Here is a 57,671-nt window from a genome sequence, read left to right as displayed (position 1 = left end):
TCGTTGCGGTGCTGGCCCCGAAGTACACGCCGACACCGACGATCGAGGAGTTCGCGAAGTCACGGACCTCGCCGAGGTAGGGCACAAGATGATCGACGAAGCCCTGGGGTTCAGCCATCAACACCCACCCCACAACGTTGCAGACGATAGGCAGAAGGAGGGCCGCAGCCAGGCTTAGCCACTGACGTCGAAAGAAGGGAAGAAACAGCAAGACGACGAACTGTGGCTTGATCGTGATTGCGAGTCCCAACGCGAGCCCGCTGCACACCTGGGAGGTGGTGCCTTCTCGCAGGAGGAAGTACAGGCACAGCGTGGCGAGGAGTAGGAGCACTCCGTTGATATTGGCGAAGAGCAGGTTGTTCTTGACAGCCTCGGTGTTGAATACGGCGATGATGCTCAGTGGCCATAGCGCGCCGGAAAGGGAACCCAGCCAGGTCTTAGACCAGCCGCGGGCAGTGTAGATGATGTGGCTGAGGATCCCAAGGGCAATCACGATCGCGATGGCGTTGCCGAAGATATACAGCGCCCGCGCCGCTTCAAAACTGCCGAGGGCTGACAGCGGGCTCAGCAGCATCGTCCCGCCCGGGAGGTAGAGATAGTGCGGGTCGGTGGTGGTGTAGTCCTCGGAGTACACCGGAACGCCCGACCAGAAGCGGTTGATGGCTTCCCATACTGTTGTGAAGTCGTCCGTCGTGCCGCTCTCGTAGGAAGCCCAGATCTTATGCAGGGCGGTGAGGATCGCCAGCGGCCACAGTGCCCAACTCACCCATGGAAAGCGTTCATCGAAGCGGGTGGTCCTAGCGCTGACGCGACGAGGCTCGTCCCGGGTTGGATTCGCGGAGGCAGGCGCTGGGGAAGAGGCAGAGTGGCTCATGGTGTCTTCGAGAATATCGTGGGGATATGAGAAAAGAGGCAACAGTGTGAATACTGCTGCCTCTTCATCTTTGGAGCGGATGACGAGACTCGAACTCGCGACCCTCACCTTGGCAAGGTGATGCGCTACCAACTGCGCTACATCCGCGTGCGAATCCACTGTAATAGTGAACTCACCGTGCGCGATACTGGGATCGAACCAGTGACCCCTTCCGTGTCGGGGAAGTGCTCTACCGCTGAGCTAATCGCGCTAGCTTTCAAGTTCAGCCTCGGGGGCGAACTGAGAGGTGGAAACGGGAATCGAACCCGTGTAGACGGTTTTGCAGACCGTTGCCTAAGCCACTCAGCCATTCCACCGTGGCGTGAAACCCGCCTGATGTGGTGATCCTCCACGTGAAGCGGAGAATACCTGGAGCGGATGACGAGACTCGAACTCGCGACCCTCACCTTGGCAAGGTGATGCGCTACCAACTGCGCTACATCCGCGTGCGAATCCACTGTAATAGTGAACTCACCGTGCGCGATACTGGGATCGAACCAGTGACCCCTTCCGTGTCGGGGAAGTGCTCTACCGCTGAGCTAATCGCGCGGTCCTCTAAAATAAGAGTGGAGCGGATGACGAGACTCGAACTCGCGACCCTCACCTTGGCAAGGTGATGCGCTACCAACTGCGCTACATCCGCATCGCAACATAGTTTCACCGAGAACCTGTGGTTCACCGGCTGCACGCTGTGCTGCAGCACTAAACGATAGTCAATCGTGTCCGAAGCGACAAATCGCCAGGTGTAGGGCTGAAAATCAGGTCGTTTTAAAGTCACCTCGTTGTTATTTGTCCGTCATTCTTTCTTGGGTGGGGGGCGGACGGGGCGCCTGGTGTCGACCTTTCGGGAGGTGGTGCTCTTGGGGTGGTCACTAGGGGTCGAGGCGTATTGTGCCGAATATGTCTTGTGGCCTGCAGGTTTTGGAAAAGGCTGTAGCGCTCAGCTAAATTATCTCCTGCAAGGTCCTATAGCTCAGTGGGAGAGCACTTCGTTCACACCGAAGGGGTCACTGGTTCAATCCCAGTTAGGACCACGGTTATTAAGGGGCCGGTCGGCAACGACCGGTCCCTTTTTCGTATCGGGCATCCCCGTTCTAGTTGGGTGGCCGACGGCTTCAGCTAATCACTGAAAGTCCCTCTGGGGAGGAGCGGCGGCGCGTGACGTGGGGGTGCGGGCTCGGGGGGTATGCTCGGGCGGAGTGAAGTTCGCGGGAACTTAATCGAGCGATCGTCCGACTATCTATATCGGACCCGAACATCAATGGAAGGTGAAGATGCAGTTGTGGTTTGCTGACGCACACAAGCTCCGGTCCCGGATTGCGGGCCTCGTGGCGGCACTCGTTACGGGGATTGCGATGCTGGGGGCCGGCGTTGGCCCGGCGGCAGCGCACGACCTCGTGGTTGAATCCACGCCGAAGCAGGGGTCGAAAATCCAGGAGCCGGTCAAGGAAATCTCCTTGACGTTCTCGGGTGTTCCGAAGGAGGGATTTAACCGTATCGCACTGTCCCGCGATGGGCAGGTTCTCTTCACAGGGGAGCCCGATGCGGATGGTCGAGTTTTGAGTATCGATGTCTCGGATGATGTGGACTGGCAGCCCGGTGAGTACACCGTGGGCTATCAGATCACCTCTTCGGATGGCCACGCTACTCGCGGCTCGCTGCAGTTCCAATACGGGGACACCGAGTCTTCGGATTCCAGCTCTTCCGAGCAGTCGGAGGAATCCGAGTCTGAGGGGCTGGGCGTGCCTACCTGGATTTTCGGCGTAACCAGTATTGTTGTTATTGCAGGAGCTCTCGTTCTTGCCATCGCACGGTGGCGGGATATCTCCAAGTAGTTTGGGGCGTCTGTCTGCGGCGCGAGCCGCGGCAGGGACGAAGAGAGCACGAGAAACATCAAGGAGTCTGAAAACCGTGAAGCAGAACCGCACTGCACTGTCCGCCGTCGTCGCGCTGAGCGCCGCACTCGCGCTGGCTGCCTGCGCTCCACCGAATGAGAACGCTACCGGCACCGAGCACATCGACACCGCCACCGTCGGGGCAAAGACCCCGGAGCTGGCCGATAAGACGGACAAGAAGGCCGACTCGGCAACTTCTGAGACGCAGGAGACCACCACGTCTGAGGAGGCCACCGAGACGGAGGAGGCCCCCGCTGACGTTCAGCCAGGTACGGCTGACGTTGCTGGCACTGAGCCTGTGGCAGGCACCGTCAACTAAACCGTTCTGGTTGGGTCCACATCCCATGCGCGTGGGGTGAGAGGCTGGGTACGGTTCGTTCGTCCTGGCGTTTCCGCCCTCCGCACCAACCACCTCCTTGAGAATCAAGGACTTTTCCGTGAGGTACACCATGAATACAACCGTTGGACACTCTGTGCGCCGCCCAAAGTCCCTGCGCGCTACCGCTGTCGCGCTGATGGGCGTCACCGCCCTCGGTCTGGCTGCATGCTCCCCGTCGGAGGAGAAGCCTAGCGAGCAGACGGCTTCTGAGTCTCAGACCGCCGATAATGCCGCTGAGGGCCTGACCTTCGAAGAGGCATACGTCGGGGCCAAGGGCACCGATAAGGACATGACCGCGGTCTTCGGCAAGCTGGTCAACAACACCGACAAGGATATCCACATTGTCTCCGCATCCGGCAGCCTGGACGCGAAGTACGAGCTCCACGAGGTTGTCGATGGTGTTATGCAGGAGAACCCGGATGGTCTGCGCATCTCGGCCGGCGGCGACCTGGAGCTGAAGCCGGGCGGGGACCACATCATGATCATGGGGTACTCCGAGGAAATCGCTGCAGGTGACGACATTACGGTCACCCTCAAGGCAGAGGATGGCACGGAGTACGAGCTGAAGAACATCCCGGCCCGCGTACAGCAGTCCAGCCACGAGCACTACGGCGATGCCCCACGGTGATCACGCTGGCATGGAGGGCCACGGTGATCACGTTGGCATGGAGGATCACAGCGAGCACGGCAGCCATGGTGCCGAGATGGGCGGCGAGGGGGAGCACGCCGGTCACGGCGAGCACTAAAGCTGCCTCCCATCACCTCATGCAGTGAAAGCCTGGGCCGCGTGACCAACGCGGGGCCCAGGCTTTCCCGCCATTTGGCTGCGGTTTTAGAGATTTAGCAAGGATAAAAGAAGGTAGTTGAGTGAGATGAGTACTGGGGAGTCTTCGGGATTATTTAATGTCAGCCGGCGTGGCCTATTTGCCGGTGTCGGTGCAGCGGGCGCGGCTGCCGTGCTCGCCAGCTGCGCGGAGGGCGAGGGACGCGGGGGAGATAAGCCCAACTCCTCCGGGCACATCGAAGAAAAGTTGACCGTCCCCTTCGACGGTGCTCGCCAGGCTGGCATCCAAACGCCACACCAGAGTCATGGGCTCATTGTGGCATTCGATTTCCACAACACAAACAGCCGTGAGGCCCTCCGTAAGGACCTCCGCCGGCTCATGCGCGTGTGGACCCCGGATGCCCGGAAGCTGACCCAGGGTGAGGCGGCGTTGGCAGACCTCGAGCCCGAGCTCAATCTGCAACCCGGCAACCTGACCATCACTATCGGCTGGTCACCGGCCCTCATCGAGAAGATCGGGGCCCTGGATTCAGCACCACAATGGGTTTCCTCCCACACGAAGGGGCTGCCTAAGTTCAAGGGCGACGATTTGGACCCGGCGTTTAGCGATGGGGACGTCGTCGTCCAAATGTGCGGCGAGGACCTGACCACCCTGTCGCATGCGATGCGGGTGCTGACCCGTGGTGGTCGGGACTACGTTAAACCACGCTGGACCCAGCGCGGCTTCGTCGATATCCGGGAGGGGCAGACCGCGCGCAACCTCATGGGCTTCAAGGACGGCACCGTCGTTCCGCGCACCGACGAGGAATTCGACAACGCGGTCTGGGACGACCGTAACGGCACCTCCATGATCGTGCGTCGGGTGACATTCGATATGCCTGGTTGGGAAGCTCTCGACCGCGAGAGCCGGGAGAATGTCTTCGGCCGCAAGGCCATCAGCGGTGCGCCCCTGACCGGAGAAGATGAGTTCGACGACCCGGACCTCAACGCGGTGGACTCCACCGGCTTGCCCGTGATTGACCCTAAGAGTCACGTGGGGATCACGGCCGGGGAGGGCAAACACATGCTGCGACGCCCGTTCAACTGGGACGGCGAGGTGAATGAACACGGTGATTCCGGCCTGATTTTCATCTGCTTCCAGGAGGACCCGGATACCTCGTTCACCCCGCTGCAGCACCGTCTGGCGGAGAACGACCGACTCAATCAGTGGATCACCCACACCGGTTCCGGGGTCTACTGGGTGCTGCCTGGCACCGAACCGGGCTCCTACTGGGGGCAACAGATCCTCGAAGGGTAAACTGAAAGGTCGTTAGTGGCAGTCACCCGGTATGTGACCGCCCACGTCGTTGCTTGAAGGAGCATTTTCTTGAACTCTCCCGTTTCCGCACAGCCTGCCGTTAAGTTCCTCGTTCCGGCTGGCGAGACAGCCGGTGCGGCCATGCGTCCGCTGGAACTGCCGAACAAGGGGCCCGAGGCCATCGTCGTCGTGAAGGACCCAGAGGGCAACCTCCGCGACCTTGCCTGGGCCCCGGAAGTGGACACCGAGGTCACTGCGATTGCGTCAGATACGGAAGAGGGACGCGGCGTGATCCGCCACTCCACCGCGCACGTTCTCGCCCAGGCGGTGCAGCGGGTTTTCCCGGGTACCAAGCTGGGAATCGGGCCGGCCATCGATGGTGGTTTCTACTACGACTTCGATGTCGCGGAGCCGTTCACGCCCGAGGATCTGAAGAAGATCGAGCGGGAGATGAAGAAGATCATCAAGTCCGGACAGCGCTTTGAGCGCAAGGCCTATAGCTCTAACGATGAGGCCCGCACCGAATACGCGGCCGAGCCGTACAAGCTCGAGCTGATCGAGGATAAAGGCAACGTGGCGCCGGACTCGGAGGAGGCCATGGAGGTCGGTGCAGGCGAGCTGACCGCCTACTCGAACGTCAACCCGCGCACCGGCGAGGTCGAGTGGTATGACCTGTGCCGCGGCCCGCACGTGCCGACCACGCGCTACATCCCGGCGTTTGCGATTACCCGCTCCTCGGCGGCGTATTGGCGCGGCGACCAGGACAACGCAGGCCTGCAGCGTATCTACGGCACCGCATGGGAGTCCAAGGAGAAGCTCGCCGAGTACCAGCACATGCTGGAGGAAGCTGAAAAGCGCGACCACCGTCGACTGGGTGCGGAGCTTGACCTGTTCAGCTTTCCCGACGAGGTGGGCTCCGGCTTCCCGGTTTTCCACCCGAATGGCGGCATCGTGCGCCTCGAGATGGAAGAGCACTCACGCAGGCGCCACCTGGCGAGCGGCTACTCCTTCGTCAACACCCCGCACATCACGAAGGGCGACCTGTTCCAGAAGTCCGGTCACCTGGACTTCTACGCCGAGGGCATGTTCCCCCCGATGCAGCTGGATGGCGAGACCGACGAGGAAGGCAACGTCACCAAGCCGGGGCAGGACTACTACGCCAAGCCGATGAACTGCCCGATGCACAACCTCATCTTCGCTTCCCGTGGCCGCAGCTATCGTGAGCTGCCCCTGCGGCTCTTCGAGTTCGGCACCGTATACCGCTACGAGAAGTCCGGCGTGGTGCACGGACTGACCCGCGCACGTGGTTTCACCCAGGACGACGCGCACATCTACTGCACCGAGGATCAGCTCGAGGACGAGCTGACGACGGTACTGGAGTTCATCATCTCCCTGCTGCGCGACTACGGTCTGGACGATTTCTACCTGGAGCTGTCGACGAAGGACCCGAAGAAGTTCGTCGGCACCGACGAGATCTGGGAGCGTTCCACTGAGATTCTGCAGCGGGTCGCTGAGAAGTCCGGCCTGGAGCTTGTACCGGACCCGGCGGGTGCAGCCTTCTACGGGCCGAAGATCTCCGTCCAGGCTCGCGACGCCATTGGTCGTACCTGGCAGATGTCCACCGTGCAGCTGGATTTCAACCTGCCTGAGCGCTTTGACCTGGAGTACACCGCGCCGGACGGCACCAAGAAGCGCCCGATCATGATTCACCGCGCGCTATTCGGCTCCATCGAGCGCTTCTTCGGCGTGCTCCTGGAGCACTACGCCGGCGCCTTCCCCGCTTGGCTGGCACCGCACCAGGTCATGGGTATCCCGGTGGCCGAGGACTTCACCGAGTACCTGGAGGAGTTCGTCGCCGACCTTCGCAAGGACGGCATCCGCGCCGAGGTTGATACCTCCGATGACCGCATGCAGAAGAAGATCCGAACCCACACCAAGGGCAAGATTCCATTCATGCTGCTCGTCGGAGGACGGGACGTCGAGAATGGTGCGGTGAGCTTCCGCTTCCACGACGGCACCCAGGTCAACGGAGTGCCTCGTGAGGAGGCAGCCAAGGCGATTAAGGAGTGGATCGGCCAGCGTCGCAATGAGCAGCCGACGAAGGAACTCATCGCGTCGGAGCTGGGCTAAGCATCGCCCGGCGACAGCTACTACAGGTAGGGGTGTGAAGATAGTGAGTTGCGACCCGGACCAGGTTCCGGCCGGCCGGTGGTCCTCAGAGCAGGGGACGGCGGAACCTGCGGCAGCTGAGCTATCTACCCCGGGGCCGTCGGAAGATAAAGACCGGGTCGTGGATACCGGGGTGGGCTCGCAGCCTGAACTCTCCGGCGGTTTGGACCGCCTCTGGGCGCCCTACCGCTCCGCTTACCTCGCCGATCGGCCGAAGAAGTCCGCCCAGGAGGGAGCAGGAGGCCCCGAGGGCGGTGAGAAGAAGCCTGAGGACCCGTTCCTCGACCTGCCTAACCTTTCCGACGAGGACGCGCTCATCGTCGCTCGTGGTGAGGAGGTCTTCTGCGTTCTCAACCTGTTTCCCTATAACCCCGGGCACATGATGGTGATCCCATACCGCCAGGTCGCGAATTACGAGGACCTGACAATGTCGGAGCTTATTGAGATGGCGACCTTCACCCAGCATGCAATCAAGACCCTGCGCTTTGTCTCGGGCCCGGACGCCATCAACGTCGGCATGAACCTTGGCCGCCCGTCAGGCGGCTCGGTCCCAACACACCTGCACCAACACATCGTTCCCCGCTGGACCGGGGATACAAGTTTCATGACCGTGATCGCCGGCGCTAAAGTGCTACCGCAGACACTTCGCGATACCAGGGCTCTGCTCTCTCGGGCGTGGCGCGAGCTTGAGGATCAAAAATAGTGGATAATACCGGGCGTAGGGGACCCGTACTAAGGATGATCGTGATGACTGAAAGGAAGGCTTTATGTTGAGCGAACACGCCCGTCGGCCTGCCTCCGTCATCATTGAACCCATCGCCCGCACCCTTCAGAAAGCGCACGTGAGCCCGAATGCGGTCACGCTGGGCGGAACAGTCGCTGCGGTGGTGCTCGCGCTGTGGTTGATCCCAACCGGGCATCACTTCGCCGCGGCCGTGCTGATCGGGCTCACGACCGCGCTGGACATGGTCGACGGCACCATGGCCCGGATGGCGGGCGGCGGCACAAAATTCGGCGCCACCCTGGACGCAACCTGCGACCGGGTCACGGACGGTGCGATCTTCGGTGCGCTCGCTTTTTGGTTTGCTCTGGACGCCGAGTCCCACCCGGTGCTGCTCGCTCTCACCCTCACGATTCTTGTCGCGGGACAGGTGACCAGTTATGTGAAGGCGCGAGCAGAGGCCAGCGACCTGCCCGTTGACGGCGGCCTCATCGAGCGTCCAGAGCGGCTCATTATCTCGTTGGTCGCCCTGGGCCTGTCCGGCCTGGGTGTGCCTTACGTGCTCTGGGTTGGCCTGTGGCTGCTTGGCCTGGGGTCCGTGTTCACGGTGATCCAGCGCCTCGTGATGGCTTCCCGCTCGGATGCATCTACCGATCACATCGCGGCCCCCGCGGGAGCACGGGAGTTTTAGCCCGTGGCCAAGAAGCTATCCCTCCCCAGCGGCGAGGAACTGTCTGCCCTGGGGTACCAACTGGGTTGGGCGGCAACCAAGCGCCTGCCGGAACCCGTCGCAACCGTGCTTTTCAACGTGATCGCGGATGCTGCCTCTGGTAAGGGGAAGGGGCCTGATCAGCTACGTCGTAATCTGTCGCGTGTCGTCGGGCCCGAGAATGTCACTCGTGCCCTCGTGCGCCGCGCCATGCGCTCCTATCTCAGGTACTGGAAGGAGGCCTTCCGGCTGCCCAGCATGGTCGGGAAAAATTTTGCCGTCACACTCGACCGGGGCTTCGACTCCCCAGTGAGCAAGCAGCGCGTGGCTGCGGCCGTCGAGGAAGGGCGCGGACTCATCCTGACGTTGCCGCATTCCGGGAACTGGGACATGGCTGGGGTGTGGCTCGTTCATACCCACGGCGGTTTCGCGACCGTCGCGGAAAGGCTGAAGCCAGAATCGCTATTTGAAGCTTTCGTCCGCTACCGCAACCAGCTGGGCTTCGAGGTGCTCCCACTGACTGGTGGCCAGCAACCCCCGATGGCCCGGCTTGAGGAGGTCCTCCGGGGTGGCGGGATCGTGTGTCTGATGGGGGAGCGGGATCTGACCGGTCGTGGAGTTCCCGTGGATTTCTTCGGCGAGCGCACCTCCATGCCCGCAGGCCCCGCTCTGCTTGCCCAGAAAACTGGGGCAGCCCTGCACGTAGCTCACAGTTTCTTCGGCGAGTCCACGGATCAGTGGGGCTTTTCTGTGGGGCCAAGGATCGACGCGGACCGCCCGATCGCGGAGGTTGCGCAGGATATTGCCGACGGCTTCGAGAAAAATATCGCTGCCCACCCCGCCGACTGGCACATGCTGCAGCCCCTTTTCTATGACGACCTGAGCGAGGCGCGCCGTGCTCGGCTCGGTGCGGGGGAGGTTCCGTGACCCAGGATCAACTCGCAGTGACTGGCGAGCGCCCCCTTAACATCGGAATGGTGTGCCCCTACTCCTTCGACGAACCCGGCGGGGTGCAGATCCACGCGATTGAGCTCTGCACCGAGCTACAGCGCCGTGGCCACCGCGTGAGCCTCATTGGTCCGGGGGAGCAACCGGAGGGGCTGCCGGAGTTTCTGGAGTGCGGAGGCCCCAGCATCCCCATCCGCTACAACGGTTCCGTGGCCCGGCTGAGCTTCGGACCTCGAACACGCCGGCACCTTCGCCGCTGGATTGCGCGAAATGATTTCGACGTCGTGCACATCCACGAACCGAACTCTCCGTCCTATTCCATGCTGACCCTGGCAGTTGCCGAAGGACCCATGGTGGCGACCTATCACGCTTCGGCTAGCGGTTCGAAGCTCCTGAAGCTCGCTTTGCCGGCTTTGCGGCCGTTTCTGGAGAAGATCCATGCCGGCATCGCGGTCTCCGAGGAGGCGCGGCGCTGGCAGGTGGAGATGCTCGCCGGCGACCCCGTGCTGATCCCCAACGGGGTTGACACTGCTGCGTACAGGGAAGCCAAAGTGTTGACTGAGCTAGACCCTGACCGGCCTCGCCTGATGTTCCTCGGTCGCTTCGATGAGCCGCGCAAGGGTCTCCAGGTGATGCTCGGGGCGATGCCGGCAATCCTGCGCCAGCACCCGAATGTCGAACTGTTGGTCGTGGGTGCGGGGTCTGTTGAGGCACTCGGTAAGCGCCTGGACGGGATGGGGCTGAGCTGGGTCCACGGCAGGCAGCCTAGTGAGGCAACAGTGCGGGTGTTGGGCAAGGTCAGTGACGCGGAGAAAGCCCGCGCCCTGGCCAGCAGCGACATTTACGTCGCCCCCAACACCGGAGGCGAGAGCTTCGGCATCGTGCTTGTGGAGGCAATGGCTGCAGGTGCGGCCGTCGTCGCCAGTGATATCCCGGCCTTCCAAGCGGTCGGCGACCAGGGGCGCGCCGCGTGCCTGTTCGCCAACCACGATGCAGCCAACCTCGCGCTGAAGGTCAACGGTCTGCTCTCGAAGCCCGCCGAGATTCGCGAGCTGGCTGCCCGCGGGCAGGAACGGAGCCAGATGTACGACTGGAACACCGTGGCCAGTCGCGTGGAGCAGGTGTATCACACAGCCACACTCAAGGGACGGAAGGTGACCTGCTCGTGATTGCGATGCCGACCTGGTTCGTCGTACTTGCTGCCGTGCTGGCTGTTCTGCTGGTGGTCGGCCTGTGGGCCTATTTCACCGCCGCCCGACTCAACCGTCTGCACATCCGCACTGATAGCGCCCGGCTCACTTTGGAAGGCGCGCTGCATGCTCGCGCGATGTTGATTGCCACGCTGCGGCCAGATCTGAAAAAGCAGGCGGACCGGGTGTCCCGAGTACCCCTGCAGGCCACCGATATGGGGGCGCACTCTGAGGCGGAAAACAGCCTGCTTGCGGCGCTGGACGCCACCGTTATCGAGCACCCGGAGTTCATCGCAGCCTCCACCCGCGTTGACCTGGCTTCCCGCTTCTATAACGACGCCGTGTGGGACACTCGCCAGCTGCGTTCGCGGGCCGGCGTTCGGGCCCTCAAGCTGGCCGGTTTCGCGCCCCTACCTGAGTTTTACGAGGCAGCTACGACCGATCACGTGGCATGAACCCGGCCCTGTTAGACGGGCCACAACTAGACAGGTTAGACTAGTGGCCTAAAACAGCAACGAGTTGGAACGTGTTGGTGTCCTTAACAAGCGCGCGCCCGAGGGAACTCCGCAAGGCTAACCCGAGGGCTAAGGCGGGTAAGGGCCAGCACGCCCAGCCACGAAGAGACGGGAATACAACGTGAGCAAGGCATCCAAGACCGCTGCGGCGGACGCGTCCATCACCACCGGTTCCGCGCGCGTCAAGCGCGGTTTTGCCGACAAGCTGAAGGGCGGCGTCATCATGGACGTCGTCACCCCTGAACAGGCCAAGATTGCCGAGGACGCAGGCGCCTCCGCTGTCATGGCACTGGAGCGCGTTCCGGCTGACATCCGCGCACAGGGCGGTGTGTCCCGCATGTCTGACCCGGACATGATCGCTGGCATCATCGACGCGGTCGAGATCCCGGTCATGGCTAAGGCCCGCATCGGCCACTTCGTTGAGGCAGAGGTGCTCGAAGCACTCGGCGTGGACTTCATCGATGAATCCGAGGTGCTGAGCCCGGCCGACTACAAGAACCACATCGACAAGTTCGACTTTGAGACCCCATTCGTCTGTGGCGCCACCAACCTGGGCGAGGCCCTGCGCCGCATCAATGAGGGTGCGGCCATGATCCGTTCCAAGGGTGAGGCTGGCACCGGCGATGTGTCCAACGCAGTGACCCACATGCGCACCATTCGCGCGGAGATCAACCGCCTGAGCAACATGGCCGAGGACGAGCTCTACGTCGCCGCCAAGGAGCTGGCCGCACCGTACGAGCTCGTCGTTGAGGTCGCACGCAACGGCAAGCTCCCAGTCACCCTGTTCACCGCCGGTGGTATCGCTACTCCGGCCGATGCTGCGATGATGATGCACCTCGGTGCTGAGGGCGTGTTCGTCGGCTCTGGTATCTTCAAGTCCGGCAACCCGGCTCAGCGCGCCGCAGCCATCGTCAAGGCGACGCAGAACTACCAGGACCCGAAGGTCATCGCGGACGTTTCCCGCGGCTTGGGCGAGGCTATGGTCGGCATCAACGTCGACGAGCTGCCAGTGTCCCACCGCCTCGCAGAGCGCGGCTGGTAATTCCCCATGGTCGCCTCCTCGTCCGCCGCCCGGCCCCGTATCCTCGACGTTCTCGACCTTGAGAAGATCGACGGGGATATCTTTCGGGGACGCGTGATTCCTTCGACGTTGAGCCGAACGTTCGGCGGGCAGGTGGCTGCTCAATGCCTGGTCGCTGCCACCCGGACCGTGGGAGCGGAATATCAAGTGCATTCCCTGCACGGGTATTTCGTGGCCCCCGGACGTTCCGAGGAACCCACGCTGTATATCGTGGAACGCATCCGCGATGGCAGGTCATTCTGCTCCCGTCAGGTGAAGGCAGTTCAGCACGGCAAGCCGATCTTCATCATGCAGGCGAGCTTCCACGTTCGCACGGACGAAGGGCCGGAGCACTCCGACGAGATGCGCCGGGTGGTACCGCCGGAGGAGGTCGTGGTCAACCGCGACGAGCTGCCTCCGGTGCGCAAGGCGCTGTTTGATGAGTGGCGCGAGTGGGATTTGCGGGTCGTCCCGGAAGGGGACTTCGAGCCGAATAAGTATGCGGCCTCCCAGCAGGTTGTTTGGTTCAAGTCGAAGGCCAAGCTCCCGGACGACGAGACTTTCCACGTGTGCACGCTGGCCTATATGTCTGACATGACTCTGTTGTCCTCCGCTCTTGTCCCACACCGGGGCGAGCAGTACCAGGAGGCCTCACTCGACCACGCGATGTGGTTCCTGCGACCGTTCCGTGCCGATGAATGGCTGCTCTACGACCAGGTCAGCCCATCGGCGCACGCGGGGCGCGCCATTACCCACGGACGCATTTTCAACCAGGCCGGGGAATTGGTCGCCGTCGTGACTCAGGAGGGGCTGACCCGAAAGATCGTGGGCGACCGCCCGGCCGTCCCCCTCAAGGGCTTCGAAGGGAATTAATCTTCGAACTCGCGCCCAATCGGGGCAGTGGCCTCGATGTAGCAACAGAACCGCCGTGCCAAGGAGCACGGCGGTTTTTCTTTCGAGGAACGCTCCACCCGCGCGATGACTACTGCGATGGCCACGAAGAGATGCTAGCGAAACGCGCGGGCCAGTGGTTGCTTAGAAAAGCCACCGGAGGTGCGTAGTAAGCTGGTAAACGCGAAAAACTGCACCGCAGTTTAAAGGAATTATTCGGCTAGTAGGAAGAGGACGATGGCAGGCCATTCAAAGTGGGAGACCACGAAGCGTAAGAAGGCAGCAATCGACGCCAAGCGTGGCAAGGAATTCGCCCGACTGGTAAAGAATATTGAGGTTGCGGCGCGCATGGGTGGCGGCGACCCCGACGCCAACCCGACGCTCCAGGACGCCATCACCAAGGCCAAGAAGTCCTCTGTTCCCAATGACAACATCGAGCGTGCCCGCAAGCGTGGCTCCGGCGAGGAAGCTGGTGGCTCCGACTGGGAGACCATCATGTATGAGGGCTACGGCCCGGGCGGGGTCGCGATGCTCATTGAGTGCCTGACCGATAACCGCAACCGTGCGGCCACCGACGTCCGCACCGCGATGACGAAGAACGGTGGCAACATGGCGGACGCCGGCTCCGTGTCCTACCAGTTCGAGCGCAAGGGCCAGGCCCTTCTCGACAAGGGGGAGCTGACCGAGGACGACCTGCTGCTGGCTGTCCTTGATGCCGGTGCCGAGGAAGTCAAGGACCACGGCGAGCAGTTCGAGGTGCTCTGCGATATCTCGGACCTCATGGGCGTCCGCGAGGCGCTCAAGGAAGCAGGCATCGAGTACGACTCGGTCGAGCAGGTGTACCGCTCGAACCTGGAGGTTCCGGCGGACGCAGAACTGGCCCGCAAGGTCGCTAACCTTATCGACGCTCTCGACGACGTCGACGATGTCCAGGAGATTTACACCAACATGTCCGTCTCCGACGAAGTGGCGGCCGAACTCGCTGAGGACTAGTCGGTCTACCTAAGGGGCGCTACGGACCCGCGTGCCCCATGGGAAAGAGCTGGCTGCCTGGCCGCATTCCGAGTTACTTCCAGGCCACGGCAATTTCGATCATGTGTGCTATATTCGGTAATCATCATGAGCACAAGGTCTAATGCAGTGCCGGATGCGGCACCAGGGAAGGCTGATCACACCGCCTTCGGCCACAACCCTCGATCGGCGGGAGGGTGGGGTTCGCCCACGGGATTTCGACGTGCAGAATCGATGGTCGGCAAACGCGTCATGGGGATCGACCCAGGTCTGACCCGCTGCGGGCTCTCCGTCGTACAAGCCGGTCAAGGTCGCGCAGTGTTTCCTGTCGCGGTGGGGGTGGTGCGCACCGAGTCCCATGTCCCGCTGGAGCAACGACTCCAGCGGCTATACCGCGCCGTGAGCGAGTGGATCGCTGATTACTCCCCGGATGTCGTCGCGATCGAGCGGGTATTCGAACGTTCGAACGTGTCGACGGTGATGAATACCGCTCATGCCGCCGGGGTACTGATGCTTGCTGCGGCGGAACGCGGATTGGCCGTAGAAAGCTATACCCCCAGTGAGGTGAAGAAGGCGATTAGCGGCAATGGTCGGGCCGATAAGGCTCAGATGACCAAGATGATCACCCGAATCCTCGGGCTGTCGGAGGCGCCGAAGCCCGCGGATGCCGCTGATGCGCTCGCGCTGGCGGTCTGCCACTGCTGGCGGGGGCCGATGAATCAATTCCTGCGCGCCTGAGGCGCCGGGGCAGAAAAACATATAGAAGGATGATGAGTTCGACATGATTTCCTCGCTGCGCGGTGACGTAATCGATAAGGGCTTGGACTACGTTGTGATCGAATGCGGCGGGGTGGGATACCGCTGCCTCGCGACCGGCGATACCCTCGCCACATTGCGGCGCGGCGAGTCGGCTTTCGTCCTCACCAGCCTCGTGATCCGGGACGATGCGCATACGCTCTACGCTTTTTCCACCTCCGAACAGCGCGAGACCTTCGGGATCTTGCAGAAGGTCTCCGGTGTGGGCGCCCGCCTCGCCATGGGCGTGATGAGTGTGCTGCAGCCGGCGGACATTGCTCGGGCTGTCGAGGAGGGGGATATCAAGACCTTGCAGCAAGCCCCGGGGGTGGGGAAGCGGCTAGCCGAACGCATGGCTGTCGACCTCAAGGGCAAGTTTCCGGCTCTGGAAGCGACGAGCGGCCAGGCGACCATTGGCGACATCGCGGCGACCGGCAACGACACGGCGTTGCAGTCGCAGGTCGTGGAGGCGCTTGTCGGCCTCGGCTTCACTGAAGCCAAGGCAGCCACGGCTGTGAAGAAGATTCTCGAGGAGCAGAACGGAACCACCGACCCATCCTCGGTGCTGCGTGAGGGGCTACAACGGCTGAGCGGCCAAAAGCGTTAATCGCTCGACGGCCACGATACACCTAGGATTCACAGCAGCAGACCACACAGGCAAAGGACGCACAAATGTCAGACATCGAACGCACCGAATTCGAACTGCCGGGTTCGTCGTTACCCACCCCGCGCCCCAAGCCTGGGAATCAGCCCACGGGCCAGCCGCCGAATAGCGAGCTCAGCGGGGCGCAGATCCCCGGAGACACCGAGTTCGATAGCTCGCTTCGCCCGAAAAGCCTGACGGAATTCATTGGCCAGCCGAAGGTGCGCCAGCAGCTTGAGCTCGTGTTGGGCGGGGCGCGCAGCCGTGGTGTGGCGCCCGACCACGTGTTGCTTGCCGGCCCGCCGGGGCTGGGTAAGACGACAATGGCGATGATTATCGCCCAAGAACTTGGCTCCTCTCTGCGTATGACCTCCGGGCCGGCTCTCGAACGGGCAGGGGACCTGGCGGCCATGTTGTCGAACCTCATGGAGGGCGACGTCCTCTTCATCGACGAGATCCACCGCATGGCGCGGCCAGCCGAGGAGATGCTGTACATGGCGATGGAGGACTTCCGCATCGACGTCATCGTCGGTAAGGGACCTGGCGCTACGTCGATCCCCATCGAGATCGCTCCGTTCACGCTCGTCGGCGCGACGACTCGCGCTGGCATGCTCACGGGCCCCCTCCGTGACCGCTTTGGTTTCACGGCCCAAATGGAGTTCTATGACACGCCAGAGCTCACCCGGGTCGTGACCCGCGCCGCAGGCATCCTTGGCGTAGACATCGATTCCGACGCTGCCACTGAGATCGCCTCCCGCTCGCGGGGCACGCCGCGTATCGCTAACCGGCTGCTTCGCCGTGTGCGGGATTATGCCGACGTGCAGGCCGATGGTCGAATCACTGTGGACATTGCCCGGCAGGCGCTCGTCGTTTTCGACGTCGATGAGGTGGGCCTCGACCGTCTCGACAACGGGGTTCTAGAAGCCCTGGTGCGTGGCCACGGGGGTGGGCCGGTGGGAGTGAACACCCTCGCATTAGCGGTTGGGGAGGAGCCCTCGACAGTCGAGGAAGTCTGCGAGCCATTCCTCGTGCGAGCAGGCATGGTGGCCCGCACGCCGCGGGGGCGGGTTGCCACCGCTGCTGCATGGCGACACGTCGGCCTGGAACCACCAGAAAACGCACCGGGTATGTAGAGCACTACGGCGGGCGCACTGTGAACGAGCTGGTGTCTCCCGGCTACCACTGGTGTTGGGAACCAACGGCGCTCACGGTCGCGGCTGCGTGCAAAAACCTGAGAATGTGAGACACTGAACATTATGAATTCTTTGATACTTATCCTGATCGTCGTCGTGTTTATTGCTCTGCCGTTGCTGCAGATCCGCAAGCAGAACCAGCGGATGAAGCAGATTCGCGAGTTCCAGGATTCCCTCCAGCCGGGGATGGTCGTCCAAATGACCTCGGGCATCCAGGGGCGCGTGACCCACGTGGGTGACACCTCGATTGACCTGGAGATCAGCCCTGCGGTGGTGACCACCTGGGACCGCGCCGCCGTCCTGCAGGCCGTGAACTCCGTGGAGCCTGGCTCGCAGCAGGAAGAGCAGCTGAGCAACCGTCCGGATGACCAGGCCGAGACGGTGGACAGTGACGTCCAGAACACGGATTTCGACGTCGACGGTGGTACCAGCGCCGACGGTGAGTCCCGCAACTAGGCGTCGGTGCGCGACCCGCTGGACGCGCACGCACACCCCACGCGGACTTGGACATCTGGTGACCGGAGACAGGAATCCGGGTGCCAGATGTTTTGTGTCTCCAGCAGGCACTAAGATATTTTCCCAGCTTTTCATTTAATCCCGATTAACAGCTCAGGAGCCCAACTGTGGCCACAGCGCGAACTCGGCAGCAGAAGCCCACGAAAAAGAAGTGGTTGAAGCGCTCGCTGCTCGTCTTCTTCGTTATTTTCCTCGCCATTTACGGACTTGTCTTCACCACCGGCGATAAGTCCGCTACGCCAAAACTCGGCATCGACCTGCAGGGTGGCACGCGAGTTACCCTCGCCCCGCAAGGGGAGCGGCCGACCGCCGACCAGCTGCAGCAGGCACGTCGCATCCTCGAGTCCCGCGTCAACGGCATGGGTGTCTCCGGCGCCGAGGTCGTCACCGACGGCGATAACCTCGTGATCACCGTCCCGGGGGAGGACGCCAGCGAGGCCCGCGCCCTGGGACAGACCTCCCAGCTGCTGTTCCGCCCGAACTCCCAGCCACAGCCGACGACCCCGAAGTTCGCCGAGGTCTACAAGGACATGGCCAACCGCTGGGTTGAGGCGGGCATCGTGGAGAAGAAGGCCACCCAGGAGAAGATGAACGATCTCCTCAAGGCCATGAAGGAGCAGAATGCTCCAGGGCTGCCGGACAAGCTGACGGTAACCGCCAAGGAGTCAGCGGAGCCGAAGAACTCCGTCGAGGAGCAGAAGCGACGTGACAAGCAGGTTCAGATCCTGCTGAAGGACCGCCAGTCCGAGGACCCGGATACGCAGTCCGCAGCAGCGGGGCTGCTCGACTGCTCCGGACCTGATCCGCTCTCCGGTGCCGACGATCCTGCCAAGCCGCTGGTGACCTGTTCGCCGCAGGGGCCGATGGTGCTGGGGCCTGCTCCGGTGCTGATCGGTGATGAGAACAAGGACAAGCCCCGCCGCTTGACCGGTGACATGATCGATACGAATTCCACCATCACCGGTGGTTTCGACGCTCAGTCCGCACAGATGGCCATCACATTCCGTTTCAAGACCGGCAAGGACACCCCGGGTGGCGAGACCTGGTACAAGCTCGGCCAGGACATGATGAACCAGCAGGTCGCCATCACTCTGGATTCCCAGGTCATCTCCGCCCCGCAAATTCAGGGCGCAACCCCGCCAGGCGAGGTTTCCCAGATCACGGGCCAGTTCACCGAGAAGGAAGCCCAAGACCTCGCCAACAACCTGCGCTACGGTGCGCTGCCGCTGAGCTTCGTCGGCGAGAACGGCGAGCCGGGTGGTACCGCGACGACGATCTCGCCCACCATGGGTGAGGCTTCCCTGCGCGCTGGGTTGATCGCCGGGCTCGTTGGACTCGTGCTCGCCTCCCTCTACGCGCTCTGGTACTACCGCGGACTCGGCCTGATCGCCATCGTCTCGCTGGTGGCCAGCGTGGCGACGGTCTTCGGTCTCCTCGTTCTGCTGGGTCGCTGGATCGGTTACAGCCTGGACCTGGCCGGCATTGCGGGCCTAATCATCGGTATCGGCACCACCGCCGACTCCTTCGTGGTCTACTTCGAGCGCATCAAGGACGAGATCCTCGGTGGTTCGACCTTCCGTTCCGCCGTGCCTCGCGCGTGGGATCGGGCTCGCGGGACGATCGTCACCGGTAACTTCGTGTCGCTTATTGCAGCGGTGATTCTGTACTTCCTCGCCATCGGCGACGTCAAGGGCTTCGCATTCACCTTGGGGCTCACCACCGTCGTCGATGTCCTGGTCGCCTTCCTGCTGACCGCGCCTCTGACGATCATGTTGTCCCGCAAGCCTTTCAGCGCCAACCGCAAGGTCAACGGTCTGGGCCCGGCATTCCGCCTTGCGGAGTCCCGTGGCTACTCGCCGACCCGACCAAAGTTTACTGCCGCCACGGCGGACGTTAAAACGACGAGTGGCTCCACAGAGAGCAGCTCGACCGAGGAGGAGACCCGATGAGCAGCACGGACACCGCCATGAGCAGCGTGAACACTGCGCAGCAGAAGGAACAGGACAAGGGCTCCTGGTTGAGCCAGATGTACAACGGCACCGGCAACTTCCCATTCGTGGCGAAGCGGCGCCTCTCGTACCAGATTCTCATTGCCATCTTCGTCGTGTGCATCGCGACAATCGGCTTCCGGGGCTTTAACCTCGGCATCGATTTCGAGGGCGGTACGCGCATCAGCATGCCGCCGACCGCAAGCGTCCAGCAGGATGACGTTGAGCGCGTTTTCACCGAGGCCACGGGAGTAGAACCCAATGCGGTTCAGACCGTCGGTTCGGGAGACTCGCAGGTCATCGAGATCAACTCCGAGCGGCTCACCGAAGAACAGATCCGTCAGGCCCGGACCGCGCTCTTCGAAGAGTTCAAGCCCGTGAATGCTCAGGGGCAGCCCTCCGAGGACGCCGTGAATGACTCCACGGTTTCCGAGTCCTGGGGCTCGTCCATCACCCAGCGCATGCTGCTCGCACTCGGCGTTTTCGTTCTCGCCGTCTTCGCCTACATCGGGCTGCGTATGGAGCGCGACATGGCGATCTCCGCGATCATCGGTGTGATCATCGACCTCACCATCGTCTCGGGGCTGTACGCCCTCCTGGGGCTCGACGTCTCTCCGGCGACGGTCATCGGCCTGTTGACGATCCTGGCCTATTCGCTCTATGACACTGTCGTCGTGTTCGACAAGGTGCAGGAGAATACTGCGGGGCTATTCGACTCGAACCGCGCGACATATGGGGAGCAGGTCAACCTCGCGATCAACCAGACGGTGATGCGCTCCATCAACACCTCCATTTTCTCGCTGGTGCCGATCGCTGCGCTGCTGGTTATCGCCGTGTGGCTCATGGGCGTAGGCACCCTCAAGGACCTCGCGCTCGTGCAGTTCATCGGCGTGATCTGCGGTACCTTCAACTCCATCTTCTTCGCTGCCCCCATGCTGGTGAGCCTGAAGATGCGCCAGAAGAAGTACCAAGAGCACGACGAGAAGGTTCGCAAGGCTCGCGAACGGGCAGCTGCTGGCGAAGAACCGGCTGACGACGCCGAGGATGCGCCCCGCGCCGGAACCCGCACCGTCGTGAGCCCGAACGCTGGCCTTCGCGTGCAGCGCGAACAGCAACCGGATGCCACGGGCCCGGATACCAGCGGGGTATCCTGGCGACCTGGAATGTAGCTGGCGAAAGCTCAAAGACTCGGGGGAGGCCCTGGGGAGCGTTCGCTTGGCGGTGAATCCCAGCGGACGCTTAAGGAGGTGTGAAGTGTTCAAGCATCGCGGATTCCGCGCGGGAATAGCGACCCTGGCCGTTGGCGCTCTGCTGGCCGGCTGCTCTAGCAATGGCGGCGGGTTGGGCCGCGCCGAACCACAGTTCGGCTACCAGCTTCCGACCACCCCGGTCACCACCAACGCGGGGTCGGCTGTCGGGGTGGCTACTGATGCGGCAAAACTTTCCGCCCGCCTGTACCCAGGTGCCTTCCTCGCTGGACCGGAGGGCCAAATGCTGCCCAACCGGGATCTGGTCGAGGTCACTCCGAGCGAGAAGCACCAGGAAGTCGTCGACTACAAGATCAACCCGAAGGCAAAATACTCCGATGGGCACAAGGTCGTGTGCGATGACTTCCAGCTGACAAAACTGGCCAGCGAGCGTGCCGATCTTTTCGCCTCCGATTTGCCGATCTATCACCAGGTCGCCGAACTACACTGCGCCCCGGGCGCCGACCGCTTCCGGGTGGTGTTCAAACCGGGGTTCGGCCAGCGGTACCGCGAACTTTTCAGCGCGGGAACCGTACTTCCTGCCCACAGCGTCACCAAGCGGGCCGAGGTGGAATCAGTCACCGCAGCCACCGAATCTGGGGTGGAGGAGGACTTGGCTCGCCTCGGCAAGGCCTGGCAAGAGCTCTTCGATATCACCAAGACGGACCCCGCCTCAGTCCCGACATTCGGCCCATACCGAATCGCTGAGAAGGGGGAGCAAGGCCAGTTGGTGCTCCGGGAGAACCCGGAATGGACGGGGGATAGCCCCGCGCAGGTGCCGATCTACGTGTGGGGCCCGGAAGCAGACCTACCGAAGCTCGCCGAGGACCACCAGATTTCGGTGCTCGATGCACCCGTAAAGACGGATTTCGCCGCAGCCGGCATCGCGTCCGAGAAGTTCTCGATTAGCCGCCAGCCCAGCGACCGTTTGGACACCCTCAGCCTCGCCGACACCGGAATCTTCGCCGACGAAGGCGCCCGGCACGCCTTCAGCGCCTGCATCGACCGCAAGGCCCTCGTGAAGACCGTGTCGGAGTTCTCCCGCAATCGCGTGACAGCCACCGGTTTGCGTGTTGTGCAGCCATCTGCGCCGACTCACCCCCGCTTGCGCGCGCTGTCCGGGGCCCACATGAACCGGGATATCCAGGCGGCGAAGGGGGCTCTCGAGGGAGCTACCGTGCGCATCGGCTACCTGAAGGAACACGAGCGCTACGCCAAGCAGGTTGAGAGCATCAAGAACAGCTGCGCGGAGGCCGGGATCACCGTAGAAGCGGTGCCTCTTTCCGCCGCGAATTATGGAACCTTGGGGGAGGACTACGACGCGTTGCTGTCGACCCTCAGCGGTTTCGGCCGCAATGGGCTCAGCAAGGCCAACCAGGCATCGCTGCTGCCGGAGCTTCTCCGCGCGGAAAAGGAACTGCAGCAAGCGATGTGGACGATTCCGCTGACCACCGAGCCGCGGGCCATCGCAACCCTGAAAAATGTGGACAATGTCGTGGATAACCCGGGCAGTGTGGGGCTCAGCTGGAACATGGACCGGTGGGTCGAGCTAGACCACATCCCCGAAACCAACAGCCCCACGGACACCCCCACCAAGAAGTCTTAAAGGATTAGTCGACAACCATGACCCAGGCATCAGAGTTCATCCTCTCCGACCCGAGCGCGATTGAGCGTCAGGAGTATGCCCAGAAGCTGCTCGCCGATCACATTCGGCTCGTTCCGGGCTTCCCCGTCGAGGGCATCGTTTTCGAGGACCTCACCCCGGCTCTCGCCGACGCGGAGGCTTTCCGAGCTGTCGTTTGCTCCTTGGCTGACGCTGCCCGGGAGATGGAACCAGACCTGATCGCTGGTCTCGATGCGCGTGGCTTCTTGCTCGGCAGCGCCGTGGCTTATGAGCTGGGCCTCGGTATCCTCGCGGTGCGCAAGGGCGGAAAACTGCCGCCGCCGGTTCACCAGGCCAACTATCAGCTGGAGTACGGCACCGCCACGCTCGAGATCCCAGCCGACGGCTTGGATCTGCGGGGCCGCCGGGTACTGCTGCTCGACGACGTCCTGGCGACCGGGGGCACCCTCCAGGCCGCTCGCAGCTTGCTTGACAAAGCTGGTGCGACGGTCTGTGGCCTTGGGGTAGTACTTGAGGTACAAGCGCTGGACGGTCGACAGCGCTTCCCTGATATCCCGTTGTATGTCGTAGGAACCGATCATGAGTAACGAAAAGGGTTCGCTGTGGATGGCGGCGCGCATCGCGCGCACCCTGACGGGGACCGCCCGCCCGAAGGTGAACCCTGTGCTGGCACCACTCATCGTGGTGCACCGGAAGTTCCATCCGAAGGCGAATCTCGAGGTTCTCAACCGGGCGTATGACACCGCGGAGCGACTTCACGACGGCGTGATGCGCAAGTCGGGCGAGCCGTACATTACCCACCCGCTCGCCGTGGCGACCATCGCCGCGGAGATCGGCATGGACACCACCACGCTGGTGGCAGCACTCCTGCACGACACCGTCGAGGACACCGACTATTCACTCGAGGAGCTCACCGCTGATTTCGGCGAGGAGGTTGCGCGCCTCGTGGACGGTGTCACCAAGCTGGACAAGGTGGCGCTCGGTTCCGCAGCGGAGGCCGAGACCGTCCGAAAGATGATCGTGGCGATGTCGCACGACCCCCGCGTGCTGGTCATCAAGGTCTGCGACCGGCTGCACAACATGCGGACCATGCGCTTCTTGCCGCCGGAGAAGCAGGCGAAGAAGGCTCGCGAAACGCTGGAGGTCATCGCACCACTGGCGCACCGGCTGGGGATGGCGACCGTCAAGTGGGAGCTGGAGGACCTCGCCTTTGCGATCCTGTATCCGCGCAAGTACGAGGAGATCGTCCGCATCGTCGCGGACCGAGCCCCCAAGCGCGACCAGTACATCGCCCGCGTCAAGGATGAAATCGAGTCCGCGATGCAGGACACCGGCATCAACGCCGAGGTCGTGGGCAGGCCGAAGCACTACTGGTCGATCTACCAGAAGATGATCGTCCGCGGCCGCGACTTTGACGAGATTTTCGACCTGGTGGGAATCCGAATCCTGGTGGAAACCGTCCGCGACTGCTACGCCGCCGTTGGCGCGGTCCACGCCTTGTACCAGCCCATGCCCGGCCGTTTTAAGGACTACATCAGCTCTCCGCGCTTCGGCGTCTACAAGTCCCTGCACACCACCGTGCTTGGCCCGGACGCGAAGCCGCTGGAGATCCAGATCCGCACTCTGGAGATGCACCGCAACGCCGAATACGGCATTGCCGCGCACTGGCGCTACAAGGAGACCCGCGGCACCCACAGTGGAACCAGCGAGGACCTGGACCAGATGGCGTGGATGCGCCAACTGTTGGACTGGCAGAAGGAGGCTGCCGATCCGAATGAGTTCCTGGATTCGCTGCGCTACGACCTCTCCACCGACGAGATCTTTGTGTTCACCCCGAAGGGGGATGCCATTACGCTTCCCGCGGGTGCCACCCCCGTGGACTTCGCCTATTCCGTGCACACCGAGGTCGGGCACCGCTGCATCGGTGCGAAGGTCAATGGACGTTTGGTTGCGCTGGAAAGCAAGCTGCAGACCGGCGACAAGGTAGAGATCTTTACCTCCAAGGACCAGTCGGCGGGCCCCAGCAAGGACTGGCTGAACTTCGTCGTTGTTCCGCGAGCCCGGGCCCGCATCAAGCAGTGGTTTGCCAAGGAGCGGCGCGGTGAGGCTGTCGAGGTCGGCCGTGACGCGCTCGCCGCGGAGGTGCAGCGTAATGGCGTGCCGGTGCAGCGCCTGTTCACTCCCGAATCAGTCCGCGCCTTGGCAGCCGACCTGGGATACGACGACGTCGACGCCCTGTACGCTGCCATCGGCCGCCACGAGGTCACCGCCGGGCACGTCGTCAACCAGCTTATGGACCAGCTCGCTGGCGAGGACGATGCGCCCCCGATGCTGCCCAACGAGGTTCCCGTCCACCCGGCTAGCCGGATCGCGAACACCCCGCAGGAGGGCCGTGGCGACGGCTCCGGCATCCTCGTGCAAGGAGAGGCGGACTTTTCCGCGAAGCTGGCGAAGTGCTGCACCCCGGTGCCGGGCGATGCGATCTTCGGCTTCATCACCAAGGGTGGCGGAGTCTCGGTGCACCGTACAGACTGCACCAACGCTCCGAAGCTGCACCAGGACCAGGAGCGAATCATCGAGGTGGGCTGGGCGCAGAGTTTCCAGAACGCCGTGTTCCTCGTGACGATCCAGATCGAAGGCCTGGATCGCAACGGCCTGCTCTCCGAGGTCACCCGCGTGGTTAGCGAGCAGAAGGTGCCGATCATCGCGACGAGCTCGCGCACCTCGGAGGATCGGGTGGCGATGATCCGTTTCACCTTCGAGGTCTCTGATACCAAGCAGCTGGGCTACCTGATGGGGCAGCTGCGCAACATCGAGGGCGTGTTCGACGTCTACCGAGTCACCACCGGCGGCTAGGACCCAGCCAACCCCCGTCGGGGCAGGAGCAACGACGAAGCCCGGGCACCCATGCGGGATACCCGGGCTTTGCGCAGCTGGAGTAGGGATCTAGCTGACGGTGGCCTTTTCGATCTTGACCTCATCAGCCGGCTTGCCGTCGCCCTCCGGGGCGGCGTCGTAGATCTTGTCCAGGGTGGCCAGGCCCTCGTCGCTGATCTTGCCGAAGACGTTGTACGCCGGTGGCAGCGTGGTGTCCTTCGTGACGAGGAAGAACTGGGAGCCATTGGTGTCCGGGCCGGAGTTAGCCATTGCCAGGGTGCCGCGCGGGTAGGTCAGCGGGGACTGGCTCTCGCCCTCGGCCACACCGTTGAGTGGGAATTCGTCGCCGAACTTGTAGCCCGGTCCGCCCGTGCCCTTGCCGGTCGGGTCGCCGCACTGCAGGATACCCATCTGATCGGACTTCACGTGGCGGTGGCAGACCGTGTTATCGAAGTAGTTCTGCTTGGCCAGCGACTCGAAGCTGTTCACCGAGCACGGGGAGGTGCCGCGGTCCAGCTCGATGGGAATCTCGCCGGCGGTGGTCTTCAGGTTCACCTTCACCAGGCCATCGGTCGGGATGTTCTCGGTGCCCGGCTTATCGACCTGCTTGGCCGCGCCGCCCTCATCCTCGTACTCGCAGCTGACCTGCTTCGGGTAGGCCGTCATCGGGCCGTCTGGCAGCGGCGGGTACTGCTGCTCCTCCTGAGCCTGGGTTTCGGTCTGGTCCTCGGAGTCATCGGAGCCCGTGTAGGTGCTGGCGAAGTAGATGCCGCCCACGATCGCGGCCAGGACCACGACGGTGGTCACCATCACGCCGAGCGGCGCGAGCTTAGCTTTGCGCTCGCGGCCTTTGATCGCCTTGTCGAGGTTATCCAGCGCCTCGTCGCGGCGCTGCGCGTTGGGCATCTTGCGCCCAGTGTTCTCACTCACGTGTTGAACCGGTGCCTTTCTTCCTGCGTGATCATCTTTAGCGTGATCATGGACGATTCGCGCAGAGCCTGGCTGTGGGGCCGCGGGCCTGCGTAACCTTTCCCATTATGCCCTAAGAAAACTATTTTCTGACACGATGGGGGCATGAAGAACTCCGAGAACACTGGTGCAGGGGTGCCCGCACCCACCTTCGAGCTGCTGGGCTTTCCAGCGGGCGCCTTCCAGACCAATTGCTACGTGCTGATCAATGCGGACGAATCCGCAGCACGCGACGAGCAGGGGCGCAGGCCCGCCACAGTGGTGGATCCGGGGCACGGAGCCCACGAGGTGATTAGCAGTGCCGCGAGCGAGCACAACTTCTATGTGGAGTCGATCGTGCTGACCCATGGCCACATCGACCACATGCGAGATGCCGCGGAGTTCGGGGTGCCCGTGCACGTCCACGAATACGACCGTTCGATGCTTGAGAACCCGGGCATGTACACCAACGTCCTCGACTTTGCACGCATCTTCGATACGGAGAACATGCGAGTCCCGGAGGAAATCCGGAACCTCGGCGATGAGATCAGCATCGGTGGTCAAACCTTTACCGTCCACCACATGCCGGGGCATTCGCCCGGATCCGTCATGTTCCGCATCCCGGGGCTGATCTTGGGCGGGGACGTCCTCTTCAACGGCGGCGTGGGACGGACGGACCTGCCTGGTTCGGACCCAGCTGATATGACGCTCTCCCTTAAGCGTCTGTCCGCCGAGTTCGATGACGACGACGTCGTCCTGCCCGGTCACGGTCCGCAGACAACGATCGGTCAGGAAAAGCAGACCAACCCCTTCTTGCACGAGGTGGGGTAGTGCTACGCCCGTGGCGGGCCAGCCACTAAGATCTGGTGGCGTGACTAACTCAGGTGAAAAGAAGTTCCAGCCGCTGCACGCCCCGAAGGGCATTCCGGACTACGTGCCGCCGCAGTCCAGCGAATTCCTGGCGGTGCGCACCGCGTTTCTCGACGCCGCCCACAACGCCGGTTACGAGCACATCGAGCTGCCCGTGTTCGAGGACACCTCGCTGTTCGCCCGCGGTGTGGGGGAGTCCACCGATGTGGTGAGCAAGGAAATGTATACCTTCGCTGACCGGGGTGGTCGCTCGGTGACGCTGCGCCCGGAGGGCACCGCTGGCGTGATGCGTGCGGTGATTCAGCACAATCTGGACCGGGGGCAGCTGCCAGCCAAGCTGGCCTACCACGGTCCGTTTTTCCGCTACGAGCGCCCGCAGGCCGGCCGTTTCCGCCAGCTCCAGCAGGTCGGCGTGGAGGCCATCGGGGTGGACGACCCGGCGCTGGATGCCGAGGTCATCGCCCTGGCAGACCGCTGCTTCCGCTCCATCGGGCTGGACGGCTTCCGCCTCGAGCTGACGAGCCTGGGGGATAGCACCGATCGCCCGGCATACCGCGCGAAGCTCCAGGAGTTCCTGGCCACGCTGCCGCTGGATGAGGAGACCCAGCGCCGCGCGGAGCTCAACCCGCTGCGTGTTCTGGACGATAAGCGCCCGCAGATGCAGGAGATGTTGCAAGACGCGCCGCTGATGAAGGACCACCTCTCCGATTCCTCCCGCGAGCACTTCGAGACCGTCACCGGCCTGCTGGAGGACATGGGAGTGGCGTACACGGTCAACCCGCGCATGGTTCGCGGGCTGGATTACTACACCAAGACCTGCTTCGAGTTCGTTCACGACGGCCTCGGGGCTCAGTCCGGGATTGGCGGTGGCGGTCGCTACGACGGTCTGATGGCTCAGCTCGGCGGCCAGGATCTCTCCGGCATCGGCTTCGGCCTCGGCGTGGACCGAGCCCTGCTGGCGCTCGAAGCGGAGGGCAAGACCGCCTCGACCGGTCGCCGCGTGGACGTGTTCGGCATCCCGATGGGCGATGCCGCGAAGCGCCACATGGTTGGCCTGATCAACGAGCTGCGAGCGGCGGGCGTTGCTGCGGACATGGCCTACGGCAACCGTGGGCTCAAGGGGGCGATGAAGGCAGCCAACCGGGCGAACGCTCAGCTCGCCGTCGTCATCGGCGACCAGGAGCTCGAGGCTGGCACCGTGGCAGTGAAGGACCTGCAGCTTGGGGAGCAGCACGACGTCGCAGTGGCGGACTTGACCACCCACATCCGTCAGCAGCTGGCGTAGTCCCCGGATCACCACGCGGGACTTTCGGCCAAAAAGAACGGCACTGTGCTTTCTCGCACAGTGCCGTTTTCGTTGCCGTGGGTTCTTCGGCCGCCCAGAATGAAGCACTACTGGAGGGCCTTAGCCGATGGCGTGCGCCCAAGCTGATGGCGCTTAGCGGCGGAAGTTCGCCTCGCAGCTGGCCATTGTTCCGCCCTGGTAGCCGCGCAGGAATGCGTCCACGCGCTGCTGGGAGGAGCCGTGAGTCCACTTCTCCGGGTTGACCGAGCGACCGGCAGACTTCTGAATGGCATCATCGCCGATGGACTGGGCAGTTTTCACAGCCTGATCCACCTGGTCCTGTGTGATCGGGTCGAGCATGGCGTCCGGCCCCTTATCTGCCTGGCTAGCCCACAGACCCGCGTAGCAGTCAGCCTGCAGCTCCATCTTCACGGCGTTGGAGTCCTTACCCGGGTTGTTGTAATCGGAGAGACCGAGGTTGCCCTCGAGGTGTTGAATGTGGTGGCCGAACTCGTGGGCGACAACATACATCTGGGCGAACGGGCCATCGGAGCCACCCATCTGCCGCAGCTGCTTAAAGAATGGCGTCGCGAAGTAGGCGGTCTCATCGCCCGGGCAGTAGAACGGTCCGGACTGGGAGGCATCAGCCGCCCCGCAGGCGGTGTTCAACTGACCAGAGCCGATGAAGAGCCCCGGCTTGGTGTACTCAATATTCGCCTCCTGGGGGAGCGCCTCGCCCCAGAAGTCGTCCAGAACCGTCGCGGTGGCCTGGATGCGGCAGTCGTCGTGCTCGTTGGCGTCCTCGTACGTCTTGCAGTGCGCGAGCGCATCCGAGTCGGTCTGCGGGACCTGCACATTGTTGGCCCCGCCGCCAATGCCTGGGATTCCGCCGCCGCTGTTGAGGAAGAAGATCACCAAGCCGGCGATGATGATGCCGGGCAGCCCGAAACGAGCGCCCACCTGACTCACCAACATGTTGATGAGGAAGTTGCCGCCGCCACGGTTTCCGCCGCCGAAGTTGGAGCCCCCGGAATTGCCGCCACCTTGGGCGCGGCCGGAGGAGTCGCCTAGATTTTGATTGAAGGTCACGCCCTAAAGTTTGCCACACTTGTTGATGGACTAAGCTGAAGGGTTGAATTCGACACCTTTTTCAAAGATTGAAAGCATCGGAAGGATAAGCGACGTGCTGCGAACCCATCTAGCAGGCGAACTTCGCCCAGGAGACATCGACTCGGAGGTCACCCTCACCGGCTGGGTAGGCCGTCGCCGAGACCACGGTGGCGTGATCTTCATCGACCTGCGCGACCGTTCCGGCGTCGCACAGGTCGTGTTCCGCGAGTCCGAGGTCGCCGAGCGCGCCCACGCGCTGCGCAGCGAGTACTGTGTCCGCGTCCGCGGTCGCGTGGAGGCCCGTCCGGAGGGTTCCGAGAACCCGAACCTGCCGTCCGGCGCCGTCGAGGTCAACGTCAGCGAGCTCGAGGTACTCAACGAGTCCGCCGCGCTGCCGTTCCAGATCGACGACCCGTCCTCCGCCGGCGAGGTCGGCGAGGAGACCCGCCTGAAGTACCGTTACCTGGATCTGCGCCGCGCCTCCCAGGGCGACGCACTCCGCTTGCGCTCCAAGGCCAACGCTGCGGCTCGCAAGGTTCTCGAGCGCCACGATTTCACGGAGATCGAGACCCCGACGCTGACCCGTTCCACCCCGGAGGGCGCACGTGACTTCCTGGTTCCGGCACGCCTGAAGCCAGGCACCTTCTACGCTCTGCCGCAGTCCCCGCAGCTGTTCAAGCAGCTGCTCATGGTCGCCGGCATGGAGCGGTACTACCAGATTGCCCGCTGCTACCGGGACGAGGACTTCCGCGCCGACCGCCAGCCGGAGTTCACCCAGCTGGACGTCGAGATGAGCTTCGTCGACCAGGAGGACGTCATCGCCCTGGCCGAGGAGATCCTCACCGAGGTGTGGTCCACCGCCGGTTACGAGGTCCAGACCCCGTTCCCGCGCATGACCTACGCTGACGCAATGCGCCTCTACGGCTCCGATAAGCCGGATCTGCGCTTCGACATCCAGATCACTGAGTGCACCGAGTTCTTCAAGGACACGACCTTCCGCGTGTTCCAGAACGAGTACGTCGGTGCCGTCGTCATGGATGGTGGGGCCAGCCAGCCACGCCGCCAGCTCGACGCCTGGCAGGAGTGGGCCAAGCAGCGCGGTGCAAAGGGCCTGGCCTACATCCTGGTGGGCGAGGACGGCGAGCTGTCCGGTCCAGTCGCGAAGAACATCACCGACGACGAGCGCGCTGGTATTGCCGACCACGTCGGTGCGAAGCCGGGCGACTGCATCTTCTTTGCAGCCGGCGACACCAAGTCTTCCCGCGGCCTGCTGGGCGCGGCACGCGGCGAGATCGCCCAGAAGCTGGGGCTCATTGACGACAACAAGTGGGCCTTCACCTGGGTCGTTGACGCGCCGATGTTCGAGCCTGCAGCAGATGCCCGCGCAGAGGGCGATGTGGCTCTTGGCAACTCCGCATGGACTGCCGTGCACCACGCATTCACCTCCCCGAAGCCGGAGTTCCTGGACTCCTTCGACCAGGATCCGGGTTCCGCGCTGGCCTACGCCTACGACATCGTCTGCAACGGCAACGAGATCGGTGGCGGCTCCATTCGTATCCACCAGCGGGACGTCCAGGAACGAGTGTTCCAGGTCATGGGAATCTCCCAGGAGGAGGCCCGCGAGAAGTTCGGCTTCCTGCTCGACGCCTTCGCCTTCGGCGCTCCGCCGCACGGCGGCATCGCGTTCGGCTGGGACCGAATCGTCAGCCTGCTGGGCGGCTTCGACTCCATCCGCGATGTCATCGCCTTCCCGAAGTCCGGCGGCGGTGTCGACCCACTGACGGATGCACCGAGCGAGATCACCCCGGAGCAGCGTAAGGAATCCGGCATCGACGCGAAGCCGAAGAAGGCCGCAGAGGCGCAGGCCGGCGCAGCCAAGACCAGCTCCAAGTAGCGCGAAAAGATAAAAAGACCAGCTGGGTGGCACATGGTGCCGGTCCGTTGGCAATGAGGATGAGTAAACAGGTGTCCGAACACAATCCAGCCCTCTCCGTGGCGGCAGTAGGCGAGTCCGCGCAGCGAGTCCTCGCCGCCCGCTTCGGCGGATCGCCGGAACTGAGCAGCCCGGAGAACCTCGGAGGAAACGGATCCTCCCTGGTCCTGCGCGCTCGGGTCGGGCACAATGACTTCCTCCAGGAACGCACGGTGGTGGTCAAACAGCTACCACCTGAGGCCTCGGGCGAAGATCACTCATCCCTCGGGGACCCGGAGGCTAACCGGTCACGCGGTAGCAGGAGAATCTCCTTCGACCGCACCGGGCTTTTCCGCGAGCTCGTGGCTTATCAGTTCACAAACACCCTGGCTGAGGAATCACGGCCAGGCCCCTTGCTGCTGGCGTATGACATCGAGGAACGCCTCCTGATCCTCTCGGACCTTGGTGAAGGCCAGAATTTCGCTGAGGTGCTCACTCAATTGCCGGCCAAGGATCGCCGCACCGCACTGCGGAAGCTGGGGCGGTCACTCGGTCGCATGCATGTAGCTACCGCAGGTAAAGAGGAGTCCTATGACACCCTCTTCCGCCGCCAGTGCCAGAAGCATGGCTACGACTTTGAGGATGTCGCCGACCAGCAGCCGAAGATTGAGGACACTATCGCGCTCGGACTGGAGCTGATGGAGGGCAACTCAATCGCCATGCACCCGGAGGTCACCCGGTTGGCGAACCTGTCGGCGAAGCGACAGTCGGATGCCACCGCTCGTGCCTTCACTCCGTTCGACCTCATGCCGGATAACATCGTCTTGGCGCAGCGCGTGTTCTTCCTCGACTACGAGTGGGCAGGGTTCCGCGATATTGCCTTCGACGTCGCGTGTGTCATGGCCGGTTTCCCACAGGACCTGACGACCCCGGCCCTGAACGATCAGGAGACCGCCGAGTTCCTCGATGCCTGGCGCGCAGAGGTCGTGCACTACTGGCCGGAGTTCCGGGACGACGCCTACTTCAACGAGGTCCTGGTGGCCTCGCTGGTCGCGTGGGCCTTCTTCTCTCTGGCGCTCCTGTATTACGGTTCCGATAAGGTTAATGACCTGCGCGAATTCGATATCGAGGTCGATGACTTGAAGAAGCTGACGACCGCACAGCTCATCGATCTCGCGACCACCGTGGACGCCGTCTTGCGCTTCACGGCGGGGCTGGGCGAGGAGCGTTTCGCACCCGTCATTGAGCTTGCAGAAAATCTCCTGGCGGCGCTGGCCCCGCTGGGCGCGCACCCGCAGCGACGCGAGGACTAGGCGCGACGTGGAGGACCTGTTCACCCAGGCCGAACCCAACCAGTCTGGGACCGGTGCAGCGGAGGCGGAAGCATACTTTCACCCGGGTTCGCATGCGCCGCTGGCAGTCCGCATGCGGCCGCGAAGCCTGGCTGAGGTGGTGGGGCAGGACCACGTGCTGGGGCCGGGGACCCCGCTGCAGCGGCTCATTGACGGGCGCGGCGACTCCTCCGTCATCCTGTTCGGGCCACCCGGCACGGGCAAAACCACCATCGCATCGCTGATCTCGGCGGCATCCGGACGTCACTTTGTCGCTCTGTCTGCCCTGAATTCCGGGGTCAAGGAGGTCCGGGCTGTCATCGAGGACGCCCGTCGTCGACTGCTCCACGGGGAGCGCACCGTGCTCTTCATCGACGAGGTGCACCGTTTCTCCAAAACCCAGCAGGACGCCTTGCTCGCGGCGGTGGAGAACCGCACGGTGCTGTTGGTGGCCGCCACGACCGAGAACCCGAGCTTCTCCGTGGTCTCGCCGCTGCTCAGCCGCTCGCTGCTTGTCCAGCTGAAGTCTCTGGACGAAGAAGGCATCAAATCCGTGCTGCGTCGCGCCATCGCCGATGAGCGGGGCTTGGCCGGCCAGGTGCAGATCGCTGACGACGCCCTGGGCCAGCTCGCCGCGGTCTCCGGCGGGGATGCTCGACGCAGCCTGACGTACCTCGAGGCCGTCGCCGAGGACGTCCTGCAACAGAACGAGGACGTCGGCGAGGTCCCCACAATCACGGTCGCCGACGTCACCCGCTCCACGAATAAGGCAGTGGCTCGCTACGACCGCGACGGCGACCAGCACTACGACGTCACGAGCGCATTCATCAAGTCCATGCGTGGCTCCGACCCGGATGCCGCGCTGCATTACCTTGCGCGGATGCTCGAAGGAGGGGAGGACCCCCGGTTCATCTCCCGGCGTTTAGTCATCGTCGCTTCTGAGGACATCGGAACCGCGGATCCTACTGCCCTGCAGGTCGCAGTCGCGGCGCACCAGGCGGTGAGCTTCATCGGTATGCCGGAGGCCCGCATCACGCTGGCCCATGCCACCGTCCACATGGCCACCGCCCCGAAGAGCAACGCCGCCTACGTTGGCATCAACGAGGCCATCGCCGACATCCGGGCGGGCAAGGGGGCGATCGTTCCAGCCCACCTGCGCGACGGACACTACAGCGGCGCGAAGGCCCTCGGAAACGCTACCGGCTACCAGTACCCGCACGATGATCCCCGGGGCGTGCTGCGCCAGCAGTACCTGCCGGATGACCTGGTCGAAGCGGAGTACTACCGGCCCACCACTCACGGCCACGAGCGTACGATCCACAGTCGCCTGGACACGCTGCGGGGTATTGTGCGTGGGTCGCGTCCGGGCAAGTAGAATGCCATCTGTAGTTTTAGCTTTCCCCGCGGCACGCAACCCGCAGGAGGCGGTCGGCCCCACTCAGGCCGCCAAGACAACCCGAGACAGATTGAGGTAGCACAACCGTGCAGACGCATGAGATTCGCCAGCGCTTCACCGACCATTTCGTGAAAAGCGGTCACACCGAGGTGCCCAGCGCGTCGTTGATCCTCGACGACCCGAACCTGCTCTTCGTCAACGCGGGTATGGTCCCCTTCAAGCCCTACTTCCTGGGCCAGGAGACCCCGCCGTTCGGCACCGCCACCTCCATCCAGAAGTGCGTGCGCACCCTCGATATCGACGAGGTCGGCATCACCACCCGCCACAACACCTTCTTCCAGATGGCCGGCAATTTCTCCTTCGGCCAGTACTTCAAGGAAGGCGCGATTAAGAACGCGTGGACGCTGCTGACCAATTCCGTTGACGACGGTGGCCTGGGAATGGACCCGGACCGCCTCTGGGTCACCGTCTACGAGGACGACGACGAGGCCGCGCAGCTGTGGCACGACCTTGTCGGTCTACCCACCGAGCGCATCCAGCGCCTCGGGATGGAGGATAACTACTGGCACATGGGCGTGCCCGGACCGTGTGGGCCGTGCTCCGAGATTTACTACGACCGTGGCCCGGCTTATGGTGCGGACGGTGGCCCGGCAGTGGACGATAGCCGATTCATCGAGATCTGGAACCTCGTGTTCATGGAGTTCGAGCGCGGCGAAACCAAGCCCGACGGCAGCTTCGACATCGTGGGCAACCTGCCGAAGAAGAACATCGATACCGGCATGGGCGTGGAGCGCCTCGCATTCCTGCTGCAGGGCGTGGATAACGTCTACGAGACCGACCTGCTGCGCCCGGTGATCGACACCGCCGAGAAGCTGACCGGCACTCGCTACGGCTCGGAGGATAAGGGCGATATCCGCTTCCGTGTCATCGCCGACCACAGCCGTACCGCGCTGATGCTCATCCTCGACGGCGTGACCCCAGGCAACGAGGGGCGTGGCTACATCCTGCGTCGCCTGATCCGCCGCATCATTCGCTCCGCCCGACTGCTGGGTGCTCAGGGGCCTGTCATCGAGCAGCTCCTGGACACCGTCCGCGAGGCGATGACCCCGTCCTACCCGGAGATCGCGGAGAACTGGGAGCGCATCCGCTCCGTGGGCGTGACCGAGGAGAAGGCCTTCCTGAAGACCCTCGAGTCCGGTTCCCAGCTTTTCGAGCAGTTCCTCACGGAGGCCCGCAACAGCGGCGCCACGGTGGTACCGGGCGAGGTTGCCTTCTCGCTGCACGACACCCACGGCTTCCCGATCGACCTGACCCGCGAGATGGCCGAGGAGGCCTCGCTGACGGTCGACGAGGAGGGCTTCCACGAGCTGATGGCCGAGCAGAAGGCTCGCGCCAAGGCTGATAACGCCGCCAAGAAGCACGTCCACGCGGACCTGAGCGTCTACCGCGCATTCATCGACTCTCACCCGACCCACTTCACCGGCTACGAGAACACGGTGGACGAGGGCAAGGTTCTGGGCCTGGTCGTCGACGGCCAGCTCGCCGACCGCGCGTCCGCCGGCCAGCACGCCCAGGTCATCCTGGATCAGACCCCGTTCTACGCTGAGTCGGGTGGCCAGATGGCCGACCGTGGCGACCTCCGCGGCCCAGGTGGCCTGGCTAAGGTCGTGGACGTCCAGAAGATCGCCAAGAAGGTCTGGGCGCACCAGATCGAGGTCACCGAGGGAGAGCTCGCCATCGGAGAGCTCCTCGAGGCCCGCGTCGACCAGAAGTGGCGCCACCAGGCCCGTCAGGCGCACTCCGGTACCCACCTGATCCACGCCGCGCTGCGCGAGGTGCTGGGACCGACAGCCGTGCAGGCCGGTTCCATGAACAAGCCCGGCTACCTGCGCTTCGACTTCTCCTACGGGGATCAGCTGACCGAGAAGCAGCTGCAGCAGATCGAGGAGATCGCGAACTCCGCGGTGGACACTGACTACCAGGTCAATACCATCGAGACCTCCCTGGAGGAGGCCAAGGCGATGGGTGCGATGGCGCTGTTCGGCGAGAACTACGGCAACCAGGTTCGTGTCGTCGAGATTGGCGGACCATTCTCCATGGAGCTGTGCGGCGGTATCCACGTGGACCACTCCTCCCAGATTGGCCCGATCAGCGTGCTCGGTGAGTCCTCCGTGGGCTCCGGCGTGCGCCGCATCGAGGCCTACACCGGAATGGATTCCTTCCGCCACCTCGCTGCCGACCGTTCCCTGGTCGCGAACCTCGCAGCGAATTTTAAGGCCACCAGCGAGGAGATCCCGGAGCGCATCGACGCGCTGACCGCCAAGCTCAAGGCCGCAGAGAAGCAGGTCCAGCAGCTGCGTGCCCAGCAGCTGGCAGCCCAGGTCGGCAGCATCGTGGACAGCGCCGCAGATGTATCCGGTGTGAAGGTGCTGACCCAGAACCTCGGGGAGGGCCTGGGTGCGAAGGACCTGCGTTCGGTGGCGCAGGACGCCATCGCCCGCTTCAACTCCGAGGCGGCGGCCGTGCTCTTCACTGCCCAGGACGGCGAAAAGGTTCCGTTCGTTGCCGCGGCCAACCCGCAGGCTGTCGAGCGTGGGCTGAAGGCCGGCGACCTGGTGAAGGCATTCGGCGCCGAGGTTGGTGGCCGTGGTGGCGGTAAGCCAGCCCTGGCGCAGGGCTCCGGTTCCGATGCTTCCGGTGTCGACGCCGGCCTGGCCGCCGTGCAGCGCCTCGTGAACGAGACCCTGAGCTAGTTCCGCGAGGTCGATCGCCGATGGCATCCGATTTTTCCCGCGAGGAGATTTCGCCAGATCGTCCCGACCCGGAAACCGACCCGGGGCGGGGACGGCGGCTGGCTCTCGACGTCGGCAGTGTGCGGATCGGCGTTGCGCTGAGCGACCCGGATGGCATCCTGGCCTCTCCACTGGAGACGGTCGCCGCCGCCGTCGACGGCTCCGATGTGTCGCGCGTCGTGGAACTGATCGAGGAGAACTTCGTCGTGGAGGTCGTCGTCGGTCTTCCGGTGGCGCTGCGCGGCAACCACACCGCGAGCACCGCGGCAGCCCTCGACTTTTACGAGGACCTGGCCGAAGAGCTGCCCGACCTCCCGATACGGCTCGTCGACGAACGCATGTCCACCATGGCAGCCACCCAGGCCTTTCAGGCCTCCGGGGTGAGCGCCAAGAAGGGTCGGAAGCGGATTGACCAAGCCGCGGCGGTGCACATTCTCCAGGGGTGGCTTGACGCCCGTCGGCGCGTCATCTCGTAATCGAATTGTGATCATGGAATAATGTCCGATGATCGATCCACGATCATCGGATGCATCGCTGTCCTATGGCGATGCTTCGCGTTGCCTTCACGCTTCGAGCGTGGCCGCGCGTTCCGTAGCACCTGAGATCCGAAAGGCATAGTTGCATGACCCTGAAGCGGAGTATGCAACCGAAGTACCGGCGCCGCCGTCAACTGGCAGTCGCGCTGGCTTTGGCGCTCACCCTGCTGTTGGTGGGCATCTCCGGGTACGTCTGGTACCAGCGGTCCGTCGTCGGCCAGCGCGACTACGAGGGTGCGGGCAATGGAACGGTCGTGATGGTCAAGGTCGGCGAGGGGGACAGCCTGTCTTCCATCGCCCCGACATTGGTGGAGAAGAAGATTGTTGGCTCCCGGCGGGCGCTGATGCGCGAGGCCGAAGCCCGGGACGCCAGCCTGCAGACCGGTTACTATCCGCTTCAGGAAAAAATGTCGGCCTCGGCCGCGCTGGACGCGCTGACAGACGACGCTAACCGCCGCGGCGTCGTCGACATCCCGACCGGCCTGCCGCTGGAGGACGTCACCGTCGTGGGCGGGAAGACGCGCGAGGGGATTTACTCGCTGATCTCCGCCCAGACCTGCTCGAGCGAGGATGAGTGCATCTCCTCCGATACGCTGCGCGAAGCCGTGGTCAGCTCCACCCCGGAGGAGTTGGAGGTGCCGCAGTGGGCGAAGGGGGCGGTGGCCGACCGCGCCGATGATCCGCGCCGCATCGAGGGGCTGATCTCCCCGGGCGTGCACCTTTTCGACCCGACCTCGACCCCGCAGGAGATCATGCGCGAGCTGATCAGCAACTCTGCGGCGGAATACGAGGCGACGGGGCTGCTCAAGGCTGCTGAGGCTGTGGGCCTAAGCCCATATGAGATGATCACCGCGGCCTCCCTGGTGGAGCGCGAGGCACCTGCCGGGGACTTCGACAAGGTTGCTCGCGTGATCCTCAACCGACTCAAGGAAGACCAGCGTCTGGAGTTCGACTCCACGGTGAACTACGACGTCGACGAGCAGGAGGTCGCCACGACGGATAGCGACCGCGCTCGCCGCACCCCGTGGAGTACTTATGCGAAGAAGGGGCTGCCGGAGACCCCTATCGCCTCCCCGGGTATTCAGGCGCTGCAGGCGATGGAGCACCCCGCTGAGGGCGATTGGCTCTACTTCGTCACCATCAACAAGGATGGCGAGACCGTGTTCAACCGGGACTTCGATGCCCATGAGGCCGCGATCGAGAAGGCGCGCGCCAACGGCGTGCTGGACTCGGCCCGCTAAGCAATAAGCCAGGAGGAAGAGGAAGCCGATGTCGGAAAGCCAGGATGCCCAGTTGTCTACCGGCGGTGACCCTCAGCCCACTGCGGACTCGGCAGGTGCGAGTGTGCTCAGTCCGGAAGAATTTTTTGCGCTAAGCGGCCCCCGCTGCGCGGTCCTGGGCAGCCCGGTGTCGCATTCGCTGTCCCCGGTGATCCACAAGGCTGGCTACCGGGCCACGGGCCTGGAGCTGGATTACTACCGGGTGGAGGCGCCGGAGGCCCGGGACATCCGGGTGATCGTTCAGGCGCAGGATCCGGACATCCGGGGCTTGTCTGTCACTATGCCGGGCAAGGGCGCAGCACTCGAGCTGGCGGGGCTGGCGACGAAGCGGGCCGAGGATATCGGCTCCGCCAACACGCTGGTGCCGCAGGAGGATGGCCGCTGGCTCGCGGATAACACCGACGTCGACGGTCTCACCGCCTGCCTGAACGCGGTGACAGCCGAGCTCACCGAGCGCGATCCGGAACGAGGCGCACCCTTCGCCGGGCAGACGGCCGTCATTGTCGGTAACGGTGGCACCGCCCGCCCCGCCGTTGCTGCTGCAGCGGCTGCCGGATTCTCCGAGATTAACGTGGTCGCCCGTTCGGAGCGTGCGCTGAACCTGCAGGCGCTCACCGAGTCGCTGGGCATGGAGTTTTCCTGGACCCGGTTCGATGCCCCGGAGCTGGGCCACGTGTGTGGCCAGGCTGCAGCGCTGATTTCGACGGTCCCGGAGGACGTCGCTGCGGAGTACGTGGATGAGTTCTGTCGCGCTGAGTCTGTCATCGACGTGATCTACGATCCTTATCCGACCGCGCTGTTGGCTCAGGCCAAGCAGCAGGGGCTGCCAGTCTCCGATGGTCTGCAGATGCTCGCTGGCCAAGCGGAGGAGCAGTTCCGGCTGTTCACCGGCCAGCAGGCTCCCGAGGGACTATTCTTGGCCGAACTGCACCAGCACCTGGCGCTGGACTAACTCGGAGCCTTATCTTCTCAGCGCAGGCGGGGAAAGAGATTCCTGCGTGGGGGCGCAGGGGACTCTTTGGGGCAGGGGAGAAGACTCTAGGGGAGCAAGATTAAGGGGGGAGCCATCGGTGATGTGCGCTGTGCTTGCCACGCTTGGCGTGGCTGTGGCCTACCTGGGGGTCGTAGATTGGCGGCATCGTCGCATCCCCAACGCTGTGGTGCTCCCCAGCATCCTCTCTGCTGTTGTCGCGGCGTGTGTCTGGCAGCCTTCAGCACTCGTCGGGGGCTCGGTGTGGTGGCTATTGTTCAGCTTCTTCCACCAACGCTCTGTAAAGAACCGCCACGAGGGGAGCGGAGCTCCTGGCCAGTACTTCGGTGGCGGGGACGCCAAGTTTGCGGCGGTGTGCGGCATCCTTGCTGCCTGGCACGGAGTGGGTTGGGTGTTGCTCGCCATCGGCACTTCCGGCGTGCTCACGACCGCCGGGATACTGATCCAGAATCGGGCCAGAAAGGCTCCACCCCATCGGCCTGTCGCCATGGGACCGGCAATGGTTCTGGGTACGCTGCTGGCCTTCGCAGTGTCCTTATAATTGTTCGATAGCTCACATAGTAGACTTGTCGGCATGCTTCGATGGACTACTGCTGGTGAATCCCATGGCCAGGCGCTGATTGCGCTGGTGGAAAACCTCCCCGCTGGGCTGAGCGTGACTCGCGAGGACGTCGCGGAACAGCTCGCCCGCCGTCGCCTCGGCTATGGTCGCGGCGCCCGGATGAAGTTTGAGGCGGACGAGCTGACCTTCGTCTCTGGCGTCCGACACGGCAAGACCCTCGGCAGCCCGGTGGCCGTCATGATTGGCAACACCGAGTGGCCGAAGTGGACCACCATCATGTCCGCCGACCCGGTTGATCTGGAGGACCCGGAGGTAGCCAAGGCGATGGCCTCCGGTCGCGGGGCGAAACTCACCCGCCCGCGCCCGGGCCACGCGGACTTCGCCGGCATGCTGAAGTACGACCACGACGAGGCCCGCCCGATCCTGGAGCGTGCCTCCGCCCGCGAGACCGCTGCCCGCGTCGCCGCCGCCACCTTCGCCCGCGCCCTGCTGCGCGAGGTACTGGGAGTGGAGGTCTTCAGCCACGTCGTCTCGATCGGTCGTAGCGAGCCCTATACCGGCCCCACCCCGAGTTTCTCCGACTTGGAAGCTATCGACGCCTCCCCGGTGCGCGCCTTCGATAAGGCCTCGGAGGACGCGATGGTCGAGGAGATCAAGGCGGCTAAGAAGAGCGGCGACACCCTCGGCGGCATCGTGGAGGTCGTGGTCAAGGGCCTGCCGATCGGCTTGGGCTCCCACACATCCGGTGACGCTCGCCTCGACGCCCAGTTGGCCTCCGCCGTCATGGGGATCCAGGCCATCAAAGGGGTCGAGATCGGCGACGGCTTCGAGGAGGCCCGCCGCCGCGGCTCCGAAGCCCACGACGAGATGGTGCGCGAAGACGGGGAGATCACCCGACTGAGCAACCGCGCTGGCGGGATCGAGGGCGGCATGACCAACGGTGAGGATGTCATCGTCCGCGCCGCGATGAAGCCGATCAGCACGGTCCCGCGCGCCCTACGCACCGTCGACATGGCCACCGGAGAGGCCGCGACCGGCATCCACCAGCGCTCCGACGTCGTCGCCGTCCCCGCAGCAGGAGTCGTCGCCGAGGCGATGGTTGCCCTCGTGCTGGCTCGGGCCACCGTTGAGAAGTTCGGGGGCGATTCCCTCGCCGAGATGAAGCGCAACGTGGCCGCTTATCAACAGCAGGTCGCCGAGCGGCTGGATTTCTAACCGACCCGCGGACAAGGAGGCTTCGCGAAAGATGACTCGACCAGGGCAATCCACACCGGTTAACGCGCAGCACACGGCACCTGGGCAGCGCCCCAAGGTTGTGCTCGCTGGGTTGCCGGGCGCGGGTAAATCCACGATGGGCCGGCGCATCGGGCATGCCCTCCACCTGCCCGTCATCGATACCGATGAGCTCATCGCCGAACGCTTCAACAAGCCCTGCGGCGACGTGCTGCGGGAGCTCGGCGAGGAGAAATTCCGCGCTGCTGAGGAGGAAGCCGTCGCTCAGGCACTGCAGACTAACGCGGTGGTGTCCCTGGGCGGGGGAGCTGTGAAGAGCGCGAAGACCCGCGAGGCCCTCATGAACCACCAAGTCGTCTACCTCTATGTAGACGTCGCTGAGGGCGTTCGCCGTACCTCCGGGAACAAAACCCGCCCGCTGCTGGACGTCCCCAACCCCGAAGAGGTCTATCAGCGACTCTACGACGAGCGCCACGAGCTCTATGAAGAGGTCGCGAGCTTCCGCATCCGCTCCGGCAACCACGACCCGCAGCGGACAGTGACTGCCATCCTGCAGTACCTCGAAGACGCGGAACAGCTCTAGGAGACATCACTGGGCCGTTCACCCGCGGCACTGCCACCACGGCCGACCACCAAACCACCACAGCAATAGAGAAAGAATGTGACAGCGTGACAACGCCTTACTCCGCGCAGCAGCCCACCCCAACGCGCATCGATGTGCGCACCGCTTCGCCGTACCCGGTCCTCATCAGCCGCGGCATCGAGACGATGATCCCGCCGATGCTCGAGGCCACCGAGGGCGCCAGCACCTTCTTGATCATCCACCAGCCGGCCCTGGCTGAGCGTGCAGCCCACGTCGCGAAGTTGCTGGAGGCCGAGGGCAAGGTCGCCGAGCTGTTGGAGATCTCCGACGCTGAGGACGGCAAGACCATTGCATCCGCCGAACGTTGCTGGGATCGCTGCGCAGATGCCGGGCTGACGCGCCAGGACTGCATCGTCTCCGTCGGCGGTGGCGCTGCCACCGACCTCGCCGGGTTCATCGCCGCCACCTGGATGCGCGGTATCCGCGTGGCACACGTCCCGACCTCTTTGCTCGGGATGGTCGACGCCGCAGTGGGCGGCAAGACGGGGATCAACACCACCCGGGGTAAGAACCTCGTCGGTGCCTTCCACGAACCGGCCGTGGTCCTCATCGACCTGGACACCCTCAAGGACCTGCCCCGCGAGGAGCTCATCGCTGGCTCCGCGGAGATCATCAAGGCGGGCTTCATCCGTGACGAGCGCATCATCGAGATCTACGAGGAGGACCCGGCCGAGGCGCTGAACCCCGCCGGTGATGTACTCCCAGAGCTGATCGAGCGGGCGATCAAGGTCAAGGCAGAGGTGGTGGCCCAGGACCTCAAGGAGTCCTATATCCGGGAGATCCTCAACTACGGGCACACCTTCTGCCACGCGGTCGAGCAGCAGGAGGACTACCGCTGGCGTCACGGTCAGGCCGTGGGCGTGGGCATGATGTTCGAGGCTGAGCTGGCCAAGGCCGCCGGTCTCATCGACCAGCAGCTCGTGGACCGGCACCGGAACATCCTGCGCAGCGTTGGGTTGGCGACGACCTATCAGCACTCCGATTTCGACACCCTCATTGAGGTCATGGGGCGGGATAAAAAGAATAAGCAGGGCAAGATTCGCTTCGTCGTCCTCGAGGGACTGGCGAAACCAACCCGGCTCGAGTCCCCGAGCAGGGAACACCTGGACGCAGCGTGGGAGGCGATTTCGCAGTGACCGCACAGGAACAGCAGCTGACGGTGAGCGTGCTCAACGGCCCGAACCTCAACCGGCTGGGCAAGCGCCAGCCGGAGGTCTACGGGGCGACGACGCTAGCCGACGTTGAGGCCCTGATCGCCGATGAGGCGGCACGCCTGGGTGTGGCGGTGGAGTTCTTCCAGAGCAACAACGAAGGCGAGATGCTGGACCGCATCCATGCGGCAGCTGACCAGGGGCATGCGGTGATCATCAACCCGGGTGGCTGGACGCACACTTCTGTGGCGCTGCGCGACGCTCTCGCGGAGGTCGCCGACGGGCAGGGCTTCGTGGAGGTCCACATTTCCAACGTCCACGCCCGCGAGCCCTTCCGTCACCACAGCTACCTCAGCCCCATTGCCCGCGGCGTGATCGCTGGCTTGGGGATCGAGGGATACCTGGCGGCCCTGCGTTACCTCGCGCAGAGCTAGCACCGCCGACGTCTTTGAGGGCGGGGTCGGGCTCAACGCTCCGCGCAATGACCCGCGCCTGCGAGTGTGGACGCCCAGGGGAGTAGCGTGGGGGTGATTGAACCCAGCATGGGGGAAACAACGATCGAAGGAGAGCGCGAATGACCCAGACTCAGCGATACGCCGAGCGCCGCAACAAGCTTGCCGCACGCCTACAGGAGCGCGACCTGCCGGGCCTTCTGGTCACTGACCTGAAGAACGTTCGCTACCTCACCGGTTTCAGTGGCTCCAATGCGGTGTACCTGCAGCGGCCGGACGGCCGGGGCGTGCTCGGCACCGATGGCCGATACGCCACCCAGGTGGAGATCGAGACCGGCCAGCCAGAGGATGTCGAGCTCCTCATCGACAATAAGCTGCTCGAGCAAGTCCCGGAGCGGGCTCAGGTCACCGGCTTTGCTGTGGAGTCCAGCCTGAGCATCGGCGAGGCGAAGAAGCTTGCCGCGGACGGGCCGCTGCCGGAGGTGGCGGTCGGCATCGTCGAGGAGCTTCGCTTGGTCAAGGACAGCGCGGAGATCGCCGCCCTCGAGGCAGCCGGGGAGCTCGCAGATTCGGTGTGGCAGGAATTCCTCGACGAGGGCGGCATCCGCGAGGGACGCACTGAAATCGAGGCCGCAGCGGACCTTGAGTACCGCCTGCGCAAGGCCGGTGCCGAAGCACTGAGCTTCGATACCATCCTGGCGTCGGGAGTTAACGCCACCAAGCCGCACGCCGGTGTCTCCCGCGACCCGATCGTGCCCGGTCTGGTCACCGTCGATTTCGGCATCTACCTGGACGGTTACGCCTCCGACCAGACACGCACCGTCTGCGTGGGGGAGCCGGACGAGCTCTCCGCCACCCTCTACGACGTCGTCCTGCGCTCGCAGCGGGCTGGTGCCGCGGCCGTCGCCCCGGGAACCGCTCTGTTCGATATCGATAAGACCTGCCGGGACATCATCACCGATGCTGGCTACGGCGAGTACTTCGTGCACTCGACGGGCCACGGCGTGGGCCTGGACGTCCACGAAGCGCCGTCGGCGAACTCCCGGGTCGACCGATCAGTAACGCTTGCTGAGGGGATGACGCTGACCGTGGAGCCAGGGATCTACATCCCGGGCAAGACCGGCCTGCGCATCGAAAACACCTACGTGGTCACGGCCGACGGGGCGAAGAGCTGCAACGCCTCCAGCACTGATCTGCGCATCGTTTAAGGTGTTAGAATAAGTCGAACGAGAACGCCCGAGACCTCGGGCGTCGACGTGCGCGCAAAAAATCTCAACGAGAATAGAGGAGCCTGAACTAGTGGCAACCACTGCAGATTTCAAAAACGGTATGGTCCTGATGATCGACGGCAAGCTGCAACAGATCGTGGAGTTCCAGCACGTCAAGCCAGGTAAGGGCCCGGCGTTTGTGCGTACGAAGCTCAAGGACGTCGTCTCCGGCAAGACCGTGGACAAGACCTTCAACGCAGGTGTGAAGGTCGAGCAGGCCACCGTCGACCGCCGCGACATGACCTACCTGTACAACGACGGCTCCGCCTACGTCCTCATGGACGACAAGACCTTCGACCAGGTCGAGCTGCAGCCGGAGCTCATGGGTGACGGCGCGAAGTTCCTGCTGGAGAACTCCCGCGTCAACGTTTCCTTCCACGACGGCCAGGCGCTGTTCGCTGAGCTGCCGGCCAACGTTGACCTCAAGATCGAGCACACCGATCCGGGCCTGCAGGGCGACCGCTCCACCGGTGGCTCCAAGCCAGCCACCCTGGAGACCGGTGCCGAGATCCAGGTGCCGCTGTTCATCGAGACCGGCAACGTCGTCAAGGTGGACACCCGCACCGGCGAGTACCTGTCCCGCGTCACCCAGTAACACCCCAGGAGCCTGATACTTCCTCATGGTTGAACCACAGTCGCCGTCGCCATCCTCGCGCCCCGAAAGCCAGAACCCGCAGTCTGCGGGGGAGGGCAAAGGCTCGAAGGATGAGCGTTCGGCTGCGCGTTTCAAGCGGCGTGGTGCGCGCTATAAGGCCCGCCGCCGTGCCGTGGACATCCTCTTCGAGGCGGAGTTCCGCGACATCGACCCGGTCGACATCATGGAAGAGCGCGCGGAGCTAGCTAAGGATCAGGAAAACCAGATCAAGCCGATCCCGGAGTACACCTCCCAGATCGTGCCCGGCGTGGCAAGTAACCTCGACGCGATCGACGACGCCATCGCCGTGCACCTCACCAGCGATTGGACCCTGGATCGCATCCCCGCCGTGGACCGCGCGGTCATGCGCGTGGCGGCGTGGGAACTGATGTTTAACCCGGACGTTCCGCACCGCGTTGCCCTGTCCGAGGGGATCGAACTTGCCAGCGAGTACTCCCACGTCAAGGCCCCGGACTACGTCAACGCTGTGCTCGACGGCGTGGCCACAGACGCGGACGCCGCGATGGCTGACCGTCTGGCCACCCAGCGCGAGCAGGAACAGTCGGGGTCCGAGGAGGGCTCTGCTCCTGCCCCGGCAGATATCGAGGCGCTGGTTGATTCCGTGATCGCAGACCCCACCGAGCAGGTGGGGGACGGCGCCGCAGAAGAGACCGAAGACGGGCAGGCGGGTCCTGCTGAAAGCGCCGCCGCTGACGGCCAGAACTCCGTCTAAAGAGCGAGGTTTTTCAGTCGCGGCATCGTGTCGGCGAATGAGTAAATCGCACCCATCTACCCCCGGTTGCCCCGCGCAGCCGGGGGTAGTGCTTTGTGCTATCGTTCACATGAAAGGTTTTCTTTCAGAGGCATCCTTTAACAGACCGCACAGAGAGGCGGGAAAGGAGGTCACGATGAATCCGACAGTCGATCAGCACTCCGTGGTTCTGCTGAACCCGGACGATGTCAATCGCACGGTCGCACGCATCGCGCACCAAATCATTGAGAAGACGGCTCTAGACAGCGGATCCGCCCGGCGGGTCGTGGTTTTGGGTATTCCGTCTGGGGGAGTGCCGCTCGCGGAGCGGCTGCAGAAAAAGATCAGCGAATTCAGTGGCGTGGATGTGTTCCAAGGCTCGCTGGATATCACGCTGTACCGGGACGATCTGGGGCGCGGCCCGCACCGTGCTCTCAAGCCCACGATCATCCCGGACGAGGGGATCGACGGCGCAACCGTCATCTTGGTCGACGACGTCCTGTTTTCGGGCCGCACCATCCGCGCCGCGTTGGACGCCCTCCGGGATCTCGGCCGTCCCGATACCGTCCAGCTGGCCGTCCTGATTGACCGCGGTCACCGGCAGCTGCCGATTCGCGCCGATTACGTGGGCAAGAACATTCCGACGGCAGCCTCCGAGGACGTCACCGTCGCTCTCCACGAGCTCGACGGCCGCGACGAGGTCACCCTGACCCGGTCGACCACACCCGCCGACCAGCAACCAGCGAATCAGGGCGGGCAGGTAACGTCCGCCGCAGACAAGGGGCGTGCGTAGTGAAGAACCTGCTCAGCATTTCCGATCTCACTCCGAATGAGATTGTGAGCATCATGGACGAGGCGGACCGCTTCGCCGAGGCGCTGAAGGGCCGCGAGGTCAAGAAGCTGCCCACCCTTCGGGGGCGCACCGTGTTCACGATGTTCTACGAAAACTCCACCCGCACCCGGGCCAGCTTCGAGACGGCGGGGAAGTGGATGAGCGCGGACGTTATCAACATCTCCGCGTCCTCCTCGAGCGTGAAGAAGGGAGAGTCCCTCCGGGACACGGCACTGACGCTGAAGTCCATCGGCGCCGACGCACTGGTCATGCGCCACCCGTCCTCCGGGGCGGCGCAGCACGTTGCCAACTTCATCGGCGATACCGCGGTGATCAACGCCGGAGATGGCTCCAACCAGCACCCCACCCAGGCGCTGCTCGACGCCACGACGCTGCGCCGTCAAAGGGGTGATCTGTCGGGGCAGCACGTCGTGATCGTCGGTGACATCCTGCACTCCCGCGTCGCCCGCTCCAACGCGCAGCTGCTCAATGCCCTCGGCGCAGATGTCACCTTCGTCGCACCTCCGACGCTGCTGCCGATCGGGGTGGAGAACTGGGGCGTGCGCGTGAGCCACGATCTTGACGCGGAGCTGCCGAGTGCCGACGCGGTCATGATGCTGCGGGTCCAGGCGGAGCGCATGAACGGTGGTTTCTTCCCCTCGCACCGCGAGTACGCCACCCGATACGGACTGTCGAAGGCCCGCCACGCCATGTTGAAGCCGGGCGCGGTTGTGATGCACCCAGGCCCGATGCTGCGCGGCATGGAGATCAACTACAGCGTCGCGGACGCCCCGAACACCGTCGTGCTCCAGCAGGTCACTGCCGGTGTTCACGTCCGCATGGCGATCCTCTTCCAGCTGCTGATCGGCGGCCACTCGGCCTCCGAGACCGAGACAGACGCTTAAGGCCAGAAAGGATAAGCGATTTTTATGGTCGACAACAAGAACTTTCCCCCGACTGGCCCACTGGCTGCGCACCCGGCGGGTGCCGAGAACGCGGTGCTCCTCAAGGGCGTGCTCATCTACGGTGAAGGGGAGCCGCAGGATGTCCTGCTCTCCGACGGCGTGATCGCCATGATCGGCGCGGATCTCTCCGAAGAGGCTCCGGCTGAGGCCGAGGTGCTCGACCTTGCCGGCCAGGTGCTCCTGCCGGGCCTGGTGGACATGCATGTTCACCTGCGCGAGCCGGGCCGCGAGGACACCGAGACCATCGCCTCCGGCTCCGCGGCGGCTGCCAAGGGCGGGTTCACCGCCGTGTTCACCATGGCTAATACCTCCCCGGTCATGGACGACCCCGCCATCGCGGAAAGCGTCTGGTACAAGGGTCAGAACACGAACCTCTGCGACGTCCACCCCGTCGGTTCCATCTCCAAGGGGCTGGAAGGCAAGGAGCTCACCGAATTCGGCATGATGGCCGATTCCGACGCCCAGGTGCGCATGTTCTCCGACGACGGCAAGTGCGTCGACGACCCGCGCCTGATGCGTCGCGCAATCGAGTACTCGCGTGGCATGGACGTGCTGCTCGCGCAGCACTGCGAGGAGCCCCGCCTGACCGAGGGCGCGGTCGCCCACGAAGGCGAGACCGCCGCCCGCCTGGGCCTTCGTGGTTGGCCACGCGTGGCGGAAGAGTCCATCGTCGCCCGCGACGCCCTCATGGCCCGCGACTACGGCGGTCGGCTCCACATCTGCCACGCATCCACGGAAGGCACCGTCGAGCTGCTGCGCTGGGCGAAGGGACAGGACATCCCGCTGTCCGCCGAAGTCACCCCGCACCACCTGATCCTCACCGACTCCCGGTTGGAGACCTTCGACGGCGTGAACCGTGTGAACCCGCCGCTGCGTGAGGAGCGGGACACCCTGGCCCTGCGCCACGCACTCATCGACGGCGTGGTGGACTGCGTGGCCACCGACCACGCCCCGCACTCCTCCGAGGAGAAGTGCTGCGAATTCGACCAGGCTCGTCCGGGCATGCTCGGTCTGGAGACCTCCCTGGCGATCATCGCGGACCTCTTCGTCATCAACGGCGATCAGGACTGGCGCTTCGTCGCCAAGGTGATGTCCGAGCGGCCAGCCGAGATCACCAAGCTGCCGGGCCACGGCCGCCCGATCGCCGAAGGCGAGCCAGCGAACCTGTGCGTGGTGGATACCAATGCTAGCTGGACCGCCGAGGCCAAGCAGATGGCCTCCAAGTCCGAGAACAACCCTTACGAAGGCATGCCCATGCCGGTTCGGGTATCCACGACGATCCTGCGTGGCAAGGTGACATGCCGCGACGGCAACCCTGTGACAACCGACTAGCTGCCCGATAACTCAGCAATCGGCGACTGACCTTGAAAGAAAAACTAAGGACTAAAGATATGCAGACTCACACTCCAGCAGCACTGGTTCTCGCAGACGGCACGATCTACCGCGGCTTCGCGATGGGCGCGACCGGCAAGACCCTCGGCGAGGCAGTGTTCACCACCGCCATGACCGGCTACCAGGAGACCCTCACCGACCCCTCCTTCCACCGTCAAATCACGGTGCTCACCGCCCCACAGATCGGTAACACCGGCTGGAACGACGAGGACTCCGAGTCCCGCGACGGCAAGATCTGGGCCGCTGGCCTGGTCATCCGCGACCTTTCCAACACCGTCAGCAACTGGCGAGCCAAGCGCAGCCTCAACGAGGAGCTCGAGGCACAGGGCATCGTCAGCATCTGCGGCGTGGATACCCGCTCCGTTGTACGCCACCTGCGCGAGGAGGGCTCGATCGCCGCGGGCATCTTCTCCGGCGACGCCCTCGGCACGGACGAGGAGATGATCGCCCAGGTCAAGGAGCAGCCGTCGATGAGCGGCGCGGACCTGACTGCGGACGTCACCACCGACGAGCCTTATGTCGTCGACGCGGAAGGGGAGCGCAAGTACACCGTCCTCGCCTACGACATGGGCATTAAGACCAACACGCCGCGCGAGTTCGCCAAGCGCGGCATCCGCACCGTCGTCATTCCGGCCGATACCGAGTTCTCCACCCTCGAGGGCTACTTGAGCGAGTACGAGGCCCAGGGCGTGTTCGCCTCCAACGGCCCGGGTGACCCGGCCACCGCCGACCACACGGTGGAGCAGGTCAAGAAGGTGCTCGAGGCCGACATCCCGTTCTTCGGCATCTGCTTCGGCAACCAGCTCTTTGGCCGTGCCCTCGGCCTGGACACCTACAAGCTGAAGTTCGGCCACCGCGGCACCAACGTGCCGGTGAAGGACCTGGAGACTGGCAAGGTCGCGATCACCGCCCAGAACCACGGCTTCGCCCTCGCGGCCCCCGCCGGTGGCCTAGAGAAGGAATTCGACACCCCATTCGGGCCCGCCAAGGTCACCCACATCTGCCTCAACGACGACGTCGTCGAAGGCGTGGCGCTGACCAGCGGACGCGCCTTCTCGGTGCAGTACCACCCGGAGTCCGCCGCCGGCCCGCACGACGCAAACCCCCTGTTCGACCACTTCCTCAACCTGTTGGAGCAGGAGAAGAAGGCCTAAGCCGACGCCTTCTCACAGCACAGAACGCATCCAGCAGCACAACGCCCAACAGAAAGAGAAAACACTCATGCCACGTCGTGAAGACATCAACCACGTCCTCGTCATCGGTTCCGGCCCGATCGTCATCGGTCAGGCCTGCGAGTTCGACTACTCCGGCACCCAGGCCTGCCGAGTGCTCAAGGAAGAGGGCCTCCGCGTCACCCTGATCAACTCCAACCCGGCGACCATCATGACCGACCCGGAGTTCGCCGACCACACCTACATCGAGCCGATTCAGCCGGAGTACATCGAGAAGATCTTCGCCAAGGAAAAGGAAGAGGGGCACCCGATCGACGCCGTGCTGGCCACCCTCGGCGGCCAGACCGCGCTGAATGCCGCGATCCAGCTGGACCGCCGCGGCATCCTCGACAAGTACGGCGTCGAGCTCATCGGCGCGGACATCGACGCCATCGAGCGCGGCGAGGACCGCCAGAAGTTCAAGGACATCGTCGAGAAGATCGGTGGATCCTCCGCCCGCTCCCGCGTCTGCCACAACATGGACGAGGTCCACGAGACCGTCGCCGAGCTGGGCTTGCCAGTCGTCGTCCGCCCGTCCTTCACCATGGGCGGCCTTGGCTCCGGCCTGGCCTTCGACTACGAGGACCTGGAGCGCATCGCCGGCGGCGGCCTCGCCGCGTCCCCGGAGGCCAACGTCCTGATCGAGGAGTCCATCCTCGGCTGGAAGGAATTCGAGCTGGAGCTGATGCGCGACGCGAAGGACAACGTGGTCGTCGTCGCCTCCATCGAGAACGTCGACGCCCTGGGCGTCCACACCGGCGACTCCGTCACCGTCGCCCCGTCCATGACCCTGACGGACCGCGAGTTCCAGATCATGCGCGACCAGGGCATCGCCATCCTCCGCGAGGTCGGCGTGGAGACCGGTGGCTGCAACATCCAGTTCGCCATCAACCCCAAGGACGGCCGGATCATCACGATCGAGATGAACCCGCGCGTATCCCGTTCCTCCGCGCTCGCGTCCAAGGCCACTGGCTTCCCGATCGCGAAGCTGGCCGCGAAGCTGGCGATCGGCTATACCCTCGACGAGGTCCGCAACGACATCACCCAGGTCACCCCGGCTGCCTTCGAGCCGACTCTGGACTACGTCATCGTCAAGGCTCCGCGCTTCGCCTTTGAGAAGTTCCCGGGCGCCGACGACACCCTCACGACCACGATGAAATCCGTCGGTGAGGCCATGTCCATCGGCCGCAACTACATCACCGGCCTGAACAAGGTCATGCGTTCCCTGGAGACCAAGCAGGCGGGCTTCTGGACCGTCCCGGATGAGGACTTTGCGGGCGAGCGTGCCACCGACAAGGCAGCCGTCCTCGAGGACTTGAAGCGCCCGACCGAGGGCCGCCTCTACGACGTCGAGCTCGCCATGCGCCTCGGCGCGACCGTGGACGAGATCTACCAGGCCTCCGGCATCGACCCGTGGTTCCTGCACGAACTCATGGCCCTGGTGGAGTTCCGCCAGCAGCTGATCGACGCGCCGGTCCTGGACGTGGATCTCCTGCGTTACGCGAAGTTCCTCGGCCTCTCCGACCGCCAGATCGCCGCCCTGCGTCCGGAGTTCGCAGGTGAGGACGGCGTGCGATCCCTGCGCTGGTCCCTCGGCATCCACCCGGTCTTCAAGACCGTGGACACCTGCGCCGGCGAGTTCGAGGCGAAGACCCCGTACCACTACAGCTCCTATGAGCTGGACCCGAACGCCGAGTCCGAGGTCGAACCGCAGAAGGAGAAGGAAAAGGTCATCATTCTGGGCTCCGGCCCGAACCGCATCGGCCAGGGCATTGAGTTCGACTACTCCTGCGTCCACGCGGCCCTCGAGCTCTCCCGCGTTGGCTACGAGACCGTGATGGTCAACTGCAACCCGGAGACCGTTTCCACCGACTATGACACCGCCGATCGCCTGTACTTCGAACCGCTGACCTTCGAGGATGTCATGGAGATCTACCGCGCGGAGTCCGAGTCCGGCACCGTCGCGGGCGTGATCGTCCAGCTCGGTGGCCAGACCCCACTGGGCCTGGCGCAGCGCCTCTCGGACGCGGGTGTGCCGATCGTCGGCACCACCCCGGAGGCCATCAATCTGGCGGAGCACCGCGGCGAGTTCGGCAAGGTCCTGCGCGACGCCGAGCTGCCAGCCCCGGCCTTCGGCACCGCCACCAGCTTCGAGGAGGCCCGTGAGGTCGCCGCAAACATCGGTTACCCGGTACTGGTCCGCCCGTCCTACGTCCTCGGTGGCCGAGGCATGGAGATCGTCTACGACGAGGCCAGCCTGCGCGACTACATCTCGCGCGCCACGGAGATCACCGACGAGCACCCGGTCCTGGTCGACCGCTTCCTGGATTCCGCCATCGAGATCGACGTCGACGCCCTCTGCGATGGCGAGGACGTCTACCTCGGCGGCGTGATGGAGCACATCGAGGAGGCCGGTATCCACTCCGGTGACTCCGCCTGTGCGCTGCCACCGATGACGCTGGGGGAGCAGGACATCGAAAAGGTCCGGGAATCCACCCGCAAGCTGGCCCAGGGCATCGGCGTGAAGGGCCTGATGAACGTCCAGTACGCGCTGAAGGACGATATCCTCTACGTCATCGAGGCCAACCCGCGCGCCTCCCGCACCGCCCCGTTCGTGTCCAAGGCCACGGGCGTGCAGATGGCCAAGGCCGCCGCGCGCATCATGCTGGGCGCTTCCATCGCCGAGCTCAAGGAGGAGGGCATCCTGCCTTCCGATCGCGATGGTGGCTCGCTGCCGATCGGTCACCCGATTGCCGTCAAGGAGGCAGTGCTGCCGTTCAACCGCTTCCGCAGCTTCGAGGGCAAGGTGCTGGACTCTCTGCTGAGCCCGGAAATGAAGTCCACCGGCGAGGTCATGGGCCTCGACTCGGACTTCGGTACCGCGTTCGCGAAGTCCCAGGAAGGTGCCTACGGCGCGCTGCCGACCAAGGGCAACGTCTTCGTCTCCGTCGCTAACCGCGACAAGCGCACCCTGATCCTCCCGATCCAGCGCCTGGCTTCCTTGGGCTTCAACGTGCTCGCCACCGCGGGCACCGCAAGCATGCTGCGCCGCAATGGCGTGGAGTGCGAGGTCGTCGCGAAGGTCTCCGCCACCAGCGGCGAGGGCGAGAACGCCCGCAACGTCGTGGACTACATCCGCGACGGCGAGATCGACCTGGTCATCAACACCCCGGCCGGTACCGCTGATGCGCGCACCGACGGCTACGAGATCCGCGCGGCGTCTGTGAACAGCGGCGTGCCGTGCGCGACGACCGTTCAGGGCACCGTCGCAGCGGTGCAGGGCATCGAGGCTCTGCTGGACCACGACACCACGGTGACCCCGATTCAGGAAGTGGAGCACTAATGACCACGCCGGTGAGGCAGGCTGCAGACCAGTCTCAGACCTTCGGCGAGCGCTTCCTGGCTCGGGCTGCCGACCTGGGGCCGCTGTGCGTGGGGCTTGACCCGCACGCACACATCCTCGAGCGCTGGGGGTTGAGCTATGACCTGGACGGGCTGAAAGAATTCACCGATACCGCGGTTGCCGCTTTCCGGGATACCGTCGCCGTCGTCAAGCCACAGGTGGCCTTCTATGAGGCTTTCGGGGCTGCAGGCTTCGAGGTTCTCCAGAACGCGATGGCGCAGCTGCGGGAGGCCGGCGTGCTGGTGATCGCTGACGCCAAGCGAGGCGATATCGGCTCGACCATGGCGGGATACGCCAGCGCCTGGCTGCGGCCGGGCTCGCCCCTGGAGGCGGACGCGGTGACGGTCTCTCCGTGGCTCGGTGTGGATTCCCTGGCCCCGGTGTTTGAACTGGCAGCCGAGTACAACAAGGGTGCCATCGTGCTCGCGGCGACATCCAACCCGGAGGCCCCGTCTGTGCAGCTGTCCCAGACGCAGTCCGGCGCCACGCTGGCCCAGGCGGTGTGCGACCGCGTGGCCGAACTTAACGCGGGGGACAAGCCCGGCAACGTCGGCGTCGTGGTCGGCGCGACGGTGGAGAATCCACCGGTTCTGGACCAGGTCAACGGCATGATCCTCATGCCCGGCGTCGGGGCCCAGGGCGGCACGATGGCCGATGTGCGGCGTATTTGCGGTGAGGCGGCACGCTTCGCGAGCCCGAATGTCTCCCGCGCTGTCCTGAACGAAGGGCCTGCCGTGGCGGATCTGCAGGCCGCAGCGCGCCGTTTCGCCGCGGAACTTCAGGTGTAGCCTGCAAATTTGGCGGAGGTGAATCCGCGCGTCGCAGTTGCCACCACGGCAAAAGCACCTTAGGATTCACCTTCGTGCTTTGCTTTCTTAAGCAAGTAGCGCCCTGAAAAGGGGTGTTCAAGCCAGCAGCCCGACGCTGATTGGCTAAAATGCAAGACATTCCACAAGATTTTCAAAAACGATTACGTACGGAGGAATCCCGTGGCACTTCCCCAGCTGACCCCGGAGCAGCGTGCAGAGGCCCTGAAGAAGGCAGCCGAGGCACGTAAGGCTCGCGCCGAACTTCGCGAGAAGCTCAAGCGCGGCGGCACCGATCTGCAGCAGGTCCTGAAGGACGCCGAGACTGACCCGATCCTGGGCAAGATGAAGGTCTCCGCTCTGCTGGTCTCCCTGCCGAAGGTCGGCAAGATTAAGGCCGAGGAGATCATGAACCAGCTCGAGATCGCCCCGACCCGCCGTCTGCGCGGCCTGGGCGACCGTCAGCGTCGCGCTCTGCTGGAGCACTTCGGCTTCGACCCAGAGGCTTAAGCCGTGACGCAGGAATCGGGCCGCGGCCGCGTGGTCGTCCTCGCCGGACCGTCCGCCGTTGGTAAGTCCACGGTGGTCTCTAAGCTCCGCGAGTCGGTCCCGAATCTCTTCTTCAGCGTATCGATGACGACCCGCGAACCTCGCCCCGGCGAGGTACACGGTCGTGACTATCTCTACGTGACGCGAGACGAGTTCCAGTCCAACATCGACAGCGACCTCATGCTCGAATGGGCTGAGATCCACGGTGGGCTGCAGCTCTCCGGTACGCCCCGCAAGCCGGTGGAGGAGGCCATGGCCGCCCAGCACCCCGTCCTCATTGAGGTGGACCTCGAGGGTGCGCGGAACGTGAAGAAGCTCCTGCCGGAGGCCCACACCGTCTTCCTTGCTCCGCCCTCGTGGGAGGTGCTGGTGGAACGGCTGACCGGCCGTGGCACCGAATCCGACGAGGTCATCCAGCGTCGCCTGGAGACCGCCCGCGGGGAACTGGCCGCCAAGGATGAGTTCGACCACGTCATCGTGAACTCGGATGTGGACGAGGCCGTCGCGGGAATCCGCGACATCCTGGTGCCGGAAGCCTAGGGCACCTCGCCCCAGAGACCCCGGCTCCGCCCAGCCTGTTACCGCACCCCGCGACCCACCGATGTGGGCGTGGGGTTAGGCGCTTCCAGGTGATTAAGATATAGTTTCCCTCTAAGCCGTCGTGGGGATCAGACGCGGCTTAATTAAGCAATCGAAAGAATAGGTGCATTTCGTGGAAAATCAGGACGTCAACTCGAACGAGACGGTTTTCGATCCGCCAGTCGGCATCACCAACCCGCCGATCGACGAGCTCCTGACCAAGGTGTCCTCGAAGTATGCCCTCGCGATCTTCGCTGCTAAGCGCGCGCGTCAGATCAACGACTACTTCCAGAGCATCGACGAAGGTGTCCTGGAGTTCGTTGGCCCGCTGGTGACCCCGGAGATGCACGAGAAGCCACTGTCCATCGCCCTGCGCGAGATTAACGCGGATCTCTTGGAGCACACCGAGGGCTAAGAGGCTATCCTGTCACGTGTGACTGATAACGCTTCGAAGAAGAATAAGAGCAAGCCGCTCCGCATCCTGGTGGGTGTTGGGGGCGGCATTGCTGCGTTTAAGGCGGCCCACCTCGTTCGCTATTTCACGGAACGGGGGCACAACGTCCACGTCGTTCCCACCGAATCCGCACTGAACTTCGTGGGTGCTGCCACCTGGGAGGCCCTATCCGGTAATCCGGTCAGTACGACCGTCTGGGACGACGTCTCCGGGGTTCAGCACGTCCGTCTCGGTCAGGAGGCCGACCTCATCGTGGTCGCCCCGGCCACGGCCGATCTTATGGCGCGACTGCGTATGGGGCGCGCGGATGACTTGCTCACCGCGAGTTGCCTCGTCGCGACCTGCCCGGTGGTCATTGCCCCGGCGATGCACACCGAGATGTGGGAAAACCCGGCGACGCAGGATAATGTTGCGACGCTGCGGAGCCGGGGGATCACCGTGCTGGAGCCCGCCCACGGGCGTCTCACCGGCAAGGATAGCGGCCCCGGTCGGCTGCCCGAGCCCGATCACATCGCGGCACTGGCGCTGGCGGCCCACGCCCAGCCGGGAATCTTCGACCAGGACTTGGTCGGCACCCGCGTGGTGGTCACCGCCGGCGGCACGCACGAGGATCTCGACCCGGTGCGGTTTCTTGGTAACGCCTCCTCGGGCCGTCAGGGCTACGCGCTGGCGGACGTCGCCGCGCAACGTGGCGCCGACGTTCACCTCATCGCGGGGCATACCGAGGATCTGCCGACGCCTTCCGGCGCGCGGGTGACTCGGATCAGCAGCGCTCTGGAGCTGAAGGACGCGACCGAGCAGGCCGCTCGGGAAGCGGATGTCGTCATCATGGCGGCGGCGGTGGCGGACTACCGCCCCGCGCAACAGGCCGACTCGAAGCTGAAGAAGGGCGGAGAGGATCAGCTGGAGGTCATCGAACTGGTAGAAAACCCAGACATCCTGGCGGGGCTCGTCGAGCTGCGCCGGGCAG

The 57,671-nt window shown here is 64.1% G+C and carries 52 protein-coding genes, 7 tRNA genes and 1 pseudogene (2 of these 60 cut by a window edge); 51 read left to right on the top strand and 9 right to left on the bottom strand.

Features of this window, described 5'->3' with window-relative positions; all coding sequences use genetic code 11:
• The 7 genes from QP413_RS01635 to QP413_RS01605 form a co-directional block, all read right to left on the bottom strand.
• Window positions 1-874, bottom strand: the 5' portion of a protein-coding gene (locus QP413_RS01635) for a glycosyltransferase family 87 protein (RefSeq protein ID WP_284780251.1). The gene continues 473 nt to the left of window position 1, outside the view; only the first 874 of its 1,347 coding nucleotides appear in the window; the start codon lies at window positions 872-874; its stop codon lies off the left edge, out of view.
• A 71-nt stretch (window positions 875-945) separates the two neighbouring features.
• Window positions 946-1,021, bottom strand: a tRNA-Gly gene (locus QP413_RS01630).
• A 31-nt stretch (window positions 1,022-1,052) separates the two neighbouring features.
• Window positions 1,053-1,124, bottom strand: a tRNA-Val gene (locus QP413_RS01625).
• Window positions 1,125-1,158: 34 nt separating this feature from the next.
• Window positions 1,159-1,230: transfer RNA gene (locus QP413_RS01620), tRNA-Cys, on the bottom strand.
• 53 nt (window positions 1,231-1,283) lie between these two features.
• Window positions 1,284-1,359 (bottom strand) — tRNA-Gly (locus tag QP413_RS01615).
• 31 nt (window positions 1,360-1,390) lie between these two features.
• Window positions 1,391-1,462, bottom strand: a tRNA-Val gene (locus QP413_RS01610).
• Window positions 1,463-1,480: 18 nt separating this feature from the next.
• Window positions 1,481-1,556, bottom strand: a tRNA-Gly gene (locus tag QP413_RS01605).
• 319 nt (window positions 1,557-1,875) lie between these two features.
• Here QP413_RS01605 and QP413_RS01600 point away from each other — a divergent pair.
• From QP413_RS01600 to QP413_RS01485, 24 genes are all read left to right on the top strand, one after another.
• A tRNA-Val gene (locus QP413_RS01600) sits at window positions 1,876-1,947 on the top strand.
• Between the two features lie 240 nt (window positions 1,948-2,187).
• Window positions 2,188-2,748, top strand: a complete 561-nt coding sequence (locus tag QP413_RS01595) for a copper resistance CopC family protein (RefSeq protein ID WP_284780250.1) — start codon at window positions 2,188-2,190, stop codon at window positions 2,746-2,748.
• Between the two features lie 76 nt (window positions 2,749-2,824).
• Window positions 2,825-3,127 carry a hypothetical protein gene (locus tag QP413_RS01590; RefSeq protein WP_231837767.1) on the top strand — a complete coding sequence of 101 codons (303 nt, stop codon included), beginning with the start codon at window positions 2,825-2,827 and terminating at the stop codon, window positions 3,125-3,127.
• A gap of 130 nt (window positions 3,128-3,257) precedes the next feature.
• Complete coding sequence (locus QP413_RS01585; RefSeq protein WP_012360172.1) at window positions 3,258-3,815, top strand: copper chaperone PCu(A)C; 558 nt, start codon at window positions 3,258-3,260, stop codon at window positions 3,813-3,815.
• A complete protein-coding gene (locus QP413_RS01580) occupies window positions 3,802-3,933 on the top strand; it encodes a hypothetical protein (protein WP_015381600.1) in 132 nt (43 codons plus the stop codon). Before QP413_RS01585 ends, QP413_RS01580 begins: the two co-directional genes overlap by 14 nt.
• A gap of 126 nt (window positions 3,934-4,059) precedes the next feature.
• Window positions 4,060-5,268: a Dyp-type peroxidase gene (locus QP413_RS01575; RefSeq protein ID WP_284780247.1), complete on the top strand. Its 1,209-nt coding sequence runs from the start codon at window positions 4,060-4,062 to the stop codon at window positions 5,266-5,268.
• 141 nt (window positions 5,269-5,409) lie between these two features.
• Entirely contained in the window at window positions 5,410-7,398 is a 1,989-nt protein-coding gene (gene thrS / locus QP413_RS01570) for a threonine--tRNA ligase (RefSeq protein ID WP_012360174.1), read from the top strand.
• Window positions 7,399-7,558: 160 nt separating this feature from the next.
• Window positions 7,559-8,140, top strand: coding sequence for an HIT domain-containing protein (locus QP413_RS01565; RefSeq protein WP_173362344.1), 582 nt, complete (start codon window positions 7,559-7,561; stop codon window positions 8,138-8,140).
• 64 nt (window positions 8,141-8,204) lie between these two features.
• A complete protein-coding gene (gene pgsA / locus QP413_RS01560) occupies window positions 8,205-8,849 on the top strand; it encodes a phosphatidylinositol phosphate synthase (protein ID WP_012360176.1) in 645 nt (214 codons plus the stop codon).
• Window positions 8,850-8,852: 3 nt separating this feature from the next.
• Window positions 8,853-9,794: a phosphatidylinositol mannoside acyltransferase gene (locus QP413_RS01555; protein ID WP_284780244.1), complete on the top strand. Its 942-nt coding sequence runs from the start codon at window positions 8,853-8,855 to the stop codon at window positions 9,792-9,794.
• Complete coding sequence (locus QP413_RS01550; RefSeq protein ID WP_012360178.1) at window positions 9,791-10,984, top strand: glycosyltransferase family 4 protein; 1,194 nt, start codon at window positions 9,791-9,793, stop codon at window positions 10,982-10,984. Before QP413_RS01555 ends, QP413_RS01550 begins: the two co-directional genes overlap by 4 nt.
• Before the next feature lie 5 nt (window positions 10,985-10,989).
• Window positions 10,990-11,460 (top strand): hypothetical protein, encoded by a 471-nt coding sequence (locus QP413_RS01545; protein ID WP_148820834.1) that lies wholly within the window; start codon window positions 10,990-10,992, stop codon window positions 11,458-11,460.
• Between the two features lie 181 nt (window positions 11,461-11,641).
• Entirely contained in the window at window positions 11,642-12,562 is a 921-nt protein-coding gene (gene pdxS / locus QP413_RS01540) for a pyridoxal 5'-phosphate synthase lyase subunit PdxS (protein WP_012360180.1), read from the top strand.
• Window positions 12,563-12,568: 6 nt separating this feature from the next.
• On the top strand, window positions 12,569-13,453 hold the full coding sequence (locus QP413_RS01535; RefSeq protein ID WP_173362312.1) for an acyl-CoA thioesterase II: 885 nt from the start codon (window positions 12,569-12,571) through the stop codon (window positions 13,451-13,453).
• Window positions 13,454-13,708: 255 nt separating this feature from the next.
• Window positions 13,709-14,464: a YebC/PmpR family DNA-binding transcriptional regulator gene (locus QP413_RS01530; RefSeq protein ID WP_012360182.1), complete on the top strand. Its 756-nt coding sequence runs from the start codon at window positions 13,709-13,711 to the stop codon at window positions 14,462-14,464.
• Between the two features lie 252 nt (window positions 14,465-14,716).
• Window positions 14,717-15,220, top strand: a complete 504-nt coding sequence (gene ruvC / locus QP413_RS01525) for a crossover junction endodeoxyribonuclease RuvC (protein WP_284780332.1) — start codon at window positions 14,717-14,719, stop codon at window positions 15,218-15,220.
• Between the two features lie 43 nt (window positions 15,221-15,263).
• Window positions 15,264-15,884, top strand: coding sequence for a Holliday junction branch migration protein RuvA (gene ruvA / locus QP413_RS01520; RefSeq protein ID WP_284780243.1), 621 nt, complete (start codon window positions 15,264-15,266; stop codon window positions 15,882-15,884).
• A 65-nt stretch (window positions 15,885-15,949) separates the two neighbouring features.
• On the top strand, window positions 15,950-17,053 hold the full coding sequence (gene ruvB / locus QP413_RS01515) for a Holliday junction branch migration DNA helicase RuvB (protein ID WP_012360185.1): 1,104 nt from the start codon (window positions 15,950-15,952) through the stop codon (window positions 17,051-17,053).
• 123 nt (window positions 17,054-17,176) lie between these two features.
• Entirely contained in the window at window positions 17,177-17,569 is a 393-nt protein-coding gene (gene yajC / locus QP413_RS01510) for a preprotein translocase subunit YajC (RefSeq protein WP_284780240.1), read from the top strand.
• Between the two features lie 167 nt (window positions 17,570-17,736).
• Window positions 17,737-19,578: a protein translocase subunit SecD gene (gene secD, locus QP413_RS01505; RefSeq protein WP_284780239.1), complete on the top strand. Its 1,842-nt coding sequence runs from the start codon at window positions 17,737-17,739 to the stop codon at window positions 19,576-19,578.
• Window positions 19,579-19,595: 17 nt separating this feature from the next.
• Window positions 19,596-20,786: a protein translocase subunit SecF gene (secF, locus tag QP413_RS01500; RefSeq protein WP_284780331.1), complete on the top strand. Its 1,191-nt coding sequence runs from the start codon at window positions 19,596-19,598 to the stop codon at window positions 20,784-20,786.
• Between the two features lie 85 nt (window positions 20,787-20,871).
• Entirely contained in the window at window positions 20,872-22,470 is a 1,599-nt protein-coding gene (locus QP413_RS01495) for an ABC transporter substrate-binding protein (protein WP_284780237.1), read from the top strand.
• A gap of 17 nt (window positions 22,471-22,487) precedes the next feature.
• Window positions 22,488-23,075, top strand: coding sequence for an adenine phosphoribosyltransferase (locus tag QP413_RS01490; RefSeq protein WP_284780236.1), 588 nt, complete (start codon window positions 22,488-22,490; stop codon window positions 23,073-23,075).
• Window positions 23,068-25,344, top strand: coding sequence for a bifunctional (p)ppGpp synthetase/guanosine-3',5'-bis(diphosphate) 3'-pyrophosphohydrolase (locus QP413_RS01485; protein ID WP_070758964.1), 2,277 nt, complete (start codon window positions 23,068-23,070; stop codon window positions 25,342-25,344). Before QP413_RS01490 ends, QP413_RS01485 begins: the two co-directional genes overlap by 8 nt.
• A 90-nt stretch (window positions 25,345-25,434) precedes the next feature.
• Here the strand turns inward: QP413_RS01485 and QP413_RS01480 are convergent, their stop codons facing one another.
• Window positions 25,435-26,295, bottom strand: coding sequence for a peptidylprolyl isomerase (locus tag QP413_RS01480; RefSeq protein ID WP_284757537.1), 861 nt, complete (start codon window positions 26,293-26,295; stop codon window positions 25,435-25,437).
• Window positions 26,296-26,439: 144 nt separating this feature from the next.
• Between QP413_RS01480 and QP413_RS01475 the strand changes: the two genes are divergently transcribed.
• Window positions 26,440-27,144: an MBL fold metallo-hydrolase gene (locus QP413_RS01475; RefSeq protein ID WP_284780235.1), complete on the top strand. Its 705-nt coding sequence runs from the start codon at window positions 26,440-26,442 to the stop codon at window positions 27,142-27,144.
• A 40-nt stretch (window positions 27,145-27,184) separates the two neighbouring features.
• Window positions 27,185-28,468, top strand: a complete 1,284-nt coding sequence (gene hisS, locus QP413_RS01470) for a histidine--tRNA ligase (protein ID WP_070758961.1) — start codon at window positions 27,185-27,187, stop codon at window positions 28,466-28,468.
• Between the two features lie 153 nt (window positions 28,469-28,621).
• Here hisS and QP413_RS01465 read toward each other — a convergent pair whose 3' ends face one another.
• The gene (locus QP413_RS01465; RefSeq protein WP_284780233.1) at window positions 28,622-29,557 is read right to left on the bottom strand and encodes a neutral zinc metallopeptidase; all 936 of its coding nucleotides are present in this window, start codon (window positions 29,555-29,557) and stop codon (window positions 28,622-28,624) included.
• A gap of 94 nt (window positions 29,558-29,651) precedes the next feature.
• On the opposite strand from QP413_RS01465, the gene aspS reads away from it, so the two are divergent.
• The 25 genes and pseudogenes from aspS to coaBC all read left to right on the top strand — a co-directional run.
• Window positions 29,652-31,472: an aspartate--tRNA ligase gene (gene aspS / locus QP413_RS01460; RefSeq protein ID WP_284757530.1), complete on the top strand. Its 1,821-nt coding sequence runs from the start codon at window positions 29,652-29,654 to the stop codon at window positions 31,470-31,472.
• Between the two features lie 71 nt (window positions 31,473-31,543).
• Window positions 31,544-32,803 (top strand): phosphotransferase, encoded by a 1,260-nt coding sequence (locus tag QP413_RS01455; RefSeq protein ID WP_246818081.1) that lies wholly within the window; start codon window positions 31,544-31,546, stop codon window positions 32,801-32,803.
• Window positions 32,804-32,810: 7 nt separating this feature from the next.
• Window positions 32,811-34,196, top strand: a complete 1,386-nt coding sequence (locus QP413_RS01450; protein WP_284780330.1) for a replication-associated recombination protein A — start codon at window positions 32,811-32,813, stop codon at window positions 34,194-34,196.
• 107 nt (window positions 34,197-34,303) lie between these two features.
• The gene (gene alaS, locus QP413_RS01445) at window positions 34,304-36,970 is read left to right on the top strand and encodes an alanine--tRNA ligase (RefSeq protein ID WP_284780232.1); all 2,667 of its coding nucleotides are present in this window, start codon (window positions 34,304-34,306) and stop codon (window positions 36,968-36,970) included.
• A 47-nt stretch (window positions 36,971-37,017) separates the two neighbouring features.
• Window positions 37,018-37,485: a Holliday junction resolvase RuvX gene (gene ruvX, locus QP413_RS01440; protein WP_148813015.1), complete on the top strand. Its 468-nt coding sequence runs from the start codon at window positions 37,018-37,020 to the stop codon at window positions 37,483-37,485.
• Between the two features lie 146 nt (window positions 37,486-37,631).
• Entirely contained in the window at window positions 37,632-38,786 is a 1,155-nt protein-coding gene (mltG, locus tag QP413_RS01435; RefSeq protein ID WP_284780231.1) for an endolytic transglycosylase MltG, read from the top strand.
• 28 nt (window positions 38,787-38,814) lie between these two features.
• Window positions 38,815-39,777 carry a shikimate dehydrogenase gene (locus QP413_RS01430; protein WP_284780230.1) on the top strand — a complete coding sequence of 321 codons (963 nt, stop codon included), beginning with the start codon at window positions 38,815-38,817 and terminating at the stop codon, window positions 39,775-39,777.
• A 121-nt stretch (window positions 39,778-39,898) separates the two neighbouring features.
• On the top strand, window positions 39,899-40,357 hold the full coding sequence (locus tag QP413_RS01425) for an A24 family peptidase (protein ID WP_284780229.1): 459 nt from the start codon (window positions 39,899-39,901) through the stop codon (window positions 40,355-40,357).
• Window positions 40,358-40,390: 33 nt separating this feature from the next.
• Window positions 40,391-41,593 (top strand): chorismate synthase, encoded by a 1,203-nt coding sequence (aroC, locus tag QP413_RS01420; protein ID WP_210398539.1) that lies wholly within the window; start codon window positions 40,391-40,393, stop codon window positions 41,591-41,593.
• Between the two features lie 31 nt (window positions 41,594-41,624).
• Window positions 41,625-42,194: a shikimate kinase gene (locus QP413_RS01415; RefSeq protein ID WP_070758950.1), complete on the top strand. Its 570-nt coding sequence runs from the start codon at window positions 41,625-41,627 to the stop codon at window positions 42,192-42,194.
• An 86-nt stretch (window positions 42,195-42,280) separates the two neighbouring features.
• Window positions 42,281-43,390: a 3-dehydroquinate synthase gene (gene aroB, locus QP413_RS01410; protein WP_284780228.1), complete on the top strand. Its 1,110-nt coding sequence runs from the start codon at window positions 42,281-42,283 to the stop codon at window positions 43,388-43,390.
• Between the two features lie 17 nt (window positions 43,391-43,407).
• Window positions 43,408-43,839, top strand: coding sequence for a type II 3-dehydroquinate dehydratase (aroQ, locus tag QP413_RS01405; RefSeq protein ID WP_284757730.1), 432 nt, complete (start codon window positions 43,408-43,410; stop codon window positions 43,837-43,839).
• A gap of 140 nt (window positions 43,840-43,979) precedes the next feature.
• Entirely contained in the window at window positions 43,980-45,065 is a 1,086-nt protein-coding gene (locus QP413_RS01400; RefSeq protein WP_284757517.1) for a Xaa-Pro peptidase family protein, read from the top strand.
• Window positions 45,066-45,156: 91 nt separating this feature from the next.
• Window positions 45,157-45,720, top strand: a complete 564-nt coding sequence (efp, locus tag QP413_RS01395) for an elongation factor P (RefSeq protein ID WP_070758946.1) — start codon at window positions 45,157-45,159, stop codon at window positions 45,718-45,720.
• Window positions 45,721-45,850: 130 nt separating this feature from the next.
• A pseudogene (gene nusB, locus QP413_RS01390) lies at window positions 45,851-46,492 on the top strand (transcription antitermination factor NusB); the annotation flags it as partial.
• 175 nt (window positions 46,493-46,667) lie between these two features.
• Window positions 46,668-47,303, top strand: a complete 636-nt coding sequence (gene pyrR / locus QP413_RS01385) for a bifunctional pyr operon transcriptional regulator/uracil phosphoribosyltransferase PyrR (RefSeq protein WP_284780225.1) — start codon at window positions 46,668-46,670, stop codon at window positions 47,301-47,303.
• Window positions 47,303-48,247 (top strand): aspartate carbamoyltransferase catalytic subunit, encoded by a 945-nt coding sequence (locus tag QP413_RS01380; RefSeq protein ID WP_284757512.1) that lies wholly within the window; start codon window positions 47,303-47,305, stop codon window positions 48,245-48,247. The genes pyrR and QP413_RS01380 overlap by 1 nt, the downstream gene beginning before the upstream one ends.
• A 24-nt stretch (window positions 48,248-48,271) precedes the next feature.
• Window positions 48,272-49,639, top strand: a complete 1,368-nt coding sequence (locus tag QP413_RS01375; RefSeq protein WP_284780223.1) for a dihydroorotase — start codon at window positions 48,272-48,274, stop codon at window positions 49,637-49,639.
• A gap of 59 nt (window positions 49,640-49,698) precedes the next feature.
• Entirely contained in the window at window positions 49,699-50,853 is a 1,155-nt protein-coding gene (carA, locus tag QP413_RS01370; RefSeq protein ID WP_284780222.1) for a glutamine-hydrolyzing carbamoyl-phosphate synthase small subunit, read from the top strand.
• A gap of 67 nt (window positions 50,854-50,920) precedes the next feature.
• Window positions 50,921-54,253 (top strand): carbamoyl-phosphate synthase large subunit, encoded by a 3,333-nt coding sequence (gene carB / locus QP413_RS01365; RefSeq protein ID WP_284780220.1) that lies wholly within the window; start codon window positions 50,921-50,923, stop codon window positions 54,251-54,253.
• Window positions 54,253-55,101: an orotidine-5'-phosphate decarboxylase gene (gene pyrF / locus QP413_RS01360; protein WP_284780219.1), complete on the top strand. Its 849-nt coding sequence runs from the start codon at window positions 54,253-54,255 to the stop codon at window positions 55,099-55,101. Before carB ends, pyrF begins: the two co-directional genes overlap by 1 nt.
• A 201-nt stretch (window positions 55,102-55,302) precedes the next feature.
• Window positions 55,303-55,629 carry an integration host factor, actinobacterial type gene (gene mihF / locus QP413_RS01355; RefSeq protein ID WP_012360219.1) on the top strand — a complete coding sequence of 109 codons (327 nt, stop codon included), beginning with the start codon at window positions 55,303-55,305 and terminating at the stop codon, window positions 55,627-55,629.
• 3 nt (window positions 55,630-55,632) lie between these two features.
• Window positions 55,633-56,208 (top strand): guanylate kinase, encoded by a 576-nt coding sequence (gmk, locus tag QP413_RS01350; RefSeq protein ID WP_070758938.1) that lies wholly within the window; start codon window positions 55,633-55,635, stop codon window positions 56,206-56,208.
• 172 nt (window positions 56,209-56,380) lie between these two features.
• Window positions 56,381-56,662: a DNA-directed RNA polymerase subunit omega gene (rpoZ, locus tag QP413_RS01345; RefSeq protein WP_012360221.1), complete on the top strand. Its 282-nt coding sequence runs from the start codon at window positions 56,381-56,383 to the stop codon at window positions 56,660-56,662.
• 18 nt (window positions 56,663-56,680) lie between these two features.
• Window positions 56,681-57,671: the 5' portion of a bifunctional phosphopantothenoylcysteine decarboxylase/phosphopantothenate--cysteine ligase CoaBC gene (coaBC, locus tag QP413_RS01340; protein WP_284780218.1), read on the top strand. Its footprint extends 299 nt past the window's final position; the window shows 991 of its 1,290 coding nt (coding positions 1-991); its start codon is at window positions 56,681-56,683; its stop codon lies beyond the right edge, outside the window.

Source organism: Corynebacterium sp. UMB4614, assembly GCF_030217065.1.
Classification (GTDB): Bacteria; Actinomycetota; Actinomycetes; order Mycobacteriales; family Mycobacteriaceae; genus Corynebacterium.
This window is presented reverse-complemented; position numbering and strand designations above follow the sequence as displayed.

Bases quoted from the DNA above. Each gene is read 5' to 3' on its own strand.
- aroC (WP_210398539.1), top strand. From the start codon at position 40,391: ATGCTTCGATGGACTACTGCTGGTGAATCCCATGGCCAGGCGCTGATT.
- secF (WP_284780331.1), top strand. From the start codon at position 19,596: ATGAGCAGCGTGAACACTGCGCAGCAGAAGGAACAGGACAAGGGCTCC.
- pyrR (WP_284780225.1), top strand. From the start codon at position 46,668: ATGAATCCGACAGTCGATCAGCACTCCGTGGTTCTGCTGAACCCGGAC.
- QP413_RS01400 (WP_284757517.1), top strand. From the start codon at position 43,980: ATGACCCAGACTCAGCGATACGCCGAGCGCCGCAACAAGCTTGCCGCA.
- carB (WP_284780220.1), top strand. From the start codon at position 50,921: ATGCCACGTCGTGAAGACATCAACCACGTCCTCGTCATCGGTTCCGGC.
- QP413_RS01530 (WP_012360182.1), top strand. From the start codon at position 13,709: ATGGCAGGCCATTCAAAGTGGGAGACCACGAAGCGTAAGAAGGCAGCA.
- yajC (WP_284780240.1), top strand. From the start codon at position 17,177: ATGAATTCTTTGATACTTATCCTGATCGTCGTCGTGTTTATTGCTCTG.
- ruvA (WP_284780243.1), top strand. From the start codon at position 15,264: ATGATTTCCTCGCTGCGCGGTGACGTAATCGATAAGGGCTTGGACTAC.
- QP413_RS01430 (WP_284780230.1), top strand. From the start codon at position 38,815: ATGTCGGAAAGCCAGGATGCCCAGTTGTCTACCGGCGGTGACCCTCAG.
- QP413_RS01485 (WP_070758964.1), top strand. From the start codon at position 23,068: ATGAGTAACGAAAAGGGTTCGCTGTGGATGGCGGCGCGCATCGCGCGC.
- QP413_RS01475 (WP_284780235.1), top strand. From the start codon at position 26,440: ATGAAGAACTCCGAGAACACTGGTGCAGGGGTGCCCGCACCCACCTTC.
- QP413_RS01585 (WP_012360172.1), top strand. From the start codon at position 3,258: ATGAATACAACCGTTGGACACTCTGTGCGCCGCCCAAAGTCCCTGCGC.
- ruvB (WP_012360185.1), top strand. From the start codon at position 15,950: ATGTCAGACATCGAACGCACCGAATTCGAACTGCCGGGTTCGTCGTTA.
- QP413_RS01545 (WP_148820834.1), top strand. From the start codon at position 10,990: ATGCCGACCTGGTTCGTCGTACTTGCTGCCGTGCTGGCTGTTCTGCTG.
- carA (WP_284780222.1), top strand. From the start codon at position 49,699: ATGCAGACTCACACTCCAGCAGCACTGGTTCTCGCAGACGGCACGATC.
- QP413_RS01375 (WP_284780223.1), top strand. From the start codon at position 48,272: ATGGTCGACAACAAGAACTTTCCCCCGACTGGCCCACTGGCTGCGCAC.
- QP413_RS01415 (WP_070758950.1), top strand. From the start codon at position 41,625: ATGACTCGACCAGGGCAATCCACACCGGTTAACGCGCAGCACACGGCA.
- QP413_RS01580 (WP_015381600.1), top strand. From the start codon at position 3,802: ATGCCCCACGGTGATCACGCTGGCATGGAGGGCCACGGTGATCACGTT.
- QP413_RS01535 (WP_173362312.1), top strand. From the start codon at position 12,569: ATGGTCGCCTCCTCGTCCGCCGCCCGGCCCCGTATCCTCGACGTTCTC.
- pgsA (WP_012360176.1), top strand. From the start codon at position 8,205: ATGTTGAGCGAACACGCCCGTCGGCCTGCCTCCGTCATCATTGAACCC.
- QP413_RS01425 (WP_284780229.1), top strand. From the start codon at position 39,899: ATGTGCGCTGTGCTTGCCACGCTTGGCGTGGCTGTGGCCTACCTGGGG.
- pyrF (WP_284780219.1), top strand. From the start codon at position 54,253: ATGACCACGCCGGTGAGGCAGGCTGCAGACCAGTCTCAGACCTTCGGC.
- thrS (WP_012360174.1), top strand. From the start codon at position 5,410: ATGCGTCCGCTGGAACTGCCGAACAAGGGGCCCGAGGCCATCGTCGTC.
- QP413_RS01595 (WP_284780250.1), top strand. From the start codon at position 2,188: ATGCAGTTGTGGTTTGCTGACGCACACAAGCTCCGGTCCCGGATTGCG.
- QP413_RS01575 (WP_284780247.1), top strand. From the start codon at position 4,060: ATGAGTACTGGGGAGTCTTCGGGATTATTTAATGTCAGCCGGCGTGGC.
- QP413_RS01490 (WP_284780236.1), top strand. From the start codon at position 22,488: ATGACCCAGGCATCAGAGTTCATCCTCTCCGACCCGAGCGCGATTGAG.
- ruvC (WP_284780332.1), top strand. From the start codon at position 14,717: ATGGTCGGCAAACGCGTCATGGGGATCGACCCAGGTCTGACCCGCTGC.
- mltG (WP_284780231.1), top strand. From the start codon at position 37,632: ATGACCCTGAAGCGGAGTATGCAACCGAAGTACCGGCGCCGCCGTCAA.